A 56436-nucleotide genomic window follows, 5' to 3' on the forward strand; every position below is an offset into this window, starting at 1 on the left:
GCATCGACGTCCTCTACGCGATGCTCCGAGACGGCACCTTCTACCAGCCACCCACCCCGGCTACAGCTTGACGAAGCCCATAGAGGCACCTTTTCCGGGCCCCCGCGGAGTGCTGGTGGGCGCGGCAGACTGTGGAGTCGACCGAGACCTCCCACTCGATGTGTCCGGCGGCATCTGCCTTGAGCTGCAGTTTCCCGCTGCGCCACCGCGAACGGTTTCCCACCGGTGCATGCCTGTCAACCATGACCTTCATTCAGCGATGAGTGCTGCTGACCGTGACGTTCCACCAGACCGCAGCCCGCAGGTGACATCGCCGGCCAGGACCGGCCGGCCCTCGGTGCTCGCGACAGCGGTGCTCCGTGCCAAGGCTTCCGCAGCTGGCCGGTATCAATGCGCCCCTGAGCCCGCAGCCACGCCCAGTTCCACTATGGCTGCGGCGATGTCCAGCCCAGGAGCAAGAACACCGGTAAACCCGCCTGACCACGCTGGCTCAGGCCCCGCCGACCACCATCTCGGCTTCAGCCTCGGTGACGGAGCCATACACCCGCAGGACGCTGTCCACCCCAGTCATGGTCAGCATCCGCTGCAACTTCGGCGGCACAGAGGCCAGCACCAGTACGGACCCGGCTCCCTCCGCCTGCCGCCAGGCCCACAGCAGCACATTCAGCCCGGCCGAATCACAGAACGACACCCCCGACAGGTCCACCACCACACACCGCAGACCCCGCGCGATCTCATCCACAAGCCGAGTGCGAAAGAACGGAGCGGTCTGCCAGTCCATCTCTCCGCCCAGCGGCAAGATCAGACACGCTCCCGACACACTCGTGTCAACCGAAGGCTCTGCGGTCATCACGCTCTCCCAACCGCCTCGAGTGGGAGACGCCACCGACTGTGATGATGAGCCTACAGATTTTCCACACATTTAGTTCTCAGTCTGTCCACAAACGGTGGCCATTTCGTGCTGCTGTCCCTAGCCATACGGATCCGTGCGCGGGCCCGCCGCACATACCTGGGGGTCGACTCATATGCCGAGTTCCGCTGCCGTCAGACCCGCGCAACGAACAGCGGTGCCCGCAGCTGCAGTTGGACCAGCCCATCGAGCAGGTCTCGCCCTTCACCGTGCCATCGGCCTGGCCACGTGCGCGCAGCGCCACGGACGCCGCTGCCCTTCGATCACGGCCGCCGCTGCGCCTGAGCGAACAGAGAGCGAACCTCGTGGCTGCCCGGCACCGTGCTGGGTCGCCGTGCCTGAGCCTGAACCACGACCGAGGATCTGGCCCGGAGCGTGGGACACGTGCCGCGCCCCACCTGCAAGACCAGCACGAAGGTGATCGCTCAGAGCGCGAGGCCGATCAGGAACGGTTGCGGGCTGGGCATGTCGCCGGAGCCGCCCCTGGGGTCGGTCAGGTGACGCAGTCACCTGCGGCGGTGGCGACCGGCGTCGTGGAGGCTCCGGCGAAGGCGTAGCGGCAGTAGCCGTCGGCGGTGGCCTTGACGGCGGTGCGGCGGCGCTTCCTATGACCTGGAACGTTTCCGATCAGGATGTGCGCATCACGCGCGCCGAGTTCGGGTACGTCCCCACCGGCATGGTGTTCGCGGTGGCGTTCTCATCTGACGCCACCCTCCTCACCACCGCCAGCCGCGACGGCAGCGTGCGGCTGCTGCCCGTACTCGTCTGAGCACCATGACCGCCGCCCGCAGGGCCGATGGCTCTTTCCCGGCCTGCGAGTAGGGCAACTCATGACCACGGAGGCTCTCGACTCCGCCTCGATCGCCTGGGGTTCAGCGTCCAGCGGGGACGCGTGGCCGCGATCCGCCTGTTCGTTGTCCAGGCGCTCGCTCCCGTGGTCGCCCGCATGCTCGGCCGCCTCAACGAGATTGCCGCCGAGGTCGACGGAGTCTTGAGCCCCTATGCCCCGGCGATCGCGCGCAAGGTGACCAGCACTCAGGCGGGTACAGGAAGCTGGTCACGCAAGATCTCGCTCACCCCGCAGGTATGCTCCCGCGCGCGCTGCGGCTGCGGCGGCCTCGGCGGCTTGGTCCGCGGCGGCTTCGTCGAGACGGTCGCCCGTGGTCAGCAGGCGGTAATAGAGGGGGGCGGAGACAGCACGGATGACCTCGTGGGCATCGGTGTCCTCAGGCACCTCGCCCCGCTCGATGGCTTGCTGGACGCAGGGCGCCCACTCCTTGACTCGGATGTCGTAGAAGTTGTGCAGGGCTTCAGCTGTCTTGGCCTCGCAGGTGGCGGCGGCGATCACCGCCTTGAACAGCGCTCCTTGCCGCGGGTCGGCCAAGGTGCGCTCCACGAGCCGGGCGTTGGCCTTGAGATCGCCGAGCAGCGAGCCGGTCTCGGTACGCGGCAGTGACTGCTCGGCCATGTCCACAAGCAGGTCAGCCACCAGGTTGGTCACCGTTCCCCAGCGGCGGTAGACGGTGGTCTTGCCCACCTCGGCACGGCGCGCGATGTCGGCGAGGTCCAGGTGGGCAAAGCCATGTTCGGCCAAGGCGTCCCCAGCCGCTTGTAGCACTGCCGACCGCACCCGCGCCGTGCGCCCTCCAGGACGGATGGTCCCCGGATCCGCACCCTCAAACCCCATAACGGGACTCCAGTTCCATTAATCGCGCACGTCTGCTACGTTGAGGAACACACTAACGGAACTCCAGAACCATTAGCTAGTCAGGCAGCGAGAGAGGGTACAGCCATGGAATACAGGCGGCTGGGTGCATCCGGCCTCAAGGTCCCCGCACTGAGTTTCGGCGCCGGCACCTTCGGCGGCCAGGGACCGCTGTTCGGCGCCTGGGGCAACACCGACGCGCGAGAGGCACGCCGCCTCGTGGACATCTGCCTGGACGCCGGGATCACGATGTTCGACACCGCCGACGTGTACTCCGGCGGCGCTTCTGAGGAGGTTCTGGGCGAAGCGATCAAAGGCCGCAGGGACCGGGTGATCGTGTCCACCAAGACCAGCCTGCCGATGGGTGACGGCCCAGGGGATGCGGGCTCCTCCCGTTCGCGTCTGATCACCGCATGCGAGGACGCCCTGCGCCGGCTCGGTACCGACTACCTCGACCTGTTCCAACTGCACGCTTTTGACGCCGGAACGCCGATCGAGGAAGTCCTGTCCACACTCGACGATCTCGTACGAGCAGGAAAGGTTCGCTACCTCGGCATCTCCAACTTCTCCGGGTGGCAGGCGATGAAGTCCCTCTCGATCGCGGAGAGGTACGGCCACCCGCGCTATGTCGCGCATCAGGTGTACTACTCCCTCATCGGCCGCGACTACGAATGGGAGCTGATGCCCCTCGGACTGGATCAGGGGCTCGGAGCCCTCGTCTGGAGCCCCCTCGGCTGGGGACGGCTCACCGGCAAGGTCCGCCGCGACCAGCCCCTGCCGGCCAATAGCCGACTGCACCACACCGCGGACTACGGCCCGCCGGTCGAGGATGAACACCTCTACCGCGTGGTCGACGCCCTTGACGAGATCGCTCAGGAGACCGGCAAGAAGATTCCGCAAATCGCCATCAACTGGCTGCTCCAGCGGCCGACCGTTTCCTCCGTCATCATCGGCGCCCGCAACGAAGAGCAGCTCTGTCAGAACCTCGGCGCCGTCGGCTGGACTCTCACGCCCGACCAGTTGGCGAAACTCAATGCGGCGAGCAGCAAGGTAGCGGCCTACCCGTACTTCCCTTACCAACGCCAGGAAGGCTTCGCTCGCCTCAACCCACCGGTCGGTGATGTTGCGGCTCTGCCTGCCGCATGACATGACATCGGTGGCTTTCGTGATGTGTAGTCGGCCTGGCCAAGTCCGCAGCCCTCGAGTACGCCACCGACCACACTCCCCCGGCCGCCTCCTTCGTCACCGGCACTTCCTCAACGTCGACGGCGGCTGCACCGCCTCATAGACACCTCCGGGGCCGGTGCAGTCATGACACTCAAGGAGCCGGGGCAGGCAGTCGTTCATGTGCAGGTTGCGGCGGTCTGGGTGGGTGGTGATCCGTCCGGGACGGTACGACAGCATGGCTGTGCTGTCGTACCGTCCCGGGCCCCGGGGCGCCGGTCAATCGAACGGCGTCAGGAACTGCTTCGGCGTCAGTGCGCGGTTGACGATGCGGGTGTCGCCCATCCACCCGTAGAAGCCCTGCCCGAACGTCTCGTCGAACTGGGTGGCGCCCAGGGTGAAGGGCTTGCCCAGGGTGGCGATGCCGGTGGAGGGCTGGGTGGGATTGCGGGCGATCTTCGAGCCGTCCACGTAGACGACCGTGCGGCGGCCGTCGTTGACGACGGCGATGTGCGTCCACCGTCCCACCGGCAGCGCGTGGCTCCACGAGGTGGGATCGGCGTCCTGCCGCTCGGGGTAGACGACGAACTGCAAGAAGCGCTCCGGCGAGAGGTTGAGGCTGCAGGTGGGCTCCAGCGGCGACCAGCCGGTGGTCTTGCCCGCGTCGCCGTTGCGGCCCTGCCAGCTCAGGATGCCCATCCAGGAATGGTCGCCCTCGAAGGGCTCCGGCAGCCGCACGAACGTCTCGATGGTGTAGCCGCGCAGGAACTTCTCGCTGTTGAGAGGCGCGCGGGGGCCGGTGGTCAGGATGGCGCCGCGGTTGGGGCTCTTGCCGCCGTCGAAGCGCAGGCTGGCGTGCGCGGGCTGGCCCGGGTGGTGGTCGGCCGAGACGGTGAGGGCCTGGGCGGCGCTGTCGTTGAGGCGGCTGACGGTCAGGTCGTTGCCGTGGCCGGACAGGTCCCGTACGACCGTCCCGTCCGGCACCGGGGCTCCCGCCGCCGGCAGGGACACGCCAGAGGTGTCAAACCGCCAGTAGGCGAGGGTGCCGCGCACGAGGACGTCGGCGGCCGGACGCGGCTTCGGCGGGACGACCGGGGCGAAGCCCGCGAAGCGCTCGTCGAAGTCGATCGCGAGGCTGAACCGGTCGACCGGGCCGCTCAGTTCGAGCGTCTCCGCCTCCAGGGGCGTGCGGGCCTCCGGGTCGCGGGCGAGGAACCACGGGGAGAAGGTCTCGATGTCGATGACATTGCGCACCAGGTCGAAGTGGTAGAGGCGGATCATGGCCGCGCCGCCGTAGTAGCGGTCCTGGTAGTTGGTGATGTGCAGGTGGACATCGTTGTCGGCGTTGTTCTTCAAAACCGTGCGGCCGGGCGGCCAGTAGTGTCCGCCGAGCGCCAGGAAGATCTGGTCGTTGCCCTTGACCAGGGCGTCCCACATGCGGGTGCCGTTGTCCGACAGGTGGGCGGTGCCGTCGTCCTGCGCCCACACCAGGTCGTGGGTGGTCAGGATGGCCGGCACCTCGGGGTGGGCGTCCAGGACATCCTGTGCCCAGCTCAGGCCCGCGGCGGACACCCGCCAGTCCAGTGCGAGGACCAGCCAGGAGCGGCCGCCGGCGCGCAGCAGGTGGTAGCTGTTGTAGCCGTCCGGGGAAGCGCCGCCGAAGGTGGGGGCGGAGGAGAAGCGGTGCGGTCCGAAGGCGTCGAGGTAGGGCGTGTCGCCGCGCTGGTCGTCGCCGGAGGCGATGTCGTGGTTGCCGGCCAGGACGCTGTAGGGGATGCGGCGGTCGATCAGACCGAACGTGTTGGAGGCCAGGTCGATCTCGTCGCGGGTGCCGTGCTCGGTGATGTCGCCGAGGTGAGTCATGAAGGCGACGTTCGCCTCACTGCGCTGGGAGAGCAGATAGCGGAACGTCGCCCGCAGCGGCTCGGGGTCGGCGCTGTCCGCGTCGAACAGGTACTGGGTGTCCGGCAGCACCGCGAGCGCGAACCGGGGGGCCTCGGTGTCGAAGCGGCGCTGGCTGCTCGGCCCGTCTGCGTGGGCGGGCGCGGCGCCGGCCACGAACGCGGAGCCTGCGAGGGCGCCGGCCGCGGGGACGGCCACGGCCGTCTTCAACAGGGCGCGTCTGTCGGGGTTCTGAGGGGGAGGTGCGTTCACGGCTGCTCCTGGGACTGGCGTGCGTTGGGGGGGCTGGACCGCACTGTTCTGGGAGGCCGTGACCGCGCCGGGTCACCGAGCTGAACGGCGCGCGACGGGCAACCGGCGGGCAGGGCGGGAATCGGGCCTCCGGCGGAAGCCGGCCGGCCGAAGGCTGCGCGATGCGGCGACGCGGGTCGCTCCGCCCGGCACCCGGATGCATCACGCCGCCTGCCGCCGGGGTTGCCCGAGGATTCCCGTTGCCCTACCGGCCGGGCGAGGCCAGGGCTTCGACACCACGGCTGAGCCGCCAGCGGCTGCCAGCGGCACACGTCGGCCGAGGGTGCCGTCGGACGGCACGAAGGTCCGTGTTCTCACGCACGTGGAAGTTGCCACCGCGTGATGCTGAACGCAGACCGCTTGGCCGTCGACAACGGCGTCAACCTGCCCTGCCAGAGGGGAGAAAGAGCCGCCACATTCTCGGAGTTCGCCGAAAGGTACTGGCTACGCCCGCCTCGACCCACCGGACACGTACGCGTCCCGTCCCGGCACGGCGGGTGCTGCGGCGGGCAGGTGAGTCAGGGCGGTGCCTCGCTCAGTCGGGTGGAGCCGTACCTCGCGGCCGTGGCGATACGCGCTGCAGGAGGGCGGCGCACCCCGATTGCGGTGACGGACGTGACTGCCTGTCAGGCGCGGTTCGAGACCGGCTCCGATTCAGCTATACAGCGGGGGTGGCCCCAGGCCGAGAGCAGGTGACTTTGTTCGCCAGTCGGCGGCAACCAGCAGCACATGGTCCTCCAGCCGCAGGCTCCACAGCCTCCATTGCCCCAGACCCTGCCGGTCAGGCATCACCCACGCGCGTGAAGCAAAGGAATGCGCCGTTCGAACGCGGAACCCCCCGGAGCGGGGGTTTTCCACATGTTCGATTTCCCATTACCCCCACCGAATAGACCTAAGCTGCACGGGCCTCCATAAAAAAGCTTATATATGCCCATACTCTCCTCCTATGTGTACGGAATTGCTCGGCGCCGACGAGCAGCGATACGAGCACCTGCGCGTGAGGCGCGATTCCGTCCCCTTCCCCCTTTCTGGAGAGTGACATGCGCGTTGTCGTCACCGGTGGCGGCGGTTTCCTGGGGTCTCATCTGTGCGAGGCATTGCTGCGACGCGGCGATGCGGTGGTGTGCCTGGACGATTTCTCCACCGGCGTTCTGGAGAACGTCGCCCACCTGCTGTCCGACCCGGCCTTCGAGCTGCGACGCGTGGACGTGAGCGAGGGCGTGGACGTGGCCGGCCAGGTCGACGCCGTCGCCCATCTCGCCTCCGCCGCCTCCCCGCCGGACTATCTGCGCCGCCCGCTGGAGACGCTCGCGGTGGGCAGCCGCGGAACGGAGAACGCCCTGCGTCTGGCCCTCCGTCATGGCGCCCGGTTCATCCTCGCGTCGACCAGCGAGATCTACGGCGACCCGCTGGTCCACCCACAGGAGGAGACGTACTGGGGCAACGTCAACTCCATCGGTCCACGCAGCGTCTACGACGAAGCGAAGCGCTTCGCGGAGGCGGTGTCGGCCGCGTACCGCCGAGCTCACGGTCTCGACGTGGGAATCGCGCGGATCTTCAACACCTACGGGCCGCGGATGAGACCGCACGACGGGCGTGTGGTGTCCAGCTTCATCACCCAGGCCCTGACCGGCGAACCGATCACCATCTACGGCGACGGTGGCCAGACGCGCAGCTTCTGCTACGTCGACGACCTGACGCGCGGCCTCCTCGCACTCCTCGACTCCTGCGAAATGGGCCCGTTCAACCTCGGCAACCCCATCGAGCGCACCGTCTGCGAACTAGCCGAAACGGTGCTCACCCTGACCGGTTCGGCATCCGTGGTGAACCATCACCCGCTGCCGGTCGACGACCCGGTCCGTCGGCGCCCGGTCATCACCCGGGCACGCGAGGTGTTGGGCTGGGCGCCCGAGATCGACCTCACTGAGGGCCTGCGCCGCACCATCGCCTACTTCGGCGCCCGCCCCGACCTGCTCGGCGTCTCGGCCGCGGCGATCCGCGGCGGCCAGGCCGAGACGGTCCCCCCGTCCTCGGCGTCGGTCGCTCACCAGGCCATCCCCGCCCCGTCCGCCGTTGGCATGCATTCCGGGGCAGCCTCCGAACCGGCCGCCGCGAACGGCTGACCAGGCCCGCCCGCCTGCACGACGGGCCCGCGGACCGCTATCGGCCGAGCAGTCCGCCGTGGCCGGACCGGTCCGCGGTCGCAGCACCGATCCCCGTTCGCGGCCCCGGCGTCCCTCCCACCCTTCACACCAAGACCCCTCACGCCACAGACCCCTCACGCCACAGACCCCTGTCGCACCGCCTGGAGATCTGTCTGCCATGACGTCGTTGGAGCAAGGGCCCGTCCTGGGGGCCGGCCTCAAGAAGGACTCCCCGCTCTCCCGCCCGGCCCCCGGTGCACCGGAGGAATGGGCGGCCCTCGGCCACGAGATCCGCGCCCTGTCGCAGGGTTCGGTGGCCTCCATCGGTCCCGACGGCCCCGTCCTGGCACGCCTCTCCCGCGGACTGACCTACCGCCCCTCCTGTTTCGTACGGGCGTTCTCACGCTCCGACCGTCTCCTGGTCCTGCTGCTCTCTGTCGGCTGGGCGGCCTGCCTGGTCTGGTTCTGGGTGTGGTGGCTCCAGCCGACCCACCGCCTCGGCTGGCCGGGCATGATCGTCAACAGCGCGCTGATGCTCTATCTGACCTACCTGCCCGTGCACTTCCTCGTCGCACTGATCCGGATGCGGCGCTTCAATCCGCGGGTCCCCGTCCCCGCGCTGCGCACCGCCTTCGTCGTCACGCGCGCCCCCTCCGAGGGCTGGGACATCGCCCGCACCACCCTGGAGGCAATGCTCGATCAGGACTTCCCTGACGATTACCACGTCTGGCTCTGCGACGAGGACCCCACCGCGGAGATCCTCGACTGGTGCCGGGCTCGCGGCGTCGGCGTCTCCTGCCGACTCGGCCACGCGGACTACCACCGCGCCGACTGGCCGCGACGCACCCGGTGCAAGGAGGGCAACCTCGCCTACTTCTACGACCACTGGGGATACGCGCACTACGACGTGGTCGCCCAGCTCGACTGCGACCACGTCCCCGGGCCCCGGTACCTCGCCGAAGTGGTCCGGCCCTTCGCCGACCCGGCCGTCGGGTACGTCGCGGCACCGAGTGTCTGCGACTCCAACGCCGACGGTTCCTGGGCGGCCCGGGGACGGCTGCATCGCGAGGCCATGTTCCACGGCCCCGTGCAGCTCGGCCACTCCGCCGGCCTCGCTCCGGTCTGCATCGGCTCGCACTACGCGGTGCGCACGACGGCGCTGCGCGACATCGGCGGTCTCGGCCCTGAGCTCGCCGAGGACTTCTCGACCACATTCCTGCTCACCTCGGCCGGCTGGCAGGGCGTGTTCGCGATCGACGCGGAAGCCCACGGCGAAGGACCCCTCACCTTCAACGCCATGATCACCCAGGAGTTCCAGTGGTCACGCAGCCTGACGGTGATGCTCCTGGGCATGGTGCCGCGGCATCTGGGCCGGATGCCCCTGAAACTGCGCATCCGCTTCGCCGCGGCACTGATGTACTACCCCCTCCTCGCCACGGCCACCATCGTGGGCCTCCTGCTGCCACCGGTCGCCGCCATCACCGGAACCCCGTGGATCGACGTCAACTATGCGGAGTTCCTCGCGCACTTCTGGAGCATGTCCGTCTGGCTGATCCTGCTGACGCTCCTGTGCCGCCGCCGCGGCCTGATGCGCCCCAGGAACGCCCCTGTCCTCGGCTGGGAGATCTGGCTCTTCGCTCTCTCCCGCTGGCCGTTCGTGGCCTGGGGCGTACTGGCCGCAGTGGCGCAGAGGATCCGGCCCCGCCAGATCACGTTCAAGGTCACGCCCAAGAAGCGCATCGGCCTGGAGCACCTTCCACTGCGGACCGTCCTCCCCTATCTGCTGATCACCCTGTTCCTGTCCGGGGCCGCCATCGTCGGCGAGTTCACCGGTCCTGCCGTCGGCTATGTGTTCCTGTGCATCCTCGGCTCGATCTCGTACGCCGCGGTGACCCTCGCGATCAGTGTGCTGCACATCAAGGAGACCGCACGCGCCGCCGGCGTCCCCGCCTCGCGAGCCCTGCACACCGCCGCGCTCCCGATCACCGCCGGCCTGCTGTGCCTGCTCCCCCTGACCCTCGCCGCCGGCGTCTTCCCCACCTACCTCACCGGCTTCTACGCCTGGTGACGGCCTTCGCGACAGAAGAAGAAACGAGGTCCTCCATGACCCGGACCATCCTGGTGACCGGCGGCGCCGGCTTCATCGGCAGCCATACCTGCGTGGAACTCCTCCGCGCCGGCGACGAGGTCGTCGTGCTCGACGACCACTCCAACAGTTCCCCCGAGGCCCTCGAACGCATCTCGAAGATCGCGGGCCGCCCGATCGCCGCGGCCCACGTGGCCGACGTACGCGACAGAAAGGCCTTGGACGCCGTCTTCGCGAGCCACCGGATCGACGCAGTGATCCACTTCGCCGCGAAGAAGGCCGTGGGCGAGTCGGTGCGCATTCCCCTGGCCTACTACGACATCAATGTCGGCGGCACCACGGCCCTGGTCTCCGCCATGCACGCGCACGGGGTGCACCGGCTCGTGTTCTCCTCCTCCTGCTCCATCTACGGTGACGCCACGAGCGTCCCGCTGACCGAGGCGTCCCCGGCCGCACCGACAAACCCGTACGCGACCACCAAATGGACCTGCGAGCGGATCCTCTCGGACCTGTGCCGGCACCTGCCGGAGCTGCGAGTGCTGGCCCTGCGGTACTTCAACCCCGCCGGCGCCCACCCCACGGGACTGCTCGGCGAGGACCCGCGCGGGGTGCCGAACAACATCATGCCGTTTCTCACTCAGATCGCCGTGGGTCGCCGCGACGCTCTCAGCGTCTTCGGAGACGACTACCCGACGCCCGACGGCACGGGCATCCGCGACTACATCCACGTCGTCGACGTCGCAGAGGGGCACCGCACAGCCCTCGACCACATCGACGACGGACCCGGCATGCGGGTCTTCAACCTCGGCACCGGCCGCGGCGCCTCCGTCCTGGAGCTCGTGCGCGCCTTCGAGGAGGCCTCCGGCCGCCCGATCCCCTACCGCGTCACCGCCCGCCGGGCCGGCGATGTCGCCGAGCTCGTCGCCGACCCGGCGAAGGTCACGGCGGCCTGGGGCTGGACCGCACGGCGGGACCTGGCCGTGATCTGCCGCGACGCCTGGAACTTCCAGCAGCACAACCCCTACGGCTACACCCCTTGACCTGCGGCACCCAACCCGCCTTTGCGCGAAAGGAGTTCCCCGCATGCGGTTGACCGTCATCGGCACGGGCTACCTCGGAGCTGTGCACGCCGCGTGCATGGCCGCCATCGGACACGACGTCCTCGGTGTCGACGTCGACACCGAGAAGATCACCGCCCTCTCCGAGGGCAGACCTCCCTTCTACGAGCCAGGCCTGGACGAGGTTCTGACCCAAGGACTCGCCTGCGGCAACCTGCGCTTCAACACCCGTCTCAGCGAAGCGGCCGCGCACGGCGAGGTCCACTTCATCTGCGTAGGCACCCCGCAACAGGCCGGTTCCCGAGCGGCCGACCTGCAATACGTCGACAGCGTCATCGACGGCCTCGTGCCGCACCTGCGTTCCTCCTGCCTCGTCGTCGGCAAATCCACGGTCCCGGTGGGCACGACGGAGCGCCTGACCGACCGCGTCGCGGACCTGGCACCCGCAGGGGTGCGGGTCGAGATCGCATGGAACCCCGAGTTTTTGCGCGAGGGATACGCCGTCGACGACACCCTGCGGCCGGACCGGATCGTCACCGGCGTGAACAGCCCGCAGGCGGATGAGACCCTCCGCCGCGTGTACGCACCGATGCTGGAAGCGGGCGTCCCCTACATCTGCACCGACCCGAACACCGCCGAGTTGGTCAAGGTCGCGGCCAACTCCTTCCTCGCCACGAAGATCTCCTTCATCAACGCCATGGCGGAGGTCTGCGACGCCGCGGGCGCGGACGTGGTCACCCTCGCCGACGCCATCGGCCACGACACCCGGATCGGACGCCGGTTCCTCAACGCCGGCGTGGGCTTCGGCGGCGGATGCCTCCCCAAGGACATCCGCGCGTTTTCCGCCCGTGCCCAGGAACTGGGGGCCGGCCCCGCGGTGGCGTTCCTCGACCAGGTGGACGAGATCAACGGACGCCAACGGACCCGGACCGTCGCACTCGCCCGCCGGATGGCCGGCGGCGACCTCACCGGCCGCCGCGTCGCCGTCCTGGGCGCAACCTTCAAGCCGGACAGCGACGACGTACGCGACTCGCCCGCGCTGGCCATCGCGGCCGCGCTGCGCACGGAGGGCGCCGACGTCCGGGTCCACGACCCCGAGGGCACCGCGAACGCCGCTCTGGCCCACCCGGAGTTGTACTGCGACACCGACCTGCTGACAGCCTGCAAGGACGCGGAGCTCGTGCTGCACCTCACCGAATGGGCCCAGTACCGTGAGCTGGATCCGGTCAAGCTGTCCCGGGTGGTCCGCACCCCCGTCCTCATCGACGGGCGCAACGCACTTGCGCACGACGAGTGGCGGTCCGCCGGCTGGACCGTCAAGGCGCTGGGACGGTCCGCCCCCAGCCCGCGACGGATGGTCGCGGCCGCTGAGCCGACACCGTCCCAGCTCGTCCCGCCCCCCGGTCCGCAGAGCAAGAGCACCGCGCCGCCGTCACCCCTCATGGCGTAACCGTCGCACCGGGCGCCCACTTCGGCGTTTCGGCACCACTTTTCTTTCATTCTGCTGTGTTGTGTCCGTATTGGGCACAGAGACGTCCCGAAGGGGTGCGCGTGAACGCGGTGAAGCGGAGCCGGACTGATCGGACCGTCATCGGAATCTCGGCCACAGTGCTTCTGCTGGTGACAGGGTGCGAGGTACCGGGGGCACCGGCGGTCTACCGCCCGGCGCGCCCGGCCAGCGGCGGCCCCTTCACCTTCTACGTCAGCCCGGACGGCGACGACAAGAACGACGGCATGTCGCCGCAGAAGCCCTGGCGAACCCTGGACCACGCCGACGGCGCGCGCCTCCACCCCGGCGACCGCCTCAGACTGCGTGGCGGCGAGCGGTTCCGCGGCCGCCTCACCTTGGAGAAGGGGGAAGCAGGCAGCCCGACCCGGCCCGTCGTGATCGACTCCTACGGCGAGGGCCGGGCCACGATCGTCCCGCGCGGCACGTCCGGCATCACGGTCCACAACACCGCCGGCGTGGAGATCAGGAACATCGCGCTGGTCGGTGATCGCAAGGCGCTTCGCGAAGGGGCAGGGATCGCCCTGCGCAACAGCCTTCCCGGCACCCGACGCCTCGAGCACGTCTCCATCACCAAGGTGGAAGCGAGGGGATTCCAGAACGGAATCAGCGTCGGCGCGGACAAGAACTCCGTCACCGGCTTCAGCAACGTACGGATCGCGGACACATCCGTGCACCACAACCTCGAAGCGGGACTCATCTTCTACGGGCCCGAGTTCGACGCCGCCCGCCCCGCCTACGCCAACACAGGGCTGCGGATCGAGCGGGTCAACGCGTACTCCAACACCGGTGACCCCCGGAACAACCGGCGCAACACCGGCAGCGGTATCGCACTGGGCAGCGTCAAGGACGCGAAAGTGACGCGGTCGGTGGCCCACGACAACGGCACGCAGTCCGCCACCGATGCCGACGAGGGCCCCGAAGGTATCTGGACGTACGACTCCACGCGTGTAGTGCTGGAGCACAACCGCTCCTATCGCAACCGAACCGGCTCACGGGTCGACGGCGGCGGGTTCGGCCTGGACAACAACGTGTCCTCCTCCGTTGTGCAGTACAACCTCGCTTACCACAACGACGGACCGGGATTCCTCGTCTACTCCGGCAGGCCGACCGGCGCCCACAAGGACAATGTGGTCCGCTTCAACATCAGTTGGGACGACGCACGAAGGCTGCCGGAGTACGGAGGCATTGTCGCCTACGGCACCCGTTTGAAGGACCTGTCCATCCACCACAACACGGTGGTGATGCGGACCGATGGCCTTGCCTCCGCCGCTGCGACCGGCCAACGTCCCCCGGCCCTGAGACTGCGCGACGGCATGCGCGGCGTGCGCGTCCACAGCAACATCTTCGCCACCGACAGCGGCCCTCTGGTCGACACCCAGTCGCCCTACAATCCGAGCGTCCTCAACTTTCAGGGCAACAACTACCACAGCACGCGCAGTTGGTCGCTCACATGGGGAACCGAGCGTTTCACGACCCTGGACGCGTGGCGGACCGCTTCCGGCCATGAAGGGCTGAACGGTGTTGCGACCGGATCGAGCCACAACCCGTGCCTGCGGGCACTGGACACCCCCGGCACCGGCGGCCGGATCAGCGCAGAGGACCTGGTACCGCGCTGCCAACGGGCGACGCCCGCCGGCCTCGACCCCCGGGCACTGGACACCGACCCGGGCCCGGTCGACTACCTCGGCAAGCGACTCCCAGCGACCCTTACGGCGGGGGCGGTACAGCCTCACAATTCTAGAGACTGAGCGGGAGTGAGTCCTGTTGCCAGGACTCATGCTCAGCCGAACACCCCGAACACCCCGAATGCTCTTGGGTGTTCTGGTCCACCGCGTTGGCCTCCTCGCTCCCTCGGTCGCCGGGTCGGGCCTGAGGGCGGCTTGCCAGAGTCGCCATTTACTACTGTCACTCCGGAAAGGATGTGGACATGGCACTGGTCAAAAAGGATCGCGGCTCATCACCGTGGACGGCACCACCTACCGGTGGCGGCTCCGCGGACGGCCGACCTACGACCAGGGCTTGGTCCGGTCACCCCCCACCTACGCGGTCGAACACGTCGACGCTCCCGGCTCCGCACTGGTGGTCACCACCAGTCAACCGCACCTGAGCAACTGGTTCGGACCACACGGCAGCCCGATCCTGCCTGGCCAGGTGGCTGACAGCATACGCACCGCTCTCAGCGATGTGAGATCTGTTCGCGCTGGCGGCGGCGCCCGTAGGGCAGCAGCAGGTTGGCAGCAGATCATCCGGTCGCCGACTGGTCAGACACTCCTGCCGCGATCTCTCAACCGCGGCTGTCGTCTGACTTTTTGGGGCAGCGGACGCGGGTCGGCTCAGTGCTGGTGTCCGTCGTCGTGTCCGGGCTCCTTGCTGGGGTGGTTGGCGTCCGGAGAGGTGGGCGGGGAGGTCGGATTGGTGGTGTCTCTGCCGTTGCCGCCCTCCTGGCCTTCGCCGCTTCCCTTTTCGGGCACGGCATCACTGTGGCTGTGGCCGCCTCCGGACTGGGCCATGGTGGGGGCGATGTGGCGAAGCCCGAGGAAGGTGAGGGCCGTGACGACGAGGACGGCCAGTCCCATGAGGCTGAAGATGCGACGCCAGGGCCTCTTCGCCTCCTTCAAGAAGAAGGCGACGAAGGACAGGACGATGCCGAGCGGTATCAGCACGGCACAGCGTTCGGGGAGATCTGCGAAGTGCTGCATGCCGCCGCTGAGCATGCCCAGGCCGAAGGAGAGCATCGTCGAGGTGCCGAGCACGCGCAGGATGCGTGACAGGGGCTGCCTCTCCTTCGCGAGGATGAGGTCGTTGAGGACGGTCGCGAGCAGGAAGACCAGTACGCCGGACCCGGCGATCATGCTGTAGCGGGCGGGGGCCATGGGGTGGTGGACGACGGCTCCGCTGATGAGGCCGGCCCCCACGTAGTAGCCGACGTAGCCGAGGTAGCGCCACGGCAAGGAGGCGCTTTCCCTTCTGCTCTGGGAGCGGCGCTGGCTGCGGGTCGGCTGCGCCGGGTTGGGGGGCGGGGTCGTGGTGGCGAGGCTGGGTGACGAAGACAAAGCGGATCCTTCGAGGGAAGTTCAGTGGGGGCTGGGCTCAACGGCAGGCGGGCAGGACGGAGCCGAAGATCGAGCCCGTCGGGCACGGCGCAACGCGAGCCGGCCCTCGGTGCGCGTACGCACTCCATCGCCGGGCGGCCCAGGCTCGTCGCACGGCATGGCCGAGCCGCCGCTGGTGCTGGTGCTGGCTCACGGGTATGCCCGACAGGTCGTCGACCGGTTGGCGGGCGTGAAGGCTTAGATCCGTAGGACCACTGAGTCCGGCACGGGAGCAGATGCTTTGAGGGCCGGGACAGGTCGTGCGGCGGCGGACGCATGGGCGTACGGAGGCCCGTGAATGGTCAAGGTCTCGCACGGAGCGGGCAGCGCAGCGCCCTGTTGGGGCTGGCCGGACACACACTGATGGGCAGCGTGATCGGGCTCCGGAGCATCCTGGTGATCGGTGTGCCCCTGGCCGTGGTCGGTGTGCCCCTGGCCGGAGTGCGGGTCGGGCGCCTCGTGGCTGTGCCCGGCGGAATTCACGTCCGGAACGTTCAGGGCTGCCGTGCTGGTCGGCGCGCCGGGGTGGGCATGGCCTGCGGCGCTTTCCGCGCTGACACCGTGGGTGTACATGAGGGTCAGGAGGAGCGCGGCGAGCACCCACGTTCGCCACGGGCCCGCTGCACGAGAGCGGGACCGCGGCGCGCTACGGGTCGCCCGGGCCACAGCCATGCCGGGGAGCATAGCGGCACGTCGGCCGTGGACCTGCCGTGAGGCGTGTTTTCCATCGGACGGGCACCTCCAGTGCCCCAGGACGCGACGGCGCCCGGTCGCACTGTGAGGGTGCGGCCGGGCGCGGTGCCGTACGGCTGGGTCAGTGGTAGGCGTGGACGACGGCGTGGCCCTTGCCGCGGCCGATCATCCACTTGTTGACGGGGGTGGTGATCACGAAGGCCACGGCGAAGCCGCCCAGCAGCGCCGTCCAGAACAGCGCGTCCGACAGGTGGGCGTCCATCGCGCCGGGTGTCAGGGCGATGATGCCGTTGTCGACGACCTCCATCACCGTGATCGAGATGGTGTCCGCGGCCAGCGCGACCTTGATCGCGCTCTTCCAGTCCAGTCCAGCCCGGCGGACCGCGAACAGGGTGAAGGAGTAGCCGAAGAGGAATGCCAGGGTGATGGCCAGGGCCATCGTCTGGACGTTGCCCCACATCAGGGCGGTGCCGATGACCATGCCGAGGATCTCGCCGATCGCACAACCGGTCAGGCAGTGCAGCGTCGCCTTTGCTGCGGCTCCCCAGGTCACCGGGCCCATCTGGTGTCCGGTACGACCCGCGTGCGCCTGGTGCGCGGCGTGGTCGTGTGCGGTGCTGGTGTGGTGTGCGCTGTGATCCATGACCGTCATCCCCAATCCCGTCCAGTGTGACCCCGCTCCCGCGGGCTCACACCACAATTATATACCCCCCAGGGGTATATGCAACAGATACTTCGGATCACTGCACCTGGGCCGCTGCCACGCCGCACCCTCCGGCCGCGTCAACCGGGGAGAGTCCCTGGGGCATGAGAGATCTACGGCGTGAGAGCGCGAGGGTCGCCGGAGGGCGGGCGCCGGAAGTAGCGCCGCACCGCCTGAGGACTGTCCATGCTCGGAGGGGTCGTCGGCTACGGGCGCCCATGCGGCACAGGGCCTCTGGTCCTGCCTCCCGCCGCGCATTCGCCAAGGGGAAGGCCCGCCGATGGGTATCGACGGGCCCTCTCGCTCTTCTTCTGGTCAGTTGCCCGCGTGCTGACGCTGTGGGGCCTCCTCGGTGGTGGCGGTTTCGACGGGCGGGCTCTGCGGCTTGCCGCGCATGAGGGCGAGGGTGGTCAGGGCGCCCGCGGCGGCGATGCCGGCGGCGGCGAGGAAGGCTGCGCTGAAGCCGTCGGTGAGGGCGGGCAGGTCACCGAGTGCGCCCGCGCCCTGGGAGGTGGCCAGCGCGGTCAGGGCGGCGAGGCCGAGGGCGGAGCCGACCTGGTAGGTGGTGTTGACGATGCCCGAGGCGAGGCCGGCCTGCTCTTGCGGGGCGGCGGACATGGCCGACATGAGGGTCGGGATGTAGGCGAGCGCCATGCCCAGGGCTGCCACCAGCGAGGCGGGTAGGACGTCGACGAGGAAACTGCCGGTGGGACGGGCCGCCGACAGCCACACCAGGCCCGCGGCCAGGACCAGCAGGCCGCCGGTGATGAGCGGCTTGGGGCCGAAGCGGCCGAGCAGGCGGGCGCTGGCGGTGGTCATGAAGAGCATCAGCAGGCCGGTCATCGGCAGCAGGGCCGCTCCCGAGGCGAAGGCGCCGTAGCCGAGGACCTGCTGGAGGTAGAGGTTGAGGAAGTACCACATCGGGATCCAGGCCGCTCCCAGCAAGGCCATCGCCAGGTTGGAGACGCCGAGACCGGGGATGCGCCAGATGCCGAGCGGCATCAGCGGCGACTTCGCGGACCGCTGGATGAGGACGAACACGACCAGCAGGGCGGCACCGGCGATCAGCTGAAGGACCGTCTGCGCTGCTCCCCAGCCGATCTCGGGGGCGCGGACCACGGTGAAGACGGTGAGCGCGAGCCCGGCGGTGACCGCCGCCGCGCCGAGGACGTCCACACCACCGCCGCGGCGGGCGGCGACGGACGGCAGCAGGCCGGTGGCGAGCAGGGTGGCGATGCCGATCGGGATGTAGATGATGAACACCCATGGCCAGCTGGCCCACTCGGTGAACACCCCGCCCAGGAAGACGCCGGCGGTGCCGCCGGCCGGAGCGGCCGCGCCGTACAGGGCCAGGGCCTTGCCGAGCTCCTTGGGGCTGTGACCGAAGAGCATCATCAGCAGGGTCATCGAGGCGGGTGCGATCAGCGCGCCGCCCACCCCCTGCACGGCCCGGCCGGCAACCTCGACCCACGCGCTCTGCGCGGCCGCGGCCACGACGGAGCCAGCGATCAGGACGCTCCAGCCGGCCACGAACACCTTGCGGGCGCCCAGCAGGTCGGAGAGGCGGCCGCCCAGCAGGAGCAGTCCGCCGAAGGCGATGACGTAGGCGTTGAACACCCATTGCAGATCACCCTGGGAGAACCCCAGGTCGCGCTGCATCTCGGGCAGCGCCACGCCGATGATCGACGTGTCCATGATCACCATGAACTGTGCGGCGGCGAGTACCCCGAGGGCCCACCAGCGACGCGGATTGACGGCTTGCATGACCGCTCCCCAAAAGCAGAGTTCCTTCATACCCCTGGGGGGTATGACTTCGATGGCCTGAACGCTATACCCCCTAGGGGTATTCCTCAACGGGTAGTCATCCGGCCCTTGCCTCGCCACCCGCCAAGGGGGGCGCTTACGATGCGGACATGGACGGCCAGGTGATGCGAGCGGTGATGCCCTTCGGGCTGCGCTCCTCCCTGCTCCTCGTCCTGGCCGTCCTCACGGGCCTGGTGGCCATGCACGGCCTGGAACCCGTCCCCGCGCCGGCCGGCGCACACGCGGCGGCCAGTTCGCACCAGGCGTCGGCCGCAGGCCACGAGAAGGCGATCGCCGACGATGCCGCGTGCCAGGACGGGTGCGTCCACGCCGGCGATCCGGCAGGCAGCACAGGCGGCCGGCATGCCGAGCACGCCGACGCGACCTGCGCCGCCACCGGCACGGCCGGCGCCCCGGTTCTGCCCGCGCCCGCGGTCCTCCCCGGTCACGCAGTGGCCGAGGCGGTCCTCGCACACGGGGTCATCCCCGGCGCCACCGCCTGCGGACGGGCACCGCCGTCCTTGAGTGAACTGCAACTCCTGCGCATATAGGGCGGCCCGGCATGCCCGGCCCCAGAGAGCCGGCCAGCCTCCCGGCCCCGCCTTACTTCCGTACGCCCGCAGACGCGCGCGTGCCCCACCGCAGGAGTTGCACCATGAGCCCCAAGCGTTCCCTGATCCGCCGCGCCACTGCCGTGTCCGCGGCCGCCACCGCCGCCCTGGTACTCGCCGCCTGCGGCGGCAACGGCAGCGGCTCGACCCACAACGGGCACGACGCCGCCTCCCCGTCCACCTCCGCCTCAGCACCCGCGCAGCAGGGCGACCACAACGCGGCCGACACCGCGTTCGCCAAGGGGATGATCCCGCACCACCGTCAGGCCATCGAGATGGCCGACCTTGCCGCGACGCGCGCCGAGTCGGCTGAGGTGAAGAAGCTGGCCGAGGAGATCAAGAAGGCTCAGAACCCGGAGATCAAGACTCTCTCCGGCTGGCTGACTTCCTGGGGCGAGCAGGTCCCGGCCGAGGGCGAGGGCCACGAGGGGCACGACATGTCCGGGATGATGACGGCCGAAGAGATGAAGCAGCTGGAATCGGCCTCGGGCAAGGCGTTCGACACCGCCTTCCTGACGATGATGATCAAGCACCATGAGGGCGCCGTGGGCATGGCCAAGACCGAGCAGGCCGAGGGCACATACCAGCCCGCCAAGGACATGGCCGGCCAGATCATCACCTCGCAGAGCGCGGAGATCGCCCGGATGAACACCCTCCTCGGCAAGAGCTGAGCCGCAGCCACACACCCCGGGTGCGGGCAGTCGGCAACGGCTGCCCGCACCCGTGCCGGCCAGCCCTTCTTCCCCTCCAAGCGTTCTGGACCCTCACATGTCCCTCCGCTTCCGCACAGTCGCCTTCGCGGCCGCCGCGGCGACCGGCGCCTTGCTGCTGACCGCCTGCTCGAGTCCCGACACCGTGCCCGCGCAGGGCAAGGCCGGTGCGACGAGCGATGCCGACCCGAGGACCGGGCACCTGCACGGTCTCGGCGTCGATCCGGCCGACGGCACTCTCTACGCCGCCGGGCACCTCGGCGTCTTCCGCCTCACCCCCGCCGGTGCCATACGGATCGCCGACCGCTAACAGGACACGATGGGCTTCACCGTCACCGGCCCGCGCATCTTCCTCGCCAGCGGCCACCCCTCACCCACCGACCACGCCGCGTCCTCACCGACCGACCCCGCCGAGTCCTCACCGCGTCTGGGCCTGATCCGCAGCACCGACGCCGGACAGACCTGGACCACCGTCTCCGCCGCAGGCGAAGCCGACTTCCACCCCCTCCAGCAGGCCGGCCCCATCCTCTACGGCCTCGGCAGCCAGACCTCGCAGATCTGGGCCGGCAAGGACACCGGCGCCACGTGGGAGCAGCGCGCGAAGATCCCGGCCGGGGACCTCGCCGCCCACCCCGGGACGCCGCAGGAGGTGTGGGCGACCAGCCGCCACGGGTTGTTGCACAGCACCGACAGCGGTGCCACCTTCCAGCCGGTTCCCGGCGCACCGGCCCTGGCCGCCGTGGAGCAACCGGCTCCCGGCGAGCTGATCGCCCTCACCACGAGCGGCAGGATCCTCACCGGTGGCGGCGGGACCTCCTGGACCGAACGCGGCCGCCTCCCGGGCGACGGGCAGGGCTCCGTGCTGACCGCGGCCAGTCCCGACCACCTCCTGGCCGCAGACAGCAACGACGCCGTCCACGAGTCCAAGGACGGCGGCCGCACCTGGACCACCGTGCACCAGGGGGGCCACACGAGCACCGGAGACTGACCCGCCCGACCCGCGCGCCCGAGGTCCCCGCCGGAGGGAAGCCGGAAAGGAACGCCTGCAGAGAGCCTGTGGATCCCCGAGACGGACACGGCACACCGTGCACCGAGGACTTCGTCAGCGGCGGCAGCTCAGCAGCCGAGGAGCACTGCCAGCAGCCGTTGGGTTGTCTCCGTGTCCCCACCGGGTCCGGGACTGCGGGTCATCAGCAGATGGTGGGTCGTGCCGACGAGTGCGAGCGCGATCGTCGCGGTGTCGGCGTCGGCGGGAAGCCGGCCGGCGTGCTGCTCCGCCTGCAAATAGGCGGTGAAGGCGTGCTGGATCGCGTCGAACGCGGGCGCGCCGGACTGGAAGCCCTCCCGGGTGTGCAGTGCGGCTGCCGGGCGGGTCATCGCCAGTCCCACCACCGCGGGAGGCAGGGAGTCCAGCAGGGCGCGGACGACCTCTTGGAGATTGTCGGCAACCGTGGCCTGCCCCACCTTGGCCTGCAGCGCCTCGGCCTGGCGGGCGCTGCGCGCGAACCGGTCCAGGAGCAGCTCGGCGACGAACTCGTCCAGGCCGGTGAAGTGCGTGTGCAGGACACCTTTGGCGCAGTCTGCCTCCGCGGTGATCGCGCGGCTGGTCAGGGCCGCGGCGCCGTCGCGGGCCACTACCCGCTCCGCGGCCGCGAACAGCCGCTCGCGCAAATCCGGAATGGCCACTCCACGAGGTGACACAACAGCCCCTTTCCGTCGGCCCATTGCAAGTATGGGCGCACGCCCATACTCTTTGGGCACTTGCCCATACTAGGGTCGGGGCCCCGTGGTGTCCCGACGGGACGGAGTTCACCCATGGGTCACCTGGTCAACACCGCGCAGGCCGAGGCGTGGAACGGATACGAGGGCGCGCAGTGGGCCCGCAGCCAGGAACGCTGGGACGCAGTCAACGACGGCTTCAACCAGCCCCTCCTGGACGCCGCGGCAATCTCGGCGACCGATCGCATCCTGGACGTCGGCTGCGGGGCCGGACGCACCACCCGCCTCGCGGCCCGACGTGCCGGGCGCGGCCGGGCGCTCGGACTGGACCTGTCGGGTCCGATGCTGGGCAAGGCCCGCGAGAGCGCCCTGCACGAAGGAGTGGAGAACGTCTCCTTCGTTCAAGGCGACGCCCAGGTCCACCCTCTGGAAACCGAGGGGTTCGATGCGGTCATCAGCCGGTACGGCATGACCTTCTTCGCCGACCCGGTCGCCGCGTTCGCCAACCTCCACCGCGCCCTGCGTCCCGGAGGCCGGCTGGCCTTCATCTGCGCGGCCGAGGCCGAGGCCAACGAGTGGCTGGCGGCGCTGGCCTCACTCAAGGCCATCGTGCCGCCCGGCGACTTCGGGAAGCCAGGCGGCCCCGGCATGTTCTCGCTCACCGATCCCGACCGCATCCAAAGCCTGCTTGCGGCGGGCGGGTTCACCGATGTCGAGGTGCAGCGCATCGAGGTACCGGGCAAGTGGGGCACCGACGCGGCGGATGCGGCGGCATTCATGCTGGACTCAGGCCCCGCGCGTCACCTGCTCGACCAGGTCACCCCACAGCAGCAGGCCCACGCCCGTCAGGCGCTGACGGCCGCCCTGCAGCGCCATGAGACGGACGGAGGAGTAAGGCTGCGCAGCAGCTCCTGGCTCGTCACCGCCGTACGCGGCGGGGCCCCGCGGAACTGACCGCCCCGGCCGGTCCGCAGCCGTTTCAGGAGCGGACCATGCGGGCGGTCGCCTGGGGCGCTTCGGGGATCTTGCCCTGGGCCTGGTCGCCTCCTTGCGCGATGGCGTCGGCCACGCAGGACTGGAGGTGGTCGCCCATCATCGTCAGTGCGAAGGACTGCAGCGCCGTGGTCGTGGCGCTGACCTGGGTGCGGACGTCGATGCAGTAGGTGTCCTCCTCGACCAGGCGCTGCAGGCCCCGCGACTGGCCCTCGATGCGGCGCAGCCGCTTGAGGACGTCCTCCTTGTTGGCGGTGTAGCCGTGCACGGCGATCCCTTTCGCTTCGGTCGCTCGTTGTTCACGACAAGAGGAACTGTCTTGTGAGTGTGCAAGGCATCGAGGTGTCATCTGAGGAGAAAACGTGTCGGACGTCTTCAACAAGGTCAACCTGCTGTCGGCGGACATGAAGACAGCGACAAGCGGCGGGCCTCGGCCGCTGTATCGGGTTCTTGATTCCAGAAACGGCGAAGCACTCCTGGAGGGCAGGCGGGTGGTGATGGCCGCCTGTAACGACTACCTGGGGCTGTCGGGTGACCCGCGCGTCACACAGGCGGCAGCGCAGGCCGCGCTGCGCTTCGGTACCTCGTGCTCGGCCAGCCGGCTGGTCGGCGGAACGATGCCGCTGCACGAGGACCTGGAGGGCAGACTGGCCGCCTTCCTGGGGGTCGAGGCGGCCATGGTGACCACCACCGGTTTCCAGGCCAATCTCGCTCTGGCTCCTCTGTTCGGTCCCGGTGATGTCGTCTTCAGTGATCGCGCCAACCACGCCTCGCTGGTCGATGCAGTCCAGCTCGGTGCGGCTGAGAAGCGTTTCTACCGTCACTCCGACATGGCGCGGCTGGAGCGGCAGCTCTCCGCAGCCGATCCCGCCGCCGGCAAGGTGATCGTGACGGACGGCGTGTTCTCCATGGAGGGTGACGTGTGCCGTCTCCCTGACCTGCACGCCCTGGCCGTCGCGCACCATGCCCGCCTGATCGTTGACGGAGCCCATGACATCGGTCTCCTCGGCGCCGGCGGGCGAGGGGTGTCCGAGCACTTCGCTCTCCCCGGGGCGGTCGACCTGTACACGGGGACGTTCTCCAAGTGCTTTGGTTCGGTGGGCGGGGTCGTCGCCGGGTCCGCCGAGGTCATTCACTTCTTGCGCCACACGTCCCGGGCGATGCTCTTCACCGCCGCGATGCCCCCTTCGGCGGTCGCGGCGGCGCTCGCCGCGTTGGACATCATCGAGACGGAGCCCGAACGCCGCGTGCGGGTGTTCGAGGTGGCGCGGCAGGTGAACGAGGGGCTGCGGGCGCTGGGCTTCGACACGGGAGAATCGACCACTCCCATCATTCCGGTTCGCATGGGCCAGACCGAGCCGGCCCTGCGCCTGTGGCAGGCCGTGCTGGACGAGGGCGTGTTCACCAGCGGGGTCGGGTTTCCGGCGGTGCCGGAGGGGCAGGCGCTGATCCGCCTGTCCCTGCAGGCAGTCCACACCGATGCCCACGTCGCCCGCATCCTCGACGCGTTCGCCGCAGCCGGCCGCCGCCTGGGCTACACCTGCGCCCCCTCACCCGCACCTGTCGGAAGTCAGCGCGCCGACGCCGACCCGATCCTGGCAGCTGCCCGATGACCCTTACCGTCACCACTGTCGAGGGCCGCGCCGACGTCACCGCCTTCATCCGCCTGCCCTACACCCTCTACCGGGATGATCCGCTGTGGGTGGCGCCCTTGGAGCGTGAGCGGCGGGCCTTCCTCGACCCGGCCCGCCATCCCTTCCATGAAGTGGGCACCGTCCAGTTGTTCCTCGCCCGCCGGCAGGGCCAGGTGGTCGGACGGATCGCCGCCATCGTCGATCCCCGCTACACCGAGCGCCACGACCCGCACTGCGGACAGTTCGGCCTCTTCGAGTGCGCGGACGACACCGACACCGCGGCCGCTCTCTTCGACGCGGCCGGTCGCTGGCTGCGCGAGCGCGGTTGCAGCCGGATGCTCGGACCGCTCAGCTACTCCACCAATGACGAGTGCGGTGTCCTCGTGGACGGCTTCGACAGCCCGCCCACCATGCTCATGCCTCACAACCGGCCCTATTACCCGCGGCTGTTCATCGACTGTGCCTTCACCAAGGCCAAGGACCTCCTGTCCTGGCGAGTCCCCATGCCTCCGGGCGGCGAGCCCCCCGCCGCGTTCCGCCGCGTGGCCGAACGTGCCCTCAGCGCCCCCGGCGTCCGCGTCCGCCCCCTGGACCCCAAGCGCTTCGACGCCGACACGGCAGTGATGCGCGACCTCTACAACGACGCCTGGTCGAAGAACTACGCCTCCGTCCCCATGACCGACCGCGAGTTCGCTTACATGGTCCGGCAGATGAAGCCCTTGCTACGCCCCGAACTGGTCCAGATCGCCGAAGTGGACGGTGAGCCCGCGGCCTTCACCCTCGTGCTGCCCGACGCCAACCAGGCCCTCGCCGCCGCCCGAGGGCGTCTGACCACCTACGGCCTGCCCATCGGGCTCATCCGCCTCCAACGGGCAGGCCGCCGCATCACCCGTATCCGCGCCATCGCCACCGGCATCAAGAAGGAACACCGCGCCCGCGGCCTCGTCGCCGCCCTCCTCACCCAAGCCCAGCGCACCGCGTTCCGCCTCGGCTACACGGAGATCGAATACTCCTGGATCCTGGAGGACAACCGCGACGCCAACGGTGTCCCCAGAGCGCTCGGCGGCGCCCACTTCCGCACCCACCGCCTCTACGAACGCACCACCGCATGAAGTACCTCGTCACCGGCGCCACCGGCTTCATCGGTACCCGCCTCGTCGCCCTCCTGGTCGCACAAGGGCATCAGGTGACCGCTCTCGCCCGCCCCGGCCGAAGCGTCTCCGGTGCCCGCACCGTCCGCGGGGACCTTGGCACCGGCGCCGGACTGACCGAAGCAGTCGAGGACGCCGACTGCGTCCTCCACCTCGCCGGACTGACCAAAGCCACCACCCCCCGGCACTACACCGAGGTCAACACCGACGGCACCCGCCGCCTGTGCCGGGCCCTCGCGCGTCTTGCCCGACCGCCACGCCTGGTCTACTGCTCCTCCCTCGCCGCCTCCGGCCCCGGACGCCTGCGCCGCGAGACCGACCTGCCGGCGCCGGTCTCCGCATACGGACGCAGCAAACTCGGCGGCGAGCACGCGCTGCACGAGACCGCACACCGGATCCCCGGCATCATCGTCCGCCCGCCCATCGTCTACGGCCCCGGCGACCGCGAATTCCTGCCCCGTCTCGTCACCGCCGCCCGCACCGGCTTCCTGCCCGTGATCGGCCGGCCGGGACCGCGCCACTACTCCCTCATCCACGTCGACGACCTGTGCCACGCCCTGCTCACAGCCGCCCACACCGGCACCCCAGGGGCCGTCTACCACGTCAGCGACGGCACCGAACACCCCTGGCACGCCATCGGTGCCGCCGTTGCAACCGCCCTCGGCCGACGCCCACCCCGGCTCCTCCACATCCCCGCCCCCCTGGCCAGAGCCGCCGCTCGTACCGTGGGACGAGCATCCATCCTCAACCCGGACAAGATCACCGAAGCACTCCACCCCGCCTGGACCTCCGCCACCAGCTCCTTGCCCTTCACCCCCCGCACCACCCTGCACGACGGACTGACCGCGGCCCTGCGAGGCCACCCATCCACCAGGCCGCCGGCAACAGCGGGTGACACGAGGCCCACCGCCCACAAGCCATGAGGCGGCCGACGCCACCGCACCCGCGTAAGCGCCTGCAGTGAGCTCCAGCTTCGCCCTTCTGGTGGGTTTGTCCATGGACGCCGTAACGAGCTGCCCGCGCAAGACGTGGGGTGATGGGGCTTCGGCAGGTCCTTGGGAGTCGTTCTCAGGGGATGCCGCTCTGCGGCGGGTCGTTGCACGACGCAGAGCACCGGGCCGATGGCCCTGCCCTGCCGTATCTCCCCCGCAAGCGGTCCTGCTCTACTCCTGAGCTTGCCGTTCAACCTCCGGCTCAGACCGCTCCCAGCCAAGAGGCATGCCGGATGTGAAAACAGCTTCTGCCTCGCTGTCACCCATCTGGCCTGCCGTGATGGCAGGGCAAACGCACTCCGGCGAAGGTGGGATGGGCTTCGCCGTCCGCGCAGGCCAAGCCCTTCCGGCCGACCTTGAGGGAGCATCGCCATGTCTGAACGCAACACCGCCATCCGCAGCCTGCACGATCTCGGTCTGGCCGCCTGGTTCGGGGGCTCACTGATGGGAGCGGTCGGCCTCAACGGCGCGGCCCAGGACGAAGGCGGCACGGAGCTGAGCCGAGACCGGATCTCCTCGTCGGGCTGGGCGAAGTGGACGCCGGTCAACGCCGCCGCGATCGGAGCGCACCTGTTCGGCGGTGGCGGGCTGCTCGCCGTGAACGCGCACCGTGTCGCCGCCCAGCAGGGCGTGGGCGCCTCGACCGCGGCCAAGACCGTCATCACCGCGGCGGCTCTGGCGGCAACCGCCTATGCCCGCATCCTGGGCAAGAAGGTCGAGCTGGCCTCCTCCACCGACCCCGACAGCACCGAGAAGGCGGCCAAGCACCCGATCGACCTCGACAAGGCGCGGCGGCAACTGGCCACCGCGCAATGGGCAGTACCGGCCCTGACCGGGTGCCTGGTCGTGCTCAACGCCCTGCACGGCGAACAGCAGCGCCCGAGTGAACAAATGCCTGGCATGTGGGAGCGAGCCCGCTCCGCGACCCACCTGATGTCGTAGGCCTCACCGGGGGGGCACTGGAAGTGACCGTCAGCCGTAGGCAACCGGGGTCGGCCGCGATCCACGTAGGTGGCGACCGCGGCCTCGACTGATCTTGGCGGCGAGGATACGGGAGCACCCGTATGCGCCCGATACGCGGAGAATGCATGCCGCGATATGTCCGCGACGGCTAGGTGCACACGGAGAAGGCCAGAGCGGACCGGGCTGCCCGAACCCCGGTACAGCAGGCCGCCCTGGTCATGGGCGCGATCTTCCTGCTGGTCGGTGTCCTCGGTTTCATCCCGGGCATCACCACGAACTACGACACCATGAAGTTCGCCGCGCACCACTCCGAGGCCAAGCTACTGGGCATCTTCCAGGTGTCCATCCTGCACAACCTCCTGCATCTGGCCCTCGGCGGAGCCGGAGTGGCCCTCGCGCGCACCGCGGCTGGAGCACGGCTCTACCTCCTGGCCGGCGGTGCCCTCTACCTCGTCCTGTGGCTGTACGGGCTGATCATCGACCACGACAGCACCGCCAACTTCGTCCCGCTCAACACCGCCGACAACTGACTCCACCTGGTGCTCGGCCTCGGCACGGATGACTGGCTGACCGGCACAGGCGATCAGCCAGTCATCCGCAGGCAGTCCCGCCGCACGGGCCAGCCAGCATCCCGTGCAAGCACCAGGCAATGACATTCATGCGGACCGTCGCCACCGCTCCTCAGGAAGTCGACGGCCCCCGGCATCCGACGGGAAGACCAGGGGCCACCTGTCACGACAGGACGGTCATGAAAGCCAGCGGTTCCCAGCCCCACGCGGTGCTGGACCATGACGACGAGACGGTGCCAATCCCCCCTCTAGGTGTGCACGGCGGCGTCGCTGGGGGTGTCGGGTCAGCGGTGGACGCGGATGGAGGGGTTGCCGGACGACTGCCGGGACACCGCGCACAGCCACGTCCCGTGCGCGTACTTGCGGTTCACCTTCCACGGGCGAGGCGTCACCTCAAGGTGACGGGCGGGGGCTGCCTGTTCATGTGCCGACGGCGGTAACGCCGAACATCAAGGTCCGGCGGCTGACGTCATAGTGCACGGTCGGTGTGCTGCGCAGGAGGTCCTGCAGCACGTCGGCGTCGTCGACGTCGACGGTCAGCACCTCCTCCCAGGCTCCTTCGTCCAGCACAAGCTGCAGGGTGAGCGTGCCCCGGGCAGCGGGCTCACCGGCAACCCAACTGAACTGGTAATGACTGAGCTGGCGCACCTTGATGCTGTCGTCCGTGACGGGTTGCGCCACCTTGGTCTTAGCAGGACTGGGCATGATGGCTCTCCTCGCGTGGGGTAGTGGGCTGCCGACGGCTGCAATACAGGACATGGATGTCTCTGCGGCCGCGGGCTACTGAACTCAGACTCAGGGTGACCGGCGGCACCTGCCAGGCGAGGCGCCCACTTGGCCGAGTCCCGTCCCTCAGATCTGTTTACGACAGCACCGATCCCGTTCTCGAGCCCTTCTTGAGCAGCGCGGCACCGCGCCCCAGGCTGTCACCGCCCCGGACGCCGGGGCAAAGCAGCGCATCGGGGCATCCAGCGGTCCAAGTGGCGTATCACGGCATGCGGATGGAGGCGGACGCTGGCCCGTGAAAACGCGGATGGTGTACCAGGCGTTCACCCCGCAGGTCCCCGCCCTCAGGAAGGAGACGGACGGCCTGCTTGCTCCCGCGCTCGGTCGAGCTGGTGGTTGAAGAAGTCCATCAGGCGCTGCCGTGCCTGATCGCTGATCATTTCAGGTCGATCTGACGTTCGGTCAGTGGCGGCCCCGGTGGCCTCCCGGTCCACAGGGAGCCCGAGGCGGTTCGCGTGGTTGGTGATGGTCACGACGGACCACTCCAACTCAAGGGCGATCTCGTTCCTGCCGACGCCGTCAGCGTGGAGCTGACGAAGACCACCAAAGTCCACCTAGCCTGCGGCGATAAGGGCCACCCCGCTCGGGACTAGTCAAAACGACCTCCCCATGCCGGGCGAAACGGCGCTCCACGTACTGCGGCCCGACCAACAAGTGCCCAAGGGCAGCCGGAAACGCGAAGGAGACGGCAGCGGCTGGCTCAGCAATTCGGACAAGTCGGCTCCTCGCAGGCGTGAACGGTAAGGCCGCTGAGCAGCAACGCGTCAGTGGCGGGGCAGGCTGCAGGACCGCATGTCGGCACAGACCCTGTCCGATTTCACAACGGCCTCGGGGGTGAGATCGACACAGCCCTCCACGACCACGGCTGTAGCCGAAGAGGGCCGGTTGGGAAGACCTCTTGCAATCCTTTGCCGGACGGAGCGGGATATCGTTGTCGGGGACAGGCCGGTCCTGGCCGTCGGGTCGCCGCAGGACGAGGACGGCTGCCGCGAGGGCCCTTGCTTGTACGCCCGCAAGTCCGCAATTGTCCCAGCCCGCCAGGGAACCCCGGGGTCGGGCTGCATCGTGTGGCTGCGTAACGGTCGTGGTGCTGGCCGGGCGTCACCAAGATCGTGTCGCTCTGCGGCGGGTCGTTGCACGACGCAGAGCACCGGGCTGATGACGCCCCGCCTCGTCTGCACCGCTGTCGCCGCCGCCCACCGGTCGGCGCGCACCTGCTGGAAAGCAAGGGCGGTCGTCGGCGGGCGCGATGTCGACGACGACCAAGCCCTGCTCGCGCACGTGCGTCTCGTGGATCGGGTCCATGCACGGCGCTACGCCCCGGCGGCACGGGAGAGTTCCGCCGCTGCGGTGGCTTCACTCAACCGAGTGGCGGGCCTCGAAGGGCTGTCGCTGCTGTAGGCGAGCGGGCCGGATCCGCTGACCTGCCGTGGTCGGCCCTGTGGTCGGGGCGACCGGTGCCGCGGTCGGGCCTGTGGTCAGGGTGTGTCGCCGGAGTAGTAGAAGCGGCAGCTGACGCCGGGCCCTTGTGCGCGGGGTTCGCCGGGGCGCGGGTCGTACAGGGCGCGGCCGCCAGGCCACCGCGACAGCTCGGTGGACAGGGCCACGCCATCGTCGACTTCCTCGCTCCGCCAGCCGTGGATGTCCAGCAGCAGGCCGTCCAGCGGCCCGCCGACCAGTGCGGCGTAGGTCCGGTGCGGGAGCGGGCCCGGGTTGGGGTCGTCGTGCTCCGCGCCGTAGACCCGGCCGTTCAGCAGCTGCTCATCGCCGTTCATCCGCCCAAGCCTTGCAGCCGCCACTGACAACGCGCGCTTGCCCAGGCCCGTCTTGGGCTTGCCCGCATAGCTGGGTCGCCGCGGCTTGCCCACGTCAGGCGCGGAAGCGGGAGAGCCAGGCGTCGGCCTGACATGGATGAATGGTCTGTCGTCGACAGCCCCGCCGCCGGCAGCCGACGTTCCTCCGAGTCCTTTGGCACCCACAGCCCGAACCGGATCTCCAACTGCTCCAGAACCTGTGTGGGGTTCATGCGCTCGTCCAACGGCCAGCCGAGCGCCAACGGCTCGGCCCCGTCGTCGTACGCCGGAAAGAGTGGGTCGAAGGATGACAGGACCCGCCCGTCCACCGCGTACTCCACCCGCTGTACGGCGTTCACGTCCCGGCTGGCGGCGACGACGCGGGTGCCCCGGGAGAGCGTGGGGAGAAAGCTCACGGCGGAGACGTACGATACGGACGCCTGGATCGCGAAGGACCAGCCCTCGATTGAGCCGGCCCGGATCACGGCGTTCGTCGAAGGGCGCAAGAAGCCCAGTTCCTCCACGGCCTCCACATCCAGATCGTCCAGGTGGTCAAGATCGTACGGCTCGTCCGCCGCGTTACGGGTCTCGATCTCCCGGGCCTCGAAGGCGGTGAGCGGGAAGACGGACTCGCGCCGGGCGCCGAGGCGTTCGAGCACCTCCTCCGGGGTGAGGTCCTCGCAGAAGACGAGGCTGTAGCCGTACGGATAGGCCTCGTACACCCAGCGGAGTCCGTCCATCAGTCCGTCACCTCGTCAGCATCCCGTGGACAGGAATTGGGCGTGCAGCGAAGGAGACCCAGCGGGGTTGCTGATGCTGGGGCCCTTGCAGTGCGAGCCTTCCGCGGAAGCACGGCTGTCGAACGTGCTGACGTTGCAGCTGAACACACCCTGCCCTATGACGGCCAGGTCATGAGTGACACCATGTCCGGCCGGCCGCTGCCCGCCGACCGCTGGCGGTCCGTGACCGTGCCCGTTCTCGTCGGCAGCGGGGACGCAGGCGCCCCGCACATGCTCACCGGTGCACGCGAACTCGCCGCACTGGCCGAGAAGTTCACCCTGCACGTCTTCCCCGGCCAGGACCCCAACATCGCCTCAGACCTCCTCGCCCCCGTCCTGACCGGCTTCTTCACCACCGGGGAACAGGCATGAGCAAGGTCTTCGCCAGTCTGGGCATGTCCCTGGACGGCTTCATCGCCGGCCCCAACTCCCGTCCCGACAACCCGCTCAGCTCCCGCGCCGGTGCCTACATCATGGGCCACACCCGGCGGGAACCCTGGGTACGGCAGGGCGGCACCACCTTCACCTTCGTGACCGAAGGAATCGACACCGCACTTGCCCGGGCCCGCAAGGCCGCAGGGGACGAAGACGTCCAGATCTCGGGCGGGGCAGACACCGTACGACAGTCCATCAACGCGCCGGACCGCTGGACAAACTCCGGATTCACCTAGCCCCCCTCGTGCTCGGCTCGGGCCTCCGGCTCTTCGACCACGTCTCACCCGGTCTCAGCCTCGAACTCCCACGGGTGGTCGACTCCCCCCAGGTCACTCACCTCACGTACCGGATCACATCGTCCTAGCCAGGCACCGAACCGCACTCCACGGTACGGAGAACTCATCCAGCTCGGTTGGAACCGGTCCTCAAGTCCCTCGCCAGCGGTCCGTCGATGCCTCCCGATCCGGTGACGCCACTGCCCATCATCAACAACAGGAGGGGAATGTCATCTCACAGACCCGAAGCCGGACACCGCACGAGGAGACCGCGGGCACCGAGGAGGCTCCGCTCGGCGAGGCCGGCCCCGGTGTCTCCGACGAACTGGCCGAGGACTTGGACGAGGACCCCACGGTCCGGGACTGACAACCACGGTGGCTGCATGCCCAGAACAGCGATCTCCGCAGACAGGGCATCTACAACTGATCGATCCCGGCGTGCCGGGACGCTGCCCGACAGTAACTCGCCTTCACCGGCCAGGTGATCGACCGGCGCCGTCCGTCGCCGTACTACGTCGTTCCCGTACCGGACGAGGAATCCGCCGGTATCCGGGAGGTGGCCGCCATGGCCGTGTACGGCTGGGGCGTGATCCCGGTGGACGCCCGCATCGGCGCGGTCGAGTGCACGACGTCCCTCTTCCCGAAGGACGGCCGCTGCCTGCTGCCGATCAAGGCCGCCGTGCGCAGGCCAAAGGGGCTCTCGTGGAGCTGACGGTCAGGCTCTGAGGGCGCCGACCGAGTCCCGCACCAGGTCGGCGAGCTCGTCCACGCCGAGGCCGGAGCAGTCGACGCGCTGGCGCGCGATGCCTGGGCGGGCCCCGCCCAGCCAGTCCAGGACGGCCTGATAACGCTGACGGGTCATCGACAGGAAAGTCCTGGTCTCGTGCAGTTCGCCGGCGCGGCCCCGTTCCCGGGTGCGGCTCAGCGCCTCCGTGACCGGCAGGTCGAGCAGAAGGACGCCGTCGGGCGGCGAGACGCCGAACCGGCGCTCGAGCCGGTCGAGCATCTCCTCGAGCGGCCGGGTGCCCAGCTCCAGCATCTCCTCGCCCAGCGCCCAGGGATCGGCATGGCCGGTGCGGGTCACCAGCCAGTCGCGCACGTCGCGGGCGGCGCGCGGCTCCTGCCGCCGCCACCAGGCCTCCACATCGCCGCCGGATGCGTCATCCCTGGCCAGTTGCCCGAACAGCGGCAGGTAGACCAGCGGGTCGACGAGCGGGTGACGGTCTGCGAGCAGGACCCGAGCCCCACGGGCCGCGTGCCGTTCGGCCGGGCCGTACAGGCACAGCTGGAGGGAGAGAACGGCGACCTTCAGCTGGATGCGGCCCACGGCGTCGGCCGCGGCCGACGCGCCGGCCAGGGACCTGGACAGTCCGGCGACGGGACTGTGGGGGTCGTCGTGGGCGCGGATCGCGTGCACGACCGCGAAACCGTCCCGCTCGGCCAGCCGGCGGAGCAGCGTGGTCTTGCCGCTGCCGTCGATGCCGACCACGGCCACCCGCACGTCACTCACCGTCCCGGGTCCGGTCCAGGTCCCACAGGCGGAACGCGGTGTGCACCACGCCCGGCAGGAACCCGAACTCGCGCTCGGCGTGGCCCGTGACGTACAGCGCCAGCCGGTTCATCAGGAACTCGCGCAGGGCCAGGCGGTGGCCCCGGTGCCAGTCGGTGGTGGCGACCAAGCGCGCCGCCCGCGGCGACTCCGCCGCCACCGCGTCGGCGTGCACGGCGAGCAAGCCGTCGACATCGGTCGCCGTCGCCTCAGGGCCGAGGGTGAACGCCAGGAGTTCCACGACATCGCGCTGCGGTACGTCGATCGTGGCGAGTTCCCAGTCGTAGACGACCATGCGTCCCTTGTGGCGGGCGATGTTGCGCGGGTTGAAGTCGTTGTGGACCAGCGTGCGGGGCAGGACCTGGAGTTCCTGGGACCAGTAACCGACGCTCTCGGCGATGCCCAGCAGGATGTCGAGACGGGCACCGTCGATCAGGTCGGGCTGGTCGGCAGCCGCCTGTCGGGCGAGTGCCTCCCACAGCTCCCGCGCCTTGGCCAGTTGGGCGGGCTCGGGCACCCGGCGGAGCCAGCCTTCGGCGAGCAGTTCCTGGTCGCGGCCGAGCCAGTGGCCGTGCACGGGCGCGATGGCGCGCAGCGCTTCGGCGATCCGGTCGCGGGTCCACGGGCCGCCGTCGTCACGCAGCCGTTCCATCAGGATGACGTACGCCTCGCGCTCGTCGTCCTCCAGCAGGCCGTAGCAGCGCGGCAGCAGCCGGGTCAGGGCAGTCTCGGTGCGCCGGTAGACGGCGAGTTCGCGGAGGTGGGCGTCGGTGAACTCGGTGTCCGCTCCCCAGCGGCCCCAGGCCCGGGCGGCCTCCGGCGCGCACAGCGAGAGCAGTTTCGCGATGCCGGAGACGATCTCGTCGCCGCGGGCCTTGACCTTCGCCACCAGGTCCACGGTGGTGGGGTCACCCTCGCCGCGGGTGAGGGTCACCGTCAGCGGATGCAGACCGGTCAGCTTGCGGCGCTCGGCCAGGGCGCCGAGTTCGCTGGAGATGCCGTCGCCGTGCAGGGGCGGCGCCTGCCGGACGCGGCCGACGTGCAGGCGCGGATCGCCGCGGCCCTCGGCCAGCACGGGTTGCAGCAGGGCCGCGTTCAGGTCGCCGGACTGGAGGAAGTCGACGCGGCGAGCCCGGCCGAGCCGCTGGTGGGCTTCGGCGAACTGGCCGCTGACCACGGCCGCCATCGTCGACAGGTCCAGGGCGAGTGCGAACCCGGTGACGATCTCGGCGAACCGGCGGGCGCCGCCCTCGCCCGCGCAGCCCAGGACGGTCAGCAGATCGCGCTGGTGCGGCAGGGCGGTGCCGCCGCCGACAGTGCCCACCACCAGGTTGGGCAGCAGGATGGTCGCGACCAGGTCGTCAGCGTCCTGCTCCATGGAGAAGATCGACACGCCGGACTCATGGACGCAGGCCACGTCCTGGCCCGTCGCCACGAACAGGGCCGCGACGATGTTCGCCGCGTTGACGCCCATCCCGGTCGTCCCGGCCTGCTGGGCGCCGAGCACGGTCGCGACATGCCCCTTGACCATGGCCTCGGGGGTGGTCTTGAGCACCGAGGCGACGGTGTGCCGGGGCAGTCTGCACTCTGCGGTCACCCGGGTCCCCCGGCCGGCCAGCAGCGAGACGGCGGTGGTCTTCTTGTCGCCGCTGAGGTTGCCCTCCAGCATCATCCCCAACGGGCGCAAGCGGTCGTCGGCGGCGAGCTCGTCGGTCAGCCATCGGCAGATCTGCCAGGTCGCCGCCGTCGTCATGTTCTGCCCGGCGGCGTCGGCGGTCTCGAAGACGAACCGCACATGGAGCCGGCGGCCGATCTGGTACGGGTCGACGTCGATCAGGCGGGTGTGCCGGGAGACCGCACGCACCTGCTCGTCCAGCCGTCCGCGGTGGGTGTGCAGCCAGGCGGTGAACCGATGTGCGGCGGCGATGTCGGCGAACTCGAACGCGGGGGCCCGAGTCATCCGCTGGGCGAGCACGTGGGTGGTGACCCCGCCGGACTCGGTGACGGCCCGTGCACCGCGCGAGGCCGACGCCACGAGCGCGCCCTCGGTGGTGGCCAGCGGGGCGACCACGCTCCCGCGGGCCGCGTCACCGGTGAACAGCAGCGGGCCCGCGAGGCCCACCGGCACCTCGACGGAGCCCACGAAATTCTCCACGTTGCCGACCAGGTGCTGAGCGGTCAGACCGGTTCCCTCCAGCGAGCCCAGCTCCGTGCCGCTGCGTCCGCGCAGCCAGGTCAGCCGCTTTCGGCGGGCCTCCTCGGTGTACTGGCCACGGCCGGGGATCACGTCGGTCATCAGCATCGCCTCCTCATCCGTCGTCTTGGTGGCGGGTCCGCCGTTCCCACGGGGCCCCGGTGCCGTGGTGCTTCAGGCGGCCTCCGGCGCGGCGGAGGCGACGAGCCGCTCCCAGACCTCCTCGCCGGGCAGGAACACCCTGTCCTTGACCCGAGGCGGACGCTGCCCGCCCCGCACGGCGCGCTCCCACTCCCGCAGGAAGGCGTCCGGGTGGACCTCGATCACCTCGGCCGGGCCGATGCATCCCGAGCGGCGGCCCTCCCGGTAGCCCGGGCACTGCTCGGCCAGCCGGGCGTCCAGGGCGGCGCCCAGGGCCGGCGCCGACGGGCCCGCGAAGGCCACAGCGACCTGGTACCGGCCGCCCGGGCCGGCGCCCGCCAGGCGGAACGTCGCGTTGCGGATCTCGGCGCCCGCGTCGTGGCAGGCGGCGCGCAGCGCGCGCACGGCGACGGCCTCGCTCAGCCGCTCCCCGGCGGCGGAGTGGACGACGTCACGTCCGGCGTACTCGATACGCGGGGTGCGCCCCTGGTACCCGACGACGCGGACGATGTCGGTGACCGCGCACCGGTACAGGCCGCCGACGTGGGTGAGGACGAGGTGGTAGTCCTGGCCCGGCTCCAGCTCGGTGGCGGCGAGCGTCTCGCTGTCGGCGGTGACCGGCCCGTCCGCCGGCACGAACTCGTAGACGCAGCCCGGCACATACAGCGGAGCGCCGGGCCGCTGGTCGACCGGCACGGCCGCGGGCCCCTCGCAGGAAGCGACCGGCGCGCCGAACAGCCGTACGCCCGGCCCGTACGTCTCGCGCACGCGCGGCAGATACAGCGAGGCGAGGGCGCTGTTCCAGACGAAGACGGCGCTCAGGCGCGGCCAGAGGTGGTAAGGCAGAAGCGTGCCGAACCGCTGGGCGTACCGCTCGAACTCGTCGGCGCGCTCGGGGTCGGGCCGGGTGTGCGGGCGGCCGTCGAGCGTGCCGGCGCGGAGGTCCGCGGCCAGCCGGGGCCACAGGGTGCGCAGCATGTAGGGCAGTCCGGCGACCATCGCGGGGTTGACGCCGATGACGATCCGGATGTCCTGCTCGGCGGCGAGGCGCAGTTTGTAGTAGCTGCGGTCCCAGGGGCCCGCCGTGGCCAGTTCCGCGGGGATGCGACTCCATTCGGCGTCGTTGCCGAACCCGACGGCGGAGTCCTCGCCGAACTTGCTGTAGTCGACCTGGCTGGCGCCGATGTGCGGCTGCCCGTGGCCGGTGCGGGAGATGGGTGAGGTCGGGTCCTGCCACAGGTTGAGAACGGCGCCGGGCATCGAGAGGGCCTGCGGCAGGCTCTGCAGGAGCGGGGCGAAACTGGCGTGGTAGAAGGGCAGGAAGGTGCCCTGCATATAGCTGCGGGTGACCGGGATGTGCTTCTCGCGGCCGGTGCTGCCGCTGGAGGAGAAGTAGACGACGGGGTCGTCCGCGGTCAGTACGGCCTGCTCGCCGCCCATCGCCCGTTCGATCCACGGCATCAGCTCCTGGTGGGTGCGGATCGGCACCGCCCGGCGCAGGTCGTCGAGGCCGCGTACGCAGGCCAGGCGGTGCTCCCGGCCGAAGGCGGTGTCGCTGTTGCGCTCCAGGATGCTGCCGAGCAGGTCGCGTTGGACCTCTTCGGGGTCCTCCAGGGCGGCGCGGAAGCGGCGGTGCTCGGCGAGTACGCGTTCGGCCCGCATGTCAGTGCTCTCCTTCGGGGTGCTGCAGCCGCAGGACGCCGTACAGGCGCAGCCGGTCGGGGTCGGTGGGGCTGGGGGCGATGCGCGTGTGGGCCGAACCGGCGCGGGACGGGTCCAGCGCGTCGCGGAACTCGTCGGGGTGCAGATCGGCTCGGTGGGTGAGGCGGAGGGTGTCGCCGGGGCGGATCAGTCCGCACAAGGCCGCCTCGGCGATCAGGTGGTGGGCGTGGACCAGGTAGGCGGCGGTGCTGACCTCGCGCGTGGCGAGCACCGCGGCCACGGTGCGGTGCGACGGAGGGCCGGGGACGGTGAGGACGAGCGGCTCGTCCGGTACGGGGATCGGGGCCGGGGCCTCGAAGGCGCGCAGCAGCCGGGAGAGCGGCTGGAGTCGGCCGCGTCGCGCCGGGCCGTACCAGGCGAGGTCGGCGGCGGGAGTGGCGTGCCGGTACGGGTGACGGGCGGCAAGGGCGGCGGGGCGGCCGCTGAGGAACACGGTTCTGGTGAACGTGCGGTACCAGCCGTCGGCCGGCACGGGCGGCAGGGCGAGGGCGAAACCGGCGGCGCCGGTGAGGAAGGACGGCACGTCGAGGCGGGCCACCACGACGGCCGCGGTCAGGCCGTGGGTGACCGGCGCGTCGCCGAGTCCGCGCCTGACGGCCGCCAGCCGGGCCAGGGCGGCGGCGGCCAGCGGACCGTCGGCGCGGGAGGCGGAGGCGGGCCGGAAGAGGAGGGCGTGCTGTGCGTTCATGTGTAGAGCGCCCGGAGTTGGGGGGTCGGCGGGATGACGCGGCCGCCCAGGAGGGAGGCGGTCAGCCGGTAGGGGTCGACGTATCCGGGGCGGGTGCGCAGCCGGGCGAGCGCCTCGTCGAGGGTGCGGTCGGCCGGAGCGGCGCCGCGGTCGGCCGCCGCGTCGAGGAGGCGGGCGGCCCGTCCCACGCAGCGGCGCAGCAGCGGCATGCGGAAGGGCTGGGCCGAGCCGCGCTGGAGAGTGCCGGTGAAGTACAGGCGCATGCCGAGCCGGTAGGCGGCCCGGTCCGCGCTGCCCGCGGCGGCGGACAGTTCGCCGAGGGTCGCGCCGCTCCAGCCGCCGTACCGGCTGGAGCGGGTGGTTCCGGCGATGGGGACCCGGCTGAGGGAGAGCCGGGCGACGCGGGCGCCGAACTCGGTCAGCACACGGTGCAGGAGCACGTAGTCGGCGGTGAGGTCGTCGTCGCAGATGAGCAGGAACGTCCGGTCGGGGCGGATCATCGGGATCAGTTCACGCAGGATCGGCAGCAGGTAGTTGGGGTGGCCGTCGGCTCCGACGAGCCGGCGCAGCGGCAGGCCCCAGCGGGTGCCGTCGAGGTGGACGGGGCCGCCGTAGGGCCGGTGGTCGAGGAGGAGTCCGCGGTCGGCGAGCAGGCCGAGCGCGGCGGACGCGGGGATGCCGAGCGGGCGGTCGAGGGCGAGGCCCGGGTCGGCCACGCCGAGCAGGTCCAGTTCGGCACGCCACAGGTCGAGCATGCGGCGCCCGGCGGGGTGGACCCAGCCGGTGTCGTCGGCGCGGGACAGATAAGCATCGAGGGTGCGCGGGTCGGTGCGGGGCCGTCCGGCGTGGTAGCGGACGTAGCGCTCGCCGATGGCCAGGGCCGTCTCGGCGCTCCAGTCGGTGTCCGGTTCGGTCAGGTCGAGATGGCGCCAGAAGGCGGTCGACTGGGCGGTGACGGTGGCCGTGCGGTTGTTCCAGACGAGGCGGACCGGGGTGAGCCGGGAACTCGCCTTGACCAGCAGATCGGTCCAGAGCAGTCCTTTGACGTGGGTGGGGGTGAGGGGCTTGGTGGGGGTGATGGTCACCGGCGCCACGACGAGTTCGGCGCCCGCCCGGGGGCCGGCTGTCGCGTCGACGGTCACGGAGTGCTCCTTTCCGGGTCGGGCGGCGCCCGGTCAGGCGCTGAGGTGGGCGCGCAGCATCTCGGCGGTGCGGAAGGCGAGTTCGAGCGACTGGGCGGCGTTCAGACGGGGGTCGCAGGAGGTCTCGTAGCGGGTACCGAGCCGCTCGTCGACGATCTCGTCCAGGTCGCCGCCGAGGCACTCGGTGACGTCGTCGCCGGTGAGTTCGAGGTGGACGCCGCCGGGGTGGGTGCCCTCCTGGGCGTGCGCGGCGAAGAAGTCGCCGATCTCTGCGGTGATATCGGTCAGGCGGCGCGTCTTGTAGCCGCCGACCGACACGAAGGTGTTGCCGTGCATGGGGTCGCAGGTCCACACCGGCAGATGTCCGGCCTCCCGAACGGCCCGCAGCAGCGGCGGCAGCAGGTCGGCGCCGCGTCCGGCGCCGAGCCGGGTGATGAGCACCAGCCGGCCGGGGGTGCGGTGCGGGTCGAGGCGTTCGCACAGCGCCAGCAGTTGTTCCGCTGTGGTGGACGGTCCCACCTTGATGCCGACCGGGTTGGCGAGGCCGGCGAGCAGTTCCACGTGGGCGCCGTCGAGTTGCCGGGTGCGGTCTCCGATCCACAGCAGGTGGGCGCTGGTGCCGAACCAGGCGCGGCGCTGTTCGTCGTAGCGGGTCAGCGCCTGTTCGTAGGGCGGCAGCAGGGCTTCGTGCGAGGTGTAGAGGCGGGTCTGGTGGAGGACCGGCTGGGCGCCGGTGTCCACGCCGCAGGCGTTCATGAAGCGCAGGGCCCAGGCGATGTCCTCGGCCGCCTTCTCGTAGCGCCGGCCTGCGGGGCTGCGCCGGACGGACTCCTGGTTCCAGGCGTGGACCTGGTCGAGGTCGGCGAAACCGCCGAGGGTGAGGGCGCGCAGCACGTTCAGGGCCGCGGAGGAGTGGTGGTAGGCGCGCAGCATGCGGTCGGCGTCGGGGCGGCGGGCCTCGGGGGTGAACTCGGGGCCGTTGACGATGTCGCCGCGGAAGGCGGGCAGTTCGACGCCGTCGACGGTCTCGGTGGGGCGGCTGCGCGGCTTGCCGAACTGGCCCGCGATGCGGCCGACCTTCACCACGGGCAGGCCCGAGCCGAAGGTGAGCACGATGGCGAGCTGAAGGATGACCCGCAGCTTGCCGCGGACACCGTCCTCGGTGCAGGAGGCGAAGGGCTCGGCGCAGTCGCCGGCCTGGAGCAGGAAGCCGTCGCCGGCCGCGACTGCGGCGAGTTCGCGCCGCAGGTCGAGGATCTCGCCGGGCAGGACGAGCGGGGGCTGGAGAGCGAGGGTGCCGGTCACCCGCCGCAGCGCCTCAAGGTCGGGCCAGTCGGGCTGCTGGGCGGCGGGGCGGTCGCGCCAGGAGGCAGGGGTCCAGCCCGGCGGGGGCGGGGCGGCCTGGTCCTGGCGGGCCGCGGCGGGCGTGGGCAGCAGCGTCATGCCGTCAGCTCCTTGATCGTGGCGGCGGGGTCGTCCGCCCGCATCAGCAGCTCTCCGACGAGTACGGCGTCCACTCCGGCCCGGGCCAGGGCGCGGGCGTCGTGCGCGTCGCGTACGCCGCTCTCGGCGACGAGGATCCGGCCGGCGCCGACGCGGGGGCGCAGCCGTGCGGACAGGGTGCGGTCGATGGTGAAGTCACGCAGGTCGCGGTGGTTGACGCCGATGACGGTGGCGCCGGCCTCCAGTGCTCTGTCGACCTCGTCGGCGTCGTGTGTCTCGACCAGCGCCTCCATGCCCAGTCCCCGTGTGCGGGCGAGGAGTTGGGCGAGCCGCTCGGTGGACAGGGCGGCCACGATCAGCAGGACGGCGTCGGCACCGAGCGCTCGGGCCTCCAGGAGCTGGTACTCGTCGGTGATGAAGTCCTTGCGCAGGACGGGCAGTCCGCTCTCGGCACGGGCCACGGAAAGGTGTTCGGGGCTGCCGCCGAAACCGTCCTCGTGGGTGAGGACGGACAGCGCGTGGGCGCCGCCGTCACGGTAGGCGCGGGCTCGTTCGACCGGGCGGTAGTCGTCGGTCAGCGGGCCCTTGGAGGGGCTGCGCGGCTTCATCTCGGCGATGACGCAGAGGCCGGGCTCCGCCAGGGCAGCGGCGAGGTCCCGGGGCGCGGGCTCGGCGGCGGCCGCCTGCGCCATATCGGCGTCGGGGCAGGTGGCACGACGCCGTGCGGTCTGCCGTTCGGCCTGGGCGATCAGGGTCGCGAGGATGTCGGTCATGCCGGGATCTCCAGGGCGGCCGTGGGGTGGTGGGAGACGCGGGCCCAGCGGGTCAACAGGGTGGCGGCCGTGCCGGTGTCGACGGCCTCGGCGGCCTGGCCCAGGGCGTCGTGCCAGCCGGCCGCGGTGCCGGCGACGCGCAGTGCGGCGGCGGCGTTGAGCAGGACGACGTCGCGGGCCGGTCCTGGTTCGCCGGCCAGCACGCGGCGGATGATCGCCGCGTTGACGGCGCGGTCGCCGCCGGCCAGGTCGTCGGGGCGGGCTGGTGCGAGGCCCGTCGCGGCGGGGTCGAAGCGGTGGGTCGTGCGGTGTCCGTCGCGAAGTTCGACGACATGGGCGGGACTTCCGGTGCTCAGCTCGTCCATGCCGTCCTCGCTGTGGAAGACCAGGGCGCGGGTGACGCCGAGCCGGTGCAGCACCTCGGTCATCGGCTCGACCAGGGCGGCGTCAGGCACGCCCAGGATGCGCAGCTGGGCGCCGGACGGGTTGAGCAGCGGTCCGAGGAGGTTGAAAACGGTCCGGGCGCCCAGTTCACGGCGCGGGCCGGCGGTGTGCCGGAAGGCCGGGTGGAAGACCGGCGCGAACAGGAAGGTGATGCCCGTCGCAGCCAGGCAGCGGGCGGCCTCGTCGGGGCCCAGGTCGATGCGGACGCCGAGCTCCTCCAGCACGTCGGCGCTGCCGCAGGCGGAGGAGGCGCTGCGGTTGCCGTGCTTGGCGACGCGCACCCCGCAGGCGGCGGCCACGACGGCGGCGGCGGTGGAAATGTTGAAGGTGTTCAGGCCGTCGCCGCCGGTGCCGCAGGTGTCGAGCACGTCCCCGTCGACGCCGAGCGGGGTGGTGAACTCCAGCGCGGCGCGGGCCATTCCGGTCAGGTCGTCCACGGACTCGCCGCGCGCGGTGACGGCCAGGGCGAAGCCGGCGATCTGGGCGGAGGTGGCTTCGCCGCGCATGATGACGCGCATCGCCGCCGCGGCCTCGTCCTCGGTGAGCCGGCGTCGCGCGAGGGCACGCAGTACGTCAATCATCGCTGAGCTCCAGGAAGTTCGCGATCAGCTGTTTGCCCTCGGGGCTGAGCACCGACTCGGGGTGGAACTGGACGCCGTGGGTGGGGTGGTCGCGGTGGCGCAGCCCCATGAGGGTGCCGTCGGGGGTGCGGGCCACCGCGAGGAGTGCGTCCGGCAGGTCGTGCGGCGCGACGACGAGGGAGTGGTAGCGGGTGGCGGTGAAGGGGTCGGGCAGTCCGGCGAACACGCCGCTGCCGTCGTGGTGCACGGGCGAGGTCTTGCCGTGCACGGGCGTGCCGGGCACCACGCTGCCGCCGAACGCGGCCGCGATGCTCTGGTGGCCCAGGCACACACCGAGGATGGGGAGCCGGCCGCTGAGGGCGCGGACGGCCTCGACGGAAATGCCCGCCTCGGCGGGGGCGCCGGGGCCGGGGGAGAGCAACAACAGGTCGAAGGCGGCCAGTTCGGCGATGCCGACGGCGTCATTGCGGAACACCGTGGGTTCACCGCCGAGTTCGGCGACGTAATGCACGAGGTTGTAGGTGAAGGAGTCGTAGTTGTCGATCACCGCGACCCGTGGCCGGGCGGACCGCGCCCGGGTCGCGTGGCTGTCCGTCACCGCTGTGCCTCCGCTTCCGCACGGCGTACGGCCGTGATCATCGCGAGGGACTTGTGCAGGGTCTCGTGGAACTCGGCGACTGCGTCCGAGTCGGCGACGATCCCGGCGCCCGCCTGGACATGCACCTGTCCGTCGGCGACGACGACGGTGCGCAGGGCGATCGCGAAGTCGGCCAGGCCGTCGTACCCGGCGAAGCCGACGGCCCCGCCATAGACGCCGCGTCGATGCGGTTCGAGCTCCGCGATGATCTCCATGGCCCGGATCTTGGGCGCCCCGGACAGGGTGCCGGCGGGGAAGGCGGACCGCAGGGCGTCCAGGACGGTGCGGCCGGGGGCGAGCCGGCCGGAGACGGTCGACGACAGGTGCATCACGTGCGAGAAGCGCTCGACCCGCATCAGCTGGTCCACCCGGACCGTGCCGGGCTCGGTGACCCGGCCGAGGTCGTTGCGGCCGAGGTCGACGAGCATCACGTGCTCGGCGCACTCCTTCTCGTCGGTGAGGAGTTCGCGCTCCAGCTCCAGGTCCGCCCCCGGGTCGGGGTGGCGGGGCCGCGTGCCCGCCAGCGGACGGGTCTGCACGCGCTCGCCCTCCGCCTTGACCAGCAGCTCTGGGGAGGCGCCGATGACGTGCCGCCCCTCCCCCAGGCTCAGGTGGTACATGTACGGCGACGGGTTGGTGGCCCGCAGATGCCGGTACAGGTCGAGGGGCGGGGCGGAGAGCGGGCGGCTGAGCCGCCGGGAGAGCACGATCTGGAAGGCGTCCCCCGCCGCGATGTGCGCTCGGGCACGCTCGACGCGCTCGGTGAACTCACGCTCTGTCAGGTTCGCCGTCCAGCCGGAGGTGTCCGCCTCGGCCGCCGGATCGGGGCGCCGCAGCGGACGGCCGGTGAAACCGGGCACCGGGCCGGCGCCGCGCAGCCGGTCGCCCAGACGCACGATCCGGCCGACGGCGTCGTCGTAGGACTCCCGGGCCGGGCGGTGCAGGGTGATCAGCAGGACGCGGCGGGTGGCGTGGTCGAAGACCACCAGGTCCTGCGCGGACAGGAACGCCGACTCGGGCAGGCCGGGCGGAGCGCCCGCGGCGAGTGGCAGCACCTCGAAGTGCCGGGCCGCCTCGTAGCCCAGGTAACCGACGAAGCCACCGTGGAACGGCGGCAGCCCTTCGACGGGGGCCTCGCGCAGGGCGAGCCGGGCCTCCAACACGGCCAGCGGGTCGCCGTCGGGCAGGTCGAGCGGGGCGGGCCGGTGGCCGACGTAGGAGTAGCGGGCGACGCCGCCCGAGACCGGCACGCTCTCCAGCAGGAAGCCGGGCTCGTCGGGTCCGCACAGCTGGGCGAACGCGGTGACGGGGCTGATGCCGTCGGCCAAGAACTCCTGGTACAGCGGGACGATGTCGTAAGCGTGCCCGAGGGCGGCGGCCGTGGCCCGGTCGGGCACGGTGGCCCGGACCGCCTCGGCCGTGACCTCCGCGGCTTCTTCGGTGAGATGGGTGGTCATGTCGCCTTCCTCGGCTGGGCCGGCGCGGGACTTCCTCCGGGCTGTTCGCCGCGGACTGTGCACGCGGCCTCGAATTCCACCGCAGCGCACTCTACGAATGCGGCTTATGCCTTCGCTATACCTGCGGTATTGACTCCGTATCCGTTCGCCAACGCGCCTTCGCAGCTATGGCTAACATCTGGAAAACACGTGAACTTCCCCGTGCCCGGCCCGAATTCCACACCGGATCACTGTTTTCGCGCCCGAGGGGACACGCGCCGATGACGCCCGTGCAGCATCCGCCCGAGAGCGTCCGGGCCCGGATCGTCGAGCGGTTCGCCGACCATGTGCGGCTGCAGGCCGCCGGGATCGACCCGGAATTGCCCTTCCCGGAATACTGCCTGGACTCCGTCGGCGCCGTCGGGTTCGCCGCCGACATCGAGGAGACGGAACGGCTCGCACAGCGCACCGCGGCCGTCGACGGAATCCACTGAAAGGACCGGCCGCGGCCACGGATTTCAGCTGCTGCATTTCGCCGACCGGAACGAATTCACTGCGGTCTGGCTGCCCGAGCGGCACTTCCACCCCTTCGGCGGCGCCTGCCCCCGTCCGTCGCCGGCCGCGGCGGCCCTCGCCCCGAGCACGGAACGCGTCCGGCTGCGGGCGGGCAGTGTCGTGCTGCCGCTGCACAAGCCCCTGACGATGGTGGAGGACTGGGCCTTCGTCGACAACCTCTCGTGCGGCCGGGTCGGCCTGGCCGTGGCCGCCGGCTTCAACGCCGGACGACTTCGTGCTCGCACCGCGGCGCTACGCCGCGCCCCAGTCGCACACCCCGCGCGCCGGCCGAACTGCGCGATCTGTGGGCGGGCAAGACCGTCCGCCGGGTCAACGGGGAGGGCCGCAAGGTCGAGGTCGGCACCTATCCACGGCCGGGGCAGGGCGCGCTCGACCTGTGGCTGACCTGCTCCTCCGACCCGCGGGGCTTCGAGCAGGCGGGCGCGCTGGGCCTGCATGTGCTGACCGGCCTGCTCTTCCAGCAGGTCGAGGGCCTGGTCCCTCGGGTGCGCGCCTACCTCGTGGCGCGGCGGTGACACGGCCACGACCCGGACGGCGGGCGGGTGACGTTGAGGGTGCACACCTTCGTCGGCGAGTCCGACGAGACGGTGCGCGAGGTGGTGCGCGGGCCCTTCCTCGAGTACCTGGACTCCTCCGTCGACCTGTGACGCGGCCACTGGACGGAGCTGCGCGGGCAAGGGCTACGGCTGCTGGACTGCCCCACCTGGACCGGGTGTGGCGCGCCTTCGCCGGCTGACCGGCCGTGCTCGCCCGCGCGGGCACCGCCCTTGGCGGGTCGCTCAGCCGTGGTCGGCCCTGCGGCTCACGCCGACGACCGCGCGCCGGGGCACCGTGAGGCGCCACTCGCCCGTGGCGTCGTCGCGCCGCAGCTCGGTGCCGGTGACCGAGCCGTCCGCTTCGGTGTAGCGGAAGACGGCCCTCGCCCGCTCGGCCACCCAGCGGTACGCCTCCTCCTCGGTACGCCCGTCGAAGACCTTCACCAGGCCGTACATGTGCAGCAGATACCGGCCGACGGCCAGCTCGGCCTCTTCGGGGGTGGCGCCCACGACGGTGTACGGGTCGTCGACCTCCAGGACCTCACGGTGGTCGAAACCGGCCTTCTCCAGGTAGCCGTCGATCTCGTCCCGGGTGAAGTGCAGGAACTTGTGCCCGGTCATCGACAGGACGTCGGTCACCTCCTCGAACCAGACGTCCATGGGGGAACCGACAAGGAAGTCGTGCAGCACGAACCTGCCGCCCGGGCGGAGCATGCGGTACGCCTCACTGGCCACGGTCTGCCGGTCGGAGGGCGGCACATGGTGGGAGCCGTAGGCGAGCAGGACAGCGTCGACGGACGCGTCGCGCAACAGGGGCTGCTCGGCGCGCTGGAGCAGGGCCGGCATGCCGGCCGCCCAGGCCGCGGCGACCATGTGGGAGGAGGCGTCACAGGTGAGTATGTCGAAGTCGTCGAGGCCGAGTTCCTGGCACACCTTGCGGATGAGTCCGTCGCCGCCCAACAGGTCGACCAGCACGGGCCGTTCGCCGTCGGCGGTCGGCCGCTCGGGCGCGGCGAGGCTGAGGAGGGTTCGGATGCCGGTGGCCCGGGCGCGGGTGTTCAGCGCCTGGGCTTTGAGGTAGATCCCTCCGCGGCCGCCCTCGGCGTCGTCCCCGAAGTCGTCGTGCCGCTCCGGCGTGCTGCCGAGCACGGCCTGCCACGCGGCGATCCGCCGCGGGTCGGTGCGTGCGTACAGTCCGGGGTGGAGCCGCCGGAGCTCCGCCACCTGCCCCGGAACGTCTGCCCCTGTCACGATGGACCCGCTCGTCTGTGCCTGCATGAGGCTCTCCTCTGCGTGGGGTGAAGGGGCGCCCTGCCGGGCTCGCGAAGGAGCGGGATCCGGTCGGCGGGGCGAGCAACGGGATGTCCGGGGCGTTCTGCGGACCCACGCTAGGAGCCGGTAGTTTCCCTTCGGTATTGATCCGTTTTCCGCCGCTGCCCTTCCATCCCCAAGTCCCTGCCAGCTGATCGGTCCCGGTTGGCGACCACGGCGGGCGCGGACAGCGTCCCACCCTCCGTGGGCAACCGCTCGGCCAGCCCCGCCGCCATCGGACACCGGAACAACCCGTCCAACCCCACCTCGACCCCGACCCCGACCCCGACCAAGGCACGCATGCGCCGTCGGCGGCCGTGCGGGGGGTGTCGGTGCCGCGCAGGTCGACGACGGGCAGCGGTACGTGTCGTCGGGCACCTCGTCAGTCATGGCAGGCCCGGCAGCGGCGTCATATCCGTGCCCTATCGGCGAAGCGGAGGCCGCGCTGCTGATGGACCCGCGAGTGCGGCAGGCCTTGGTGGTGCGCGACGACCGGCTCCTGGGATACGTCGTCCCGGCACCCGGCGCCGACTGGATCTGGGTGGGCATTCGTTGCCGGCGGTGAGGCTGGCGGGTCGAGCGCGCCCTGGCCACCCCTACGGACCTCACTCACGGCGAACCCCACCTCGCGGGCGCCGGAGGTGAAGGTACGGGGATTCCGCGTCGAGCCGGCATCGACATGCGGGCTCTCCCGCGCCTGACCTCCCGCCGGAAGTGCCGTCCGGCCGGACCGGCGCACCTGACGAAAGTCAGACGAAGAGACGTCCTTGGTGCGTAGTGGCGAGGACCTCGCGGCTCCTACCTTCGGTCGCGGACGAACGCCCGGCCCGCCTCGTGCGGCGCCGGACAGCGAGGGATGCGGAGGAATCCACGGATGGAAAAGCGGCTGGACGAGCCCGGCGTGAGTGCCGAGGCCGTCGCTTCGGGGGGCAGTGCCCTGCCACCGCTCGTCGCGGGCGACGGCCGGAGCGCCGGCCTCACCACGGCCGAGGTCGCCGAGCGGGTCGCCGCCGGCCGGGTCAACGATGTGCCCGTCCGGTCCAGCCGCAGCATCGGCGAGATCGTCCGGACCAACCTCTTCACCCGGATCAACGCCATCATCGGCGTGCTGTTCGTGATCATCCTGATCGTCGGGCCGATCCAGGACGCGCTGTTCGGCGGGGTCATCCTCGCCAATACGCTGATCGGCATCATCCAGGAGCTCCGCGCCAAGCGGACGCTGGACCAGCTCGCGATCGTCGGCGAGAGCCGACCGCGGGTGTGGCGCGACGGGGAGCGGGTCCCGCTGGGGGCCGGCGAGATCGTCATCGACGATCTCATCGATCTGGGGCAGGGCGACAAGATCGTGGTCGACGGCACGGTCACCACGGCCGACAACCTGGAGGTCGACGAGTCGCTGCTGACCGGCGAGGCGGACCCCGTCGTCAAGCGTCCCGGCGATCCGGTGATGTCCGGCAGCTTCGTGGTGGCCGGCTCCGGCGCGTTCACCGCCACCCGGGTCGGCCGGGAGGCCTACGCCGCCCAGCTCGCCGAGGAGGCGCGGCGGTTCACGCTGGTCAACTCCGAGCTGCGCAACGGCATCGACCGGATCCTCAGGTTCGTCACGTACGCCATCATTCCGGCGGGCATCTCGCTGATCATCACCCAACTGATGGTCAACGACGACGATCTGCCCGAGGCGGTCCGGCGCATGGTGGGCGGTCTGGTGCCGATGGTGCCGGAGGGCCTGGTCCTGCTGACGTCGCTGGCCTTCGCGGTCGGTGTGGTCCGGCTCGGCCGCAAGCAGTGTCTGGTGCAGGAGCTTCCGGCGATCGAGGGTCTGGCCCGGGTGGACACGGTGTGCCTGGACAAGACGGGCACCCTGACCGAGGCGTCGATGGACGTCGACGAGGTGCTGCCGTTGGCGCCGAACGTGCCGCTGGAGGAGGTGCTGGGTGCCCTCGGCGCCGCCGACGAGCGGCCCAACGCCAGCCTCCAGGCCATCATCGACGCCTACCCCGCCCCCAGCGGCTGGGTGCGGCACGCGGTCGCGCCGTTCTCCTCGGCGCGCCGGTGGAGCGGGGCGGAGTTCGCCGAGCCGTCCGGCGAGCGGTCGGCCTGGCTGCTCGGGGCGCCGGACACGATGCTCCCGCCGGGCCACTCGGTGCTCGCCGCGGCCGACTCCTACGGCGCCCGGGGTCTGCGGGTGCTGCTGCTCGCCCGCAGTTCACGGCCGCTCGACACGCTGCTGGACGACCCGGCGCAGGTGCCCGACGCGGTGCTGCCGTGCGGTCTGGTCGTCCTCAAGCAGCGCATCCGGGCGGAGGCGCCGGCCACGCTCAAGTACTTCGCCGACCAGGGTGTCTCGGCGAAGGTGATCTCGGGCGACAACGCGGTGTCCGTGGGCGCCGTCGCGTCGGCCCTGTCGCTGCCGGGCGCCGACAGCCCGGTGGACGCGCGGTTCCTGCCCGAGGACCCGAAGGCGCTGGCCGACGAGGTCGAGAAGCACACCATCTTCGGGCGGGTCGGGCCGCAGCAGAAGCGGGACATGGTGGGCGCCCTCCAGTCGCGCGGGCACACGGTGGCGATGACCGGTGACGGTGTCAACGACGTGCTCGCGATGAAGGACGCCGACATCGGGGTGGGCATGGGCTCGGGCAGCCCGGCCACTCGGGCGGTCGCGCAGATCGTGCTGCTGGACAACAACTTCGCCTCGCTGCCGTCGGTCGTGGCGGAGGGCCGTCGGGTCATCGGCAACATCGAGCGCGTGGCCAACCTGTTCCTCACCAAGACGATGTACTCGGTGCTGCTGGCCGTGGTGGTGGTGCTCACACAGGTGCCGTATCCGTTCCTGCCTCGCCACATCACCCTGATCGGCTCGCTCACCATCGGCATCCCGGCGTTCTTCCTGGCGCTGGCGCCCAACAAGGAGCGCGCCCGGCCCAACTTCGTCGGACGTGTGCTCCGGTTCGCCGTCCCCGCCGGTGCGCTGGCGGCGGCCGCCACCTCGGTGTCGTACTTCTACGCCCGGTCCGTGTACGACGACAACCTGGACGCGGAGACGTCGGCGGCGACGCTGGCGCTGTTCCTGACCGCGCTGTGGGCGCTGGCCATCATCGCCCGCCCGTACACCTGGTGGCGCATCCTGCTGGTGCTGACCATGGCCGTGTCCTTCGCCCTGGTGCTGGTGGTGCCCTACCTGCAGAAGTTCTTCCAGCTGCAGCTGGTCGGTCTGGCGGCGCCGTGGGCGGCGGTCGCGTCGGCGGTGATGGCCGGACTGGCACTTGAGATCGTGTGGGCTCAGGATCGAGGACGGAGGGTCTCCGACTGAGTCCACCCGGGCGGTACATCCCCCGGCCGCCCGAGGGCCGCCCGGCACAGCGCCGGGCGGTCCATTCGCCGTCCCACTCGATGGCCCCTGATGCCCGGCCATAGGAGCTCCGGCCAGCGTCGGCCGCACAGCAGTGCCCCTGCGAACGGACCGATCAGCGCGGCACGACCCAGGCTCGGAGCGAGGACGACCGCCAAACGTGCCGCGGCCGGGTTGCCCTCGGTACTGCGCGCGCTCGCGCGTACATGGCCGGAGCGGGACGCCGTGATCCATGTCCACTCCCCCGGCGCGGACCAGGGCGGCCATGACACCCTCTTCTACGCCGAGTTGGACGAGCGGGCGCGGCGCCTGGCGCATGCCCTGCGGGAGGAGACGGCCCTCGCCCCGGCGACCGGGGCTGCTGCTGTACCCGTCGGGGACCGACTTCCCCGTGGCCTTCTTCGGCTGTCTGTACGCGGGGCTCGTGGCCGTGCCCGCGCCCGTTCCGGGAAGCAACCGGCGCGAACGGCTCCGCCTGTCGGGCATCGTGCGGCAGACCGGCATCCGCGCCGCGCTGACCGACGACCGCCGCCTCGACGCGGTGCGCTCCTGGACCGGGGCGGAGGCCCCTGGGCCCGTGCGTGTGCTGAGCACCAGCGGGTGGCCGCCCGCACGCCCCCGGGGCCACCGCCGTGGAGCCGCCCGGCACCGGCCCGGACGCCACGGCTGTGGTGCAGTACCCGTCCGGCTCCACCGCGGAGCCCGGGGGCGTGATGATCAGTCACCGGAACCTGCTGCACAACGTGGCGACGATGGGCGAGGAGTTCGTCCTGCCGCCCGGCGCGTCGACGACGCTACGACGGCGGGGCTCGACCTGTCCCGGTGGTGGTAGGCCGTCGACGGCTCGGAACCCCTCTGCTCGGACGAGGTGGGCTGAACCGAGATCGGGCGGGCCGAGGGGTCCGGCACCGCAGGGTGCCGGGCCCCTCTGTCGTCTCACCGCCGCAAAACAGACCGGAGAGTCGTCTTCCGGCCAACCTGTGGCCCATGCTCCGGTCCCCCAGCGAGGCCGGCGGGGACCCCGGCCGCGGACGCCCGCGCACCCGAGGTGGTCCAGTCCACTACGGCCGCCACCAGGCACGTTGCGGCGCAACTTTACCCATACAACCACTTCACCAACCGCATATCGGGCCGATGTTCATCTCCCGTTCCGGGAATACCGTGCATCGACCCTGCCGAAAGGCAGGGTCCCACACATGTCGAAAGTGGAGTGTTGAATCAGGTAGGGGTACGTATCATTCGACAGAGGCCAGGGGGAGCGATGGTGACCGATTGACACGACGATCGACCTTCCGTGAGCGGCATACCAGGCTGGGGCACCGCCCACCGCGATCTTGACATCGCCGATAGCCCGTGCATGAGCCGCAACAACGAAATCGGAGCCCGGCCCTCCACTTCCCGCGAGCCGCGATGGGAGAACCCTGTTTGGATCGAGTCGACCGCAGAATATGGAACTGCATGAGTACCAGAACTTTAGACACGGGGGTCTCAAGTAACCATGGAATTCCGCTCAAGCACCATATCCTGGAAGGACGAGGGAAAGCGGCGGGAATCGGCGGCCAGGAATCGAGCGAAGAGCATTGAAATATCCGGCCGGGAAGAACCCGTCGGAGAAACCCTGGAGTTCCGAATACTCGGGCCGCTCGAAGTACGCATGAAGGGCCGCACGCTCACCATCGGCGGACCGCGGCAGCGAGCGGTCCTCTCGGCGCTGCTCCTGTCGGCGAACCAGGTCGTCTCCTTCGACTCACTCATCGAGAAGGTCTGGAACGGGCAGCCGCCCAGCACCGCCCGCACCCAGGTGGCCATCTGCATCGCCGCCCTGCGCAAGACCTTCCGCACCGCGGGCTGGGACCGGGAGACCATCGTCACCGCCACGCCGGGCTACATGCTCGCCCTCTCCGGCCACTCGCTCGACTCCGTGCGCTTCGAGCGACTGGTCGCCGACAGCGTCCGGCTGGCCGCCGAGCAACGCACCGCCGAGGCGGCGGAAGCACTGCGGGACGCGCTGGCGCTGTGGCGCGGACCGGCGCTCGGCGGAGTGTACGCGCCCTTCGCCGAGACGGAGGCCGCCCGGCTGGACGAGCAGCGGATGCTGACCATCGAACAGCAGATGGCGCTGCGGCTCCAACTCGGTGAACACCAGGCCGTACTCGGGGAGCTTCAGGCCCTGGTGAGCGCCTGTCCGCTGCGCGACCGGCTGCGCTACTACCTGATGCTCGCCCAGTACCGCGCCGGGCGGCGGGCGGAAGCCCTGACCACCTTCCGCGACGGAATGCGCCATTCAGTGGAGGAGATAGGACTGGAACTCGGCACAGAACTCCAGGAGTTGCATAACGCGATCCTCCGGGACGACGTTCCGGAGCCAGCCGGTCCGGCCATTGCTGTCGCAGACACCAGCAAACAGAACTGTGCTCCGGCACAGCTCCCGGAATGCGACGCCTACTTCGTCGGCCGTAGCCGGGAACAGTGGTTACTGGATGATGCCCTCCTCGTCCAGACGACGCAGAATTCCTCATCCATCGCACATATCACTGGAAGCCCTGGTATAGGCAAGACCGGCCTCGCCGTCCACTGGGCCCATCGGTCGGCGCACCGGTTCCCCGACGGGCAGCTCTTCGCGGACCTGCGGCAGCACCAACCGCTGGACGTGGTCCACCAGTTCCTGCGCAGCCTGGGTGTCGACGGCCCGCTGCCCACCGACCTGGCGGAGGCCGCCGAGCGATACCGCTCGGCCCTGGAGGGCAGGCGCCTGCTCGTGGTCCTCGACCACGCCTCCTCCTACGCCCAGGTGCGGCCGCTGCTGCCGGGCAACGGCCAGTGCCGGGTGCTGATCACGGGCCGGGCCACACTCGACGAACTCCTTCAGAACCCGGGTCTGCTGCGGCTGCGCATCGGCCCCCTGACCGACGACGAGTCACGCGAGATGCTGGCCGGCGTCCTGCGCGACACCAGGGCCGAGGAGTCCCCGGAGAACACCCGGCGCCTGGTGCAGCTGTGCGGCAACACCCCGCTGGCTCTGCGCGCCGCCGGTGCCCGGCTGCTGACCAAGCAGCACTGGCGGGTGCACGACCTCATACGGCGTCTGGAGCGGTCGGCGGACCGGCTCGCGGAGCTGAGCATCGGCGAGGACTCGCTGCACGCCCGACTGGACCGCAGCCTCGGCGAGCTCGACCCCGCCGCGGCCGTCGCTTACACCGGGCTGAGCCGTCTGGATGGCCCCGACTTCTGCGCCGCCGACGCGTCCGAGGCACTGGGGATGGACCAGATGGACGCCGAAGACCTCATCGAGACGCTGGTGGACGCCCAACTGCTGGAAGTGGTGGGCCGCGGTCACTGGGGCGAGATGCGCTATCGGTGGCAGGAGCTGGTGCGGCTGCACGCCCTGGCCTGCCGGCCGGCGCAGACGTGCGGGGCGCGTCGCGCCGTCTGAGCCGAGCGCACAGCGAACCGCCCCGCCGGACTCGGTCCGGCGGGGCGGTCGTCGTTCACACGGCACGCCGTCGGTTCGGCCGGGCGCGCCCGTGCGGGTGCGGCGCCGGTCAGGCGTCCGCGTTCATGGCCTCGATGAGGCTCTTGGGGCGCATGTCGGTCCAGTTCTTCTCCACGTACTCCAGGCAGGCCTCGCGGTCCGACTCGCCGAAGGCGACCGTCCATCCGGCGGGCACCTCCACGAATGACGGCCACAGGGAATGCTGGCCCTCGTCATTGACCAGCACGAGGTAGCGGCCGTCTGCGTCTTCGAACGGATTGGTCACGTCGCATTCCTTCCGGGAACGTCGGGCTGTTCTGCGTGGGGCGCTGGAACCTTGCTCCCATCCCGGCCAACGTACGCAGCCCGCGTTTCCCTCCGATATCGGTTCGCTTTCGGCGCGCCTGTCACGGGTCGTGCCGGCGGATCCGTGCGTCGTCGCGGGCGATGGCGTCCGGGCCGGATGCGGGTGCACCGCGCAACCGGTCGTCGAGGAAGGCCCCGACCAGCCGGCGGGTGGTGCCGAGGGCGTCCGCGGCATCCCGCGCGGTTCCCGGTGCCGCCAGGCCCAGCCGCTCGCCGAGCAGGCCGTAGTCGGTGAAGGAGACATGACCCGTGCCGGCCACGGAGTACCAGCGGCGCCAGCCGGACAGCCGCTGCCAGGCCTGCTCCCACGTGCGGTCCGCACCGGGCCTGCCGTGCTCGTCCGCTCCCAGGAACAGGAACGGCCTCGTCACCGGTGCGGTCCCCGGGCTGTGCAGGGTGCCGTCGAGATCGGCACCGGCCGCGAACCCGGGGTCGGCGCGCACCGCCTCGAACGCGGCCGCGCCGCCCATGGAATGGCCCACTGCGGCGACCCGGGCCGGATCGAGCCGCGGCATGCCCCGGCGGTCCGCGCCGGACAGGGCGAGCAGCCGCCGCCGTACGTACGACAGGTCCGCGGCGCGGACAGCGGCGACTCGCCGCCCGTCCGGGGAGCCGTGGCACGCCCGGCATTCGGTGACCCGGCCGCCGGGGCGGCTGACCGCCACGGCCTCGAAGGCGTGGTCGACGGCGGCCGCCGCGTAGCCCCTGCTGGCCAGGTCCTCGGCGAGCGCGGTCAGGGAGGTACGGGGCAGCGAGAATCCCGGGGACAGCACGACCAGGGGCAGCCCGCGGCCGGTCGTCTCGGCCGGTGGGGCGTCGCGGTCCGCGTGCACGCGGACGCGGCTCAGCAGGTCCGCGGGCACGCCCTTGACGCGGTGCGCCCGCAGGATCAGCTCCGACTCGCGCCGGGTCACGTAGCGCGCGGCGGGGGTCGTGCCGTGCCGCGCGGGGTACCACAGCGAGACCATCAACTCGCGGGCTCGGGCGGGGTCCCAGGGATCCCGGCGGGAGGTGTCGCGCAGTTCCAGAACGCGCAGTCCGACCGGCCGGGTGCCTGTCGGTTCGGGCAGTGCGGGTACTGCCGTCACGGCCGCCCGCGGCGCGGGTGCGGGTTCCTGCCCGCAGGAGGTGAGAGCGAGCAACGCAGCCGCCACGAGGGCGGTGTGGTGGCGCATGGCGCGCCCGGTTCCGGTCACCTTCACGATCGGCGCTCATTTCGTCGGGGAACACCGGACGCCGATCACGCTAGGGGTGCGAAACAGGTTCCGGGCGCGCCGACCGCGTTTTCATCACCTTCGTCGACGGGATTTGTGTCGCATTCCGTTTCGGGGCGGTGGTCCGCTCCGGCTTTCGTCGCCCGGCCGGACCGTGCCGCCCCGTCCTCCGTCGTACCTCGATCAGATCCAGACGGTGCCGAGGTGGGCCTCGACCACGCCCGTGATGTTCCGCGGGCCGCCCTCGGACGCGGACGGGTCGTAGTCGAAGTCGTAGCGGTCGGAGCTCTGGAAGTGGCCGCAGACGATCGGGCTGATCTCCAGTTCGTCCCCGGCGGCCGTCTGCCAGGTGATGTACCAGCCCACGCAGCCACCGTCCGGTGTGCCGAAG

General features: G+C 70.7%; 51 protein-coding genes and 3 pseudogenes (1 of these 54 only partly in view). 26 read left to right on the forward strand and 28 right to left on the reverse strand.

The genetic code is table 11. The annotated features are described in order from the left end of the window. Positions 1–88: 88 nt before the first annotated feature. Both ACFYW5_RS29185 and ACFYW5_RS29190 read right to left on the reverse strand, forming a co-directional pair. Positions 89–181, reverse strand: a pseudogene (locus ACFYW5_RS29185) (IS5/IS1182 family transposase); the annotation flags it as partial. A gap of 309 nt (positions 182–490) precedes the next feature. After that, entirely contained in the window at positions 491–922 is a 432-nt protein-coding gene (locus ACFYW5_RS29190) for an STAS domain-containing protein (protein WP_389420091.1), read from the reverse strand. A 622-nt stretch (positions 923–1544) separates the two neighbouring features. Here ACFYW5_RS29190 and ACFYW5_RS29195 point away from each other — a divergent pair. Next, positions 1545–1679: a WD40 repeat domain-containing protein gene (locus tag ACFYW5_RS29195; protein WP_389420092.1), complete on the forward strand. Its 135-nt coding sequence runs from the start codon at positions 1545–1547 to the stop codon at positions 1677–1679. Positions 1680–1967: 288 nt separating this feature from the next. Here the strand turns inward: ACFYW5_RS29195 and ACFYW5_RS29200 are convergent, their stop codons facing one another. Next, positions 1968–2597: a TetR/AcrR family transcriptional regulator C-terminal ligand-binding domain-containing protein gene (locus ACFYW5_RS29200; RefSeq protein WP_389420093.1), complete on the reverse strand. Its 630-nt coding sequence runs from the start codon at positions 2595–2597 to the stop codon at positions 1968–1970. Between the two features lie 105 nt (positions 2598–2702). Between ACFYW5_RS29200 and ACFYW5_RS29205 the strand changes: the two genes are divergently transcribed. After that, complete coding sequence (locus ACFYW5_RS29205; RefSeq protein WP_389420094.1) at positions 2703–3761, forward strand: aldo/keto reductase; 1059 nt, start codon at positions 2703–2705, stop codon at positions 3759–3761. A 297-nt stretch (positions 3762–4058) separates the two neighbouring features. Here ACFYW5_RS29205 and ACFYW5_RS29210 read toward each other — a convergent pair whose 3' ends face one another. Next, positions 4059–5933, reverse strand: a complete 1875-nt coding sequence (locus ACFYW5_RS29210) for a LamG-like jellyroll fold domain-containing protein (protein ID WP_389420095.1) — start codon at positions 5931–5933, stop codon at positions 4059–4061. Positions 5934–7012: 1079 nt separating this feature from the next. Here ACFYW5_RS29210 and ACFYW5_RS29215 point away from each other — a divergent pair. The 5 genes from ACFYW5_RS29215 (at position 7013) to ACFYW5_RS29235 (ending at position 14518) form a co-directional block, all read left to right on the forward strand. Next, positions 7013–8095: a UDP-glucuronic acid decarboxylase family protein gene (locus tag ACFYW5_RS29215; RefSeq protein ID WP_389420096.1), complete on the forward strand. Its 1083-nt coding sequence runs from the start codon at positions 7013–7015 to the stop codon at positions 8093–8095. A 199-nt stretch (positions 8096–8294) separates the two neighbouring features. Further along, positions 8295–10184, forward strand: a complete 1890-nt coding sequence (locus ACFYW5_RS29220) for a glycosyltransferase family 2 protein (RefSeq protein WP_389420097.1) — start codon at positions 8295–8297, stop codon at positions 10182–10184. 35 nt (positions 10185–10219) lie between these two features. Further along, entirely contained in the window at positions 10220–11242 is a 1023-nt protein-coding gene (galE, locus tag ACFYW5_RS29225) for a UDP-glucose 4-epimerase GalE (protein WP_389420098.1), read from the forward strand. Between the two features lie 43 nt (positions 11243–11285). Next, a complete protein-coding gene (locus ACFYW5_RS29230) occupies positions 11286–12710 on the forward strand; it encodes a UDP-glucose dehydrogenase family protein (protein WP_389420099.1) in 1425 nt (474 codons plus the stop codon). 170 nt (positions 12711–12880) lie between these two features. Then, the gene (locus tag ACFYW5_RS29235) at positions 12881–14518 is read left to right on the forward strand and encodes a right-handed parallel beta-helix repeat-containing protein (RefSeq protein ID WP_389420100.1); all 1638 of its coding nucleotides are present in this window, start codon (positions 12881–12883) and stop codon (positions 14516–14518) included. A 585-nt stretch (positions 14519–15103) separates the two neighbouring features. Here the strand turns inward: ACFYW5_RS29235 and ACFYW5_RS29240 are convergent. The 3 genes from ACFYW5_RS29240 to ACFYW5_RS29250 all read right to left on the reverse strand — a co-directional run bounded on the left by ACFYW5_RS29240 (position 15104) and on the right by ACFYW5_RS29250 (position 19022). After that, positions 15104–15823, reverse strand: a complete 720-nt coding sequence (locus ACFYW5_RS29240) for a hypothetical protein (protein ID WP_389420101.1) — start codon at positions 15821–15823, stop codon at positions 15104–15106. Between the two features lie 853 nt (positions 15824–16676). Beyond that, a complete protein-coding gene (locus ACFYW5_RS29245) occupies positions 16677–17198 on the reverse strand; it encodes a DUF4396 domain-containing protein (protein WP_389420102.1) in 522 nt (173 codons plus the stop codon). A 375-nt stretch (positions 17199–17573) separates the two neighbouring features. Then, positions 17574–19022: an MFS transporter gene (locus ACFYW5_RS29250; RefSeq protein ID WP_389420103.1), complete on the reverse strand. Its 1449-nt coding sequence runs from the start codon at positions 19020–19022 to the stop codon at positions 17574–17576. 149 nt (positions 19023–19171) lie between these two features. Here ACFYW5_RS29250 and ACFYW5_RS29255 point away from each other — a divergent pair, with 149 nt between their 5' ends. The 4 genes from ACFYW5_RS29255 to ACFYW5_RS29270 all read left to right on the forward strand — a co-directional run bounded on the left by ACFYW5_RS29255 (position 19172) and on the right by ACFYW5_RS29270 (position 21370). Further along, on the forward strand, positions 19172–19612 hold the full coding sequence (locus tag ACFYW5_RS29255; protein WP_389420104.1) for a DUF6153 family protein: 441 nt from the start codon (positions 19172–19174) through the stop codon (positions 19610–19612). A gap of 104 nt (positions 19613–19716) precedes the next feature. Beyond that, positions 19717–20343 (forward strand): DUF305 domain-containing protein, encoded by a 627-nt coding sequence (locus tag ACFYW5_RS29260; protein ID WP_389420105.1) that lies wholly within the window; start codon positions 19717–19719, stop codon positions 20341–20343. A 97-nt stretch (positions 20344–20440) separates the two neighbouring features. Beyond that, positions 20441–20692, forward strand: coding sequence for a hypothetical protein (locus tag ACFYW5_RS29265; protein WP_389420106.1), 252 nt, complete (start codon positions 20441–20443; stop codon positions 20690–20692). A gap of 9 nt (positions 20693–20701) precedes the next feature. After that, positions 20702–21370 (forward strand): exo-alpha-sialidase, encoded by a 669-nt coding sequence (locus ACFYW5_RS29270; protein WP_389420107.1) that lies wholly within the window; start codon positions 20702–20704, stop codon positions 21368–21370. A gap of 128 nt (positions 21371–21498) precedes the next feature. Here the strand turns inward: ACFYW5_RS29270 and ACFYW5_RS29275 are convergent, their stop codons facing one another. Next, positions 21499–22083: a TetR/AcrR family transcriptional regulator gene (locus ACFYW5_RS29275; protein WP_389420108.1), complete on the reverse strand. Its 585-nt coding sequence runs from the start codon at positions 22081–22083 to the stop codon at positions 21499–21501. Positions 22084–22197: 114 nt separating this feature from the next. On the opposite strand from ACFYW5_RS29275, the gene ACFYW5_RS29280 reads away from it, so the two are divergent. Then, positions 22198–23055, forward strand: a complete 858-nt coding sequence (locus tag ACFYW5_RS29280; RefSeq protein WP_389420109.1) for a class I SAM-dependent methyltransferase — start codon at positions 22198–22200, stop codon at positions 23053–23055. Between the two features lie 25 nt (positions 23056–23080). Here ACFYW5_RS29280 and ACFYW5_RS29285 read toward each other — a convergent pair whose 3' ends face one another. Then, positions 23081–23362, reverse strand: coding sequence for a metal-sensitive transcriptional regulator (locus ACFYW5_RS29285; RefSeq protein ID WP_389420110.1), 282 nt, complete (start codon positions 23360–23362; stop codon positions 23081–23083). A 94-nt stretch (positions 23363–23456) separates the two neighbouring features. Here ACFYW5_RS29285 and ACFYW5_RS29290 point away from each other — a divergent pair, with 94 nt between their 5' ends. From ACFYW5_RS29290 to ACFYW5_RS29310, 5 genes and pseudogenes are all read left to right on the forward strand, one after another. After that, on the forward strand, positions 23457–24707 hold the full coding sequence (locus ACFYW5_RS29290; RefSeq protein WP_389420111.1) for an aminotransferase class I/II-fold pyridoxal phosphate-dependent enzyme: 1251 nt from the start codon (positions 23457–23459) through the stop codon (positions 24705–24707). Then, positions 24704–25840, forward strand: coding sequence for a GNAT family N-acetyltransferase (locus ACFYW5_RS29295; RefSeq protein WP_389420112.1), 1137 nt, complete (start codon positions 24704–24706; stop codon positions 25838–25840). The genes ACFYW5_RS29290 and ACFYW5_RS29295 overlap by 4 nt, the downstream gene beginning before the upstream one ends. Then, positions 25837–26802 carry an NAD-dependent epimerase/dehydratase family protein gene (locus ACFYW5_RS29300; RefSeq protein ID WP_389420113.1) on the forward strand — a complete coding sequence of 322 codons (966 nt, stop codon included), beginning with the start codon at positions 25837–25839 and terminating at the stop codon, positions 26800–26802. Before ACFYW5_RS29295 ends, ACFYW5_RS29300 begins: the two co-directional genes overlap by 4 nt. A 441-nt stretch (positions 26803–27243) precedes the next feature. Then, positions 27244–27813 carry a hypothetical protein gene (locus ACFYW5_RS29305; RefSeq protein ID WP_389420114.1) on the forward strand — a complete coding sequence of 190 codons (570 nt, stop codon included), beginning with the start codon at positions 27244–27246 and terminating at the stop codon, positions 27811–27813. 233 nt (positions 27814–28046) lie between these two features. Continuing rightward, positions 28047–28361: pseudogene (locus ACFYW5_RS29310) on the forward strand (DUF4383 domain-containing protein); the annotation flags it as partial. A 462-nt stretch (positions 28362–28823) separates the two neighbouring features. Here ACFYW5_RS29310 and ACFYW5_RS29315 read toward each other — a convergent pair. The 5 genes from ACFYW5_RS29315 to ACFYW5_RS29335 form a co-directional block, all read right to left on the reverse strand. Then, positions 28824–29108: a hypothetical protein gene (locus tag ACFYW5_RS29315; RefSeq protein WP_389420115.1), complete on the reverse strand. Its 285-nt coding sequence runs from the start codon at positions 29106–29108 to the stop codon at positions 28824–28826. A gap of 365 nt (positions 29109–29473) precedes the next feature. Then, on the reverse strand, positions 29474–29662 hold the full coding sequence (locus ACFYW5_RS29320) for a hypothetical protein (RefSeq protein ID WP_389420116.1): 189 nt from the start codon (positions 29660–29662) through the stop codon (positions 29474–29476). Positions 29663–30290: 628 nt separating this feature from the next. Then, complete coding sequence (locus ACFYW5_RS29325) at positions 30291–30494, reverse strand: DUF6207 family protein (RefSeq protein WP_389420117.1); 204 nt, start codon at positions 30492–30494, stop codon at positions 30291–30293. Between the two features lie 173 nt (positions 30495–30667). Further along, entirely contained in the window at positions 30668–30964 is a 297-nt protein-coding gene (locus ACFYW5_RS29330) for a hypothetical protein (RefSeq protein WP_389420118.1), read from the reverse strand. After that, positions 30961–31722: a DUF6461 domain-containing protein gene (locus ACFYW5_RS29335; protein WP_389420119.1), complete on the reverse strand. Its 762-nt coding sequence runs from the start codon at positions 31720–31722 to the stop codon at positions 30961–30963. Before ACFYW5_RS29335 ends, ACFYW5_RS29330 begins: the two co-directional genes overlap by 4 nt. A 171-nt stretch (positions 31723–31893) precedes the next feature. Between ACFYW5_RS29335 and ACFYW5_RS29340 the strand changes: the two genes are divergently transcribed. The 3 genes from ACFYW5_RS29340 (at position 31894) to ACFYW5_RS29350 (ending at position 33183) form a co-directional block, all read left to right on the forward strand. Further along, entirely contained in the window at positions 31894–32133 is a 240-nt protein-coding gene (locus tag ACFYW5_RS29340; RefSeq protein ID WP_389420120.1) for a hypothetical protein, read from the forward strand. Further along, positions 32130–32432, forward strand: coding sequence for a hypothetical protein (locus ACFYW5_RS29345; RefSeq protein WP_389420121.1), 303 nt, complete (start codon positions 32130–32132; stop codon positions 32430–32432). The genes ACFYW5_RS29340 and ACFYW5_RS29345 overlap by 4 nt, the downstream gene beginning before the upstream one ends. 520 nt (positions 32433–32952) lie before the next feature. After that, a complete protein-coding gene (locus ACFYW5_RS29350; protein WP_389420122.1) occupies positions 32953–33183 on the forward strand; it encodes a DUF1905 domain-containing protein in 231 nt (76 codons plus the stop codon). Positions 33184–33186: 3 nt separating this feature from the next. On the opposite strand, the gene ACFYW5_RS29355 is transcribed toward ACFYW5_RS29350, so the two are convergent. The 10 genes from ACFYW5_RS29355 to ACFYW5_RS29400 all read right to left on the reverse strand — a co-directional run bounded on the left by ACFYW5_RS29355 (position 33187) and on the right by ACFYW5_RS29400 (position 45242). Further along, entirely contained in the window at positions 33187–33981 is a 795-nt protein-coding gene (locus tag ACFYW5_RS29355) for a hypothetical protein (RefSeq protein WP_389420123.1), read from the reverse strand. Beyond that, on the reverse strand, positions 33974–36316 hold the full coding sequence (locus tag ACFYW5_RS29360; protein ID WP_389420124.1) for a hypothetical protein: 2343 nt from the start codon (positions 36314–36316) through the stop codon (positions 33974–33976). The genes ACFYW5_RS29355 and ACFYW5_RS29360 overlap by 8 nt, the downstream gene beginning before the upstream one ends. A gap of 72 nt (positions 36317–36388) precedes the next feature. After that, complete coding sequence (locus ACFYW5_RS29365) at positions 36389–38017, reverse strand: GH3 auxin-responsive promoter family protein (protein WP_389420125.1); 1629 nt, start codon at positions 38015–38017, stop codon at positions 36389–36391. 1 nt (position 38018) lies between these two features. Then, positions 38019–38765, reverse strand: coding sequence for a DUF6182 family protein (locus ACFYW5_RS29370; RefSeq protein WP_389420126.1), 747 nt, complete (start codon positions 38763–38765; stop codon positions 38019–38021). Continuing rightward, positions 38762–39907: a hypothetical protein gene (locus ACFYW5_RS29375; RefSeq protein ID WP_389420127.1), complete on the reverse strand. Its 1146-nt coding sequence runs from the start codon at positions 39905–39907 to the stop codon at positions 38762–38764. The genes ACFYW5_RS29370 and ACFYW5_RS29375 overlap by 4 nt, the downstream gene beginning before the upstream one ends. 33 nt (positions 39908–39940) lie before the next feature. Further along, entirely contained in the window at positions 39941–41350 is a 1410-nt protein-coding gene (locus ACFYW5_RS29380; RefSeq protein WP_389420128.1) for a class II 3-deoxy-7-phosphoheptulonate synthase, read from the reverse strand. Continuing rightward, complete coding sequence (trpC, locus tag ACFYW5_RS29385) at positions 41347–42123, reverse strand: indole-3-glycerol phosphate synthase TrpC (protein WP_389420129.1); 777 nt, start codon at positions 42121–42123, stop codon at positions 41347–41349. The genes ACFYW5_RS29380 and trpC overlap by 4 nt, the downstream gene beginning before the upstream one ends. Further along, the gene (trpD, locus tag ACFYW5_RS29390) at positions 42120–43148 is read right to left on the reverse strand and encodes an anthranilate phosphoribosyltransferase (protein ID WP_389420130.1); all 1029 of its coding nucleotides are present in this window, start codon (positions 43146–43148) and stop codon (positions 42120–42122) included. Before trpD ends, trpC begins: the two co-directional genes overlap by 4 nt. Next, positions 43141–43746, reverse strand: coding sequence for an anthranilate synthase component II (locus ACFYW5_RS29395; RefSeq protein WP_389420131.1), 606 nt, complete (start codon positions 43744–43746; stop codon positions 43141–43143). Before ACFYW5_RS29395 ends, trpD begins: the two co-directional genes overlap by 8 nt. Then, complete coding sequence (locus ACFYW5_RS29400) at positions 43743–45242, reverse strand: anthranilate synthase component I family protein (RefSeq protein ID WP_389420132.1); 1500 nt, start codon at positions 45240–45242, stop codon at positions 43743–43745. The genes ACFYW5_RS29395 and ACFYW5_RS29400 overlap by 4 nt, the downstream gene beginning before the upstream one ends. A gap of 260 nt (positions 45243–45502) precedes the next feature. Here ACFYW5_RS29400 and ACFYW5_RS29405 point away from each other — a divergent pair, with 260 nt between their 5' ends. The 3 genes and pseudogenes from ACFYW5_RS29405 (at position 45503) to ACFYW5_RS29415 (ending at position 46312) form a co-directional block, all read left to right on the forward strand. Continuing rightward, positions 45503–45715 carry a hypothetical protein gene (locus ACFYW5_RS29405; RefSeq protein ID WP_389420195.1) on the forward strand — a complete coding sequence of 71 codons (213 nt, stop codon included), beginning with the start codon at positions 45503–45505 and terminating at the stop codon, positions 45713–45715. A 70-nt stretch (positions 45716–45785) separates the two neighbouring features. Then, positions 45786–45941: pseudogene (locus ACFYW5_RS29410) on the forward strand (LLM class flavin-dependent oxidoreductase); the annotation flags it as partial. A 17-nt stretch (positions 45942–45958) separates the two neighbouring features. Then, entirely contained in the window at positions 45959–46312 is a 354-nt protein-coding gene (locus tag ACFYW5_RS29415) for a hypothetical protein (protein ID WP_389420196.1), read from the forward strand. Positions 46313–46576: 264 nt separating this feature from the next. Here the strand turns inward: ACFYW5_RS29415 and ACFYW5_RS29420 are convergent, their stop codons facing one another. After that, positions 46577–47611 carry a methyltransferase domain-containing protein gene (locus tag ACFYW5_RS29420; RefSeq protein ID WP_389420133.1) on the reverse strand — a complete coding sequence of 345 codons (1035 nt, stop codon included), beginning with the start codon at positions 47609–47611 and terminating at the stop codon, positions 46577–46579. Positions 47612–48518: 907 nt separating this feature from the next. Between ACFYW5_RS29420 and ACFYW5_RS29425 the strand changes: the two genes are divergently transcribed. The 3 genes from ACFYW5_RS29425 to ACFYW5_RS29435 all read left to right on the forward strand — a co-directional run bounded on the left by ACFYW5_RS29425 (position 48519) and on the right by ACFYW5_RS29435 (position 54426). Further along, positions 48519–50954 (forward strand): HAD-IC family P-type ATPase, encoded by a 2436-nt coding sequence (locus tag ACFYW5_RS29425; RefSeq protein ID WP_389420134.1) that lies wholly within the window; start codon positions 48519–48521, stop codon positions 50952–50954. Between the two features lie 671 nt (positions 50955–51625). Beyond that, positions 51626–52210 (forward strand): AMP-binding protein, encoded by a 585-nt coding sequence (locus tag ACFYW5_RS29430; protein WP_389420135.1) that lies wholly within the window; start codon positions 51626–51628, stop codon positions 52208–52210. Positions 52211–52647: 437 nt separating this feature from the next. Further along, on the forward strand, positions 52648–54426 hold the full coding sequence (locus ACFYW5_RS29435; RefSeq protein ID WP_389420136.1) for a BTAD domain-containing putative transcriptional regulator: 1779 nt from the start codon (positions 52648–52650) through the stop codon (positions 54424–54426). Between the two features lie 109 nt (positions 54427–54535). Here ACFYW5_RS29435 and ACFYW5_RS29440 read toward each other — a convergent pair whose 3' ends face one another. From ACFYW5_RS29440 to ACFYW5_RS29450, 3 genes are all read right to left on the reverse strand, one after another. Further along, positions 54536–54751 (reverse strand): MbtH family protein, encoded by a 216-nt coding sequence (locus ACFYW5_RS29440; protein ID WP_356456273.1) that lies wholly within the window; start codon positions 54749–54751, stop codon positions 54536–54538. A 121-nt stretch (positions 54752–54872) separates the two neighbouring features. Continuing rightward, positions 54873–56033, reverse strand: coding sequence for an alpha/beta hydrolase family protein (locus tag ACFYW5_RS29445; protein ID WP_389420137.1), 1161 nt, complete (start codon positions 56031–56033; stop codon positions 54873–54875). 195 nt (positions 56034–56228) lie between these two features. Further along, positions 56229–56436, reverse strand: the 3' end of a protein-coding gene (locus ACFYW5_RS29450; RefSeq protein WP_389420138.1) for a hypothetical protein. Its footprint extends 227 nt past the window's final position; 208 of the gene's 435 nt are visible here — the last part of the coding sequence; the start codon falls outside the window, past its right edge; it ends in the stop codon at positions 56229–56231.

The organism is Streptomyces sp. NPDC002779, from assembly GCF_042888685.1.
Classification (GTDB): Bacteria; Actinomycetota; Actinomycetes; order Streptomycetales; family Streptomycetaceae; genus Streptomyces.

Coding starts and splice junctions, on each gene's coding strand:
- ACFYW5_RS29190 (WP_389420091.1), bottom strand. CDS start 922: ATGTGTGGAAAATCTGTAGGCTCATCATCACAGTCGGTGGCGTCTCCC.
- ACFYW5_RS29200 (WP_389420093.1), bottom strand. CDS start 2,597: ATGGGGTTTGAGGGTGCGGATCCGGGGACCATCCGTCCTGGAGGGCGC.
- ACFYW5_RS29205 (WP_389420094.1), top strand. CDS start 2,703: ATGGAATACAGGCGGCTGGGTGCATCCGGCCTCAAGGTCCCCGCACTG.
- ACFYW5_RS29215 (WP_389420096.1), top strand. CDS start 7,013: ATGCGCGTTGTCGTCACCGGTGGCGGCGGTTTCCTGGGGTCTCATCTG.
- ACFYW5_RS29220 (WP_389420097.1), top strand. CDS start 8,295: ATGACGTCGTTGGAGCAAGGGCCCGTCCTGGGGGCCGGCCTCAAGAAG.
- galE (WP_389420098.1), top strand. CDS start 10,220: ATGACCCGGACCATCCTGGTGACCGGCGGCGCCGGCTTCATCGGCAGC.
- ACFYW5_RS29230 (WP_389420099.1), top strand. CDS start 11,286: ATGCGGTTGACCGTCATCGGCACGGGCTACCTCGGAGCTGTGCACGCC.
- ACFYW5_RS29245 (WP_389420102.1), bottom strand. CDS start 17,198: ATGGATCACAGCGCACACCACACCAGCACCGCACACGACCACGCCGCG.
- ACFYW5_RS29250 (WP_389420103.1), bottom strand. CDS start 19,022: ATGCAAGCCGTCAATCCGCGTCGCTGGTGGGCCCTCGGGGTACTCGCC.
- ACFYW5_RS29255 (WP_389420104.1), top strand. CDS start 19,172: ATGGACGGCCAGGTGATGCGAGCGGTGATGCCCTTCGGGCTGCGCTCC.
- ACFYW5_RS29260 (WP_389420105.1), top strand. CDS start 19,717: ATGAGCCCCAAGCGTTCCCTGATCCGCCGCGCCACTGCCGTGTCCGCG.
- ACFYW5_RS29265 (WP_389420106.1), top strand. CDS start 20,441: ATGTCCCTCCGCTTCCGCACAGTCGCCTTCGCGGCCGCCGCGGCGACC.
- ACFYW5_RS29270 (WP_389420107.1), top strand. CDS start 20,702: ATGGGCTTCACCGTCACCGGCCCGCGCATCTTCCTCGCCAGCGGCCAC.
- ACFYW5_RS29280 (WP_389420109.1), top strand. CDS start 22,198: ATGGGTCACCTGGTCAACACCGCGCAGGCCGAGGCGTGGAACGGATAC.
- ACFYW5_RS29295 (WP_389420112.1), top strand. CDS start 24,704: ATGACCCTTACCGTCACCACTGTCGAGGGCCGCGCCGACGTCACCGCC.
- ACFYW5_RS29300 (WP_389420113.1), top strand. CDS start 25,837: ATGAAGTACCTCGTCACCGGCGCCACCGGCTTCATCGGTACCCGCCTC.
- ACFYW5_RS29305 (WP_389420114.1), top strand. CDS start 27,244: ATGTCTGAACGCAACACCGCCATCCGCAGCCTGCACGATCTCGGTCTG.
- ACFYW5_RS29315 (WP_389420115.1), bottom strand. CDS start 29,108: ATGCCCAGTCCTGCTAAGACCAAGGTGGCGCAACCCGTCACGGACGAC.
- ACFYW5_RS29325 (WP_389420117.1), bottom strand. CDS start 30,494: ATGGACCCGATCCACGAGACGCACGTGCGCGAGCAGGGCTTGGTCGTC.
- ACFYW5_RS29330 (WP_389420118.1), bottom strand. CDS start 30,964: ATGAACGGCGATGAGCAGCTGCTGAACGGCCGGGTCTACGGCGCGGAG.
- ACFYW5_RS29335 (WP_389420119.1), bottom strand. CDS start 31,722: ATGGACGGACTCCGCTGGGTGTACGAGGCCTATCCGTACGGCTACAGC.
- ACFYW5_RS29340 (WP_389420120.1), top strand. CDS start 31,894: ATGAGTGACACCATGTCCGGCCGGCCGCTGCCCGCCGACCGCTGGCGG.
- ACFYW5_RS29345 (WP_389420121.1), top strand. CDS start 32,130: ATGAGCAAGGTCTTCGCCAGTCTGGGCATGTCCCTGGACGGCTTCATC.
- ACFYW5_RS29360 (WP_389420124.1), bottom strand. CDS start 36,316: ATGACCGACGTGATCCCCGGCCGTGGCCAGTACACCGAGGAGGCCCGC.
- ACFYW5_RS29365 (WP_389420125.1), bottom strand. CDS start 38,017: ATGCGGGCCGAACGCGTACTCGCCGAGCACCGCCGCTTCCGCGCCGCC.
- ACFYW5_RS29370 (WP_389420126.1), bottom strand. CDS start 38,765: ATGAACGCACAGCACGCCCTCCTCTTCCGGCCCGCCTCCGCCTCCCGC.
- ACFYW5_RS29380 (WP_389420128.1), bottom strand. CDS start 41,350: ATGACGCTGCTGCCCACGCCCGCCGCGGCCCGCCAGGACCAGGCCGCC.
- trpC (WP_389420129.1), bottom strand. CDS start 42,123: ATGACCGACATCCTCGCGACCCTGATCGCCCAGGCCGAACGGCAGACC.
- trpD (WP_389420130.1), bottom strand. CDS start 43,148: ATGATTGACGTACTGCGTGCCCTCGCGCGACGCCGGCTCACCGAGGAC.
- ACFYW5_RS29400 (WP_389420132.1), bottom strand. CDS start 45,242: ATGACCACCCATCTCACCGAAGAAGCCGCGGAGGTCACGGCCGAGGCG.
- ACFYW5_RS29405 (WP_389420195.1), top strand. CDS start 45,503: ATGACGCCCGTGCAGCATCCGCCCGAGAGCGTCCGGGCCCGGATCGTC.
- ACFYW5_RS29420 (WP_389420133.1), bottom strand. CDS start 47,611: ATGCAGGCACAGACGAGCGGGTCCATCGTGACAGGGGCAGACGTTCCG.
- ACFYW5_RS29425 (WP_389420134.1), top strand. CDS start 48,519: ATGGAAAAGCGGCTGGACGAGCCCGGCGTGAGTGCCGAGGCCGTCGCT.
- ACFYW5_RS29435 (WP_389420136.1), top strand. CDS start 52,648: ATGAAGGGCCGCACGCTCACCATCGGCGGACCGCGGCAGCGAGCGGTC.